A 54,959-nucleotide genomic window follows, 5' to 3' on the forward strand; every position below is an offset into this window, starting at 1 on the left:
GGCGGCGCGGTGCTCGGCGTCCGCACCGACAGGGGCGACATCCACGCCCGCGCGGTGGTGAACGCCGCCGGGACCTGGGGCGGTGACGTCGCCGCGCTGGCCGGGGTCCGCCTCCCCGTCCGTCCCCGACGCGGCTTCGTCCTGGTGACCGAGCCGCTCCCCCGGACGATCCGGCACAAGGTGTACGCCGCCGACTACGTGGCCGACGTGGCCAGCGACTCGGCCGCGCTGCGGACCTCGCCCGTCGTCGAGGGCACGGCGGCGGGGCCGGTGCTCATCGGCGCGAGCCGGGAACGCGTCGGCTTCGACCGCTCCCTGTCCCTGCCCGCCGTACGGGCGCTGGCGGCCGGCGCCATCGGGCTGTTCCCCTTCCTGGAGCGGGTACGTGCCCTGCGGACGTACGCGGGCTTCCGCCCGTACCTGCCTGACCACCTGCCGGCGATCGGCCCCGATCCGCGACTGCCCGGCCTGTTCCACGCCTGCGGCCACGAGGGGGCGGGCATCGGACTCGCCACCGGCACCGGCCGGTCGATCGCGCGCGCACTGACCGGGAAGCCCGCGGATCTGGACCTCACGCCGTTCCGTCCGGACCGGTTCGAGGCGGAGGAGGGAAACGGCGAGTGAATCCCCTGGAGTTGGCCGACGCGCGGCCCGGTCCCGCGTTCACCGTGACGTTCGACGGCCGGGCTGTCGAGGCCCTGCCCGGACAGACCGTCGCCGCCGCGCTGTGGACCGCCGGCCTGACCGCCTGGCGCAGCACACGCGGGTCGGGCCGGCCGCGCGGCGTCTTCTGCGGGATCGGGGTCTGCTTCGACTGCCTGGTGACCGTCAACGGGGTGCCGAACCAGCGTGCCTGCCTGGTCCCGGTGCGGCCGGGCGATGTGATCCGCACACAGGAGGGAACGGGGCGGGACGATGACCGACACGACGACGCCTGACGGGACGATGACCGGACGGCCGCGTCTCGCCGTCGTCGGCGCGGGCCCGGCCGGGCTGGCCGGCGCCCTCGCGGCGGCCGCGAGCGGCGTGCACGTGACCCTCGTGGACGCGGCCGACCAGGCGGGCGGCCAGTTCTTCCGGCAGCCGGCCACCGCGCTGCGCGCCCGCCGCCCGCAGGCCCTGCACCACCAGTGGCGCGCCTGGCAACGGCTCCGGGACGGGCTGGAGCGGCACGTCGAAGGGGGCCGTATAGAACACCTGACGGGCCATCATGTGTGGTGTGTGGAGCGTGACTCCACGGGTACCCCCACCGGTTTCCTGATCGTGCACGCGCTGCGCGGTGCCGCGCAGGACGACGGGGTCGCCGTACACGCCGACGCCGTGCTCCTCGCCACCGGCGGCTACGAGCAGGTGCTGCCCTTCCCGGGTTGGACACTCCCCGGCGTCGTCACGGCGGGCGGCGCGCAGGCCATGCTGAAGGGGGGTCTGGTGCTGCCGGGCCGTACCGTCGTCGTCGCCGGAACGGGGCCGCTGCTGCTGCCCGTGGCCACCGGGCTCGCCGCGGCCGGCGCCCGGGTCGCCGCGCTGGTCGAGTCCGCCGACCCGAGGGAACTGCTGCGGCGGGCACCGGCGTTGGCGTCGCAGCCCGGGAAGCTCGCCGAAGGCGCCTGGTACGCGGGGCTGTTGCTGAGGCACCGTGTGCGCACCCTGGCCCGGCACACCGTGGTCGAGGCCCACGGCACCGACCGCCTGGAGGCGGTCACCGTTGCCGCGCTCGACCGGGGCGGGCGGGTACGGCCGGACACCGCACGCCGAATCGACTGCGACACCCTCGCCGTCGGGCACGGCATGCTGCCCCACACCGACCTCGCCGAGACCCTGGGCTGCACACTCGCGGGGATGGCCGTCCGGGTCGACGGCGAGCAGCGGACCGACGTGCCGGGCGTCTGGGCCGCCGGGGAGAGCACCGGGATCGGCGGGGCGGCCCTGGCGCTCGCCGAGGGGCACATCGCCGGACGCTCGATCGCGGCCCGCCTGCACGGCACCGAACCCGACCCGCGCGGATGGGCGCCGGCCGCCCGGACCCGCGCCCGGCTGCGGGCGTTCTTCGCGGCGGCCGACTCGGTGTACGCCCCGCCGGCCGGCTGGGCGGACCTGGTCGGCGACGACACGGTGGTGTGCCGCTGCGAGGAGGTCACCGCGGGCGACATCCGCGCCGCCGTCGGCTCGCTCGGCGCCGGGGACCTGCGCACGGTGAAGCTGCTGACGCGGGCCGGGATGGGCTGGTGCCAGGGCCGGGTCTGCGCGCCCGCGGTGGCCGGCCTCACCGGCTGCCCGCTCACGCCGGGCCGGCGCCCGTTCGCCCGGCCGGTGCCGCTGGGCGTGCTGGCGGCGCTGCCGGTGGACCGCCGGGAGAAGGACTGACAGCCTTCCCGGGACGGTTCGCGCGAAGAGACAACCGCTCGCACCGCCCGGATCCGCTTCCGACACAGTAATATGTCACACCCTATTGGATTGGGGACCGCACATGACCCTCTCGGAGAACCGCCCGTGGCGGGGCGTCCTCGTCGCCACCGCCCTCCCCCTGCGCGACGACCTCACCGTCGACCTCGACCGGTACGCCGAACACTGTGCGTGGCTGGTGGCGAACGGCTGTGACGGTGTCGTACCGAACGGCTCGCTCGGCGAGTACCAGGTGCTCACGCCCGAGGAGCGCACCAGGGTGGTCGAGACGGCTGTGGCCGCCGTCGGCGGTGCGCGGGTGATGCCCGGCGTGGCCGCGTACGGCTCGGCCGAGGCGCGGCAGTGGGCCGAGCAGGCGGCCGAGGCCGGCTGCGGCGCGGTGATGCTGCTGCCGCCCAACGCCTACCGCGCCGACGAGCGGTCCGTGCTCGCCCACTACGCCGAGGTCGCGAAGGCCGGCCTGCCGGTGGTGGCGTACAACAACCCCATCGACACCAAGGTGGACCTCGTGCCGGAGCTCCTGGCCCGGCTGCACGGCGAGGGGTACGTCCAGGGCGTCAAGGAGTTCTCCGGTGACGTCCGCCGCGCCTACCGGATCGCCGAACTCGCGCCGGATCTGGACCTGTTGGCCGGTGCCGACGACGTGCTGCTGGAGCTGGCCGTGGCCGGCGCCAAGGGCTGGGTGGCCGGCTACCCGAACGCGCTGCCCCGGGCCTCGGTGGAGCTGTACCGGGCCGCCACCGCCGGGGACCTGACCGCCGCGCTCCCCCTGTACCGGCGACTGCACCCCCTGTTGCGCTGGGACTCGCGGGTGGAGTTCGTGCAGGCCATCAAACTGTCCATGGACATCGTCGGGCGGTACGGCGGCGCTGTGCGCCCGCCCCGCGTCCCCCTGCCGCCCGAGCAGGAGGCCGTGGTCCGGGCGGCCACCGAGAGGGCCGTCGCCGCCGGGCTCGCCTGACGTCACGACAAGGAGACCGGAGCATGCGCAGCAAGCTCGTCCTGCACGCCGTGGACTCGCACACCGAGGGCATGCCGACCCGTGTCGTCACCGGCGGGATCGGTACCGTGCCCGGCGCGACCATGAACGAGCGGCGGCTGTACTTCCGTGAACACCGGGACGACATCAAGCGGTTGCTGATGAACGAGCCGCGCGGCCACTCCGCGATGAGCGGCGCGATCCTGCAGCCGCCGAGCCGCCCGGACTGCGACTGGGGTGTCCTCTACATCGAGGTGTCCGGGTACCTGCCGATGTGCGGGCACGGCACGATCGGGGTGGCGACCGTGCTGGTGGAGACCGGCATGGTCGAGGTCGTCGAACCGGTCACCACGATCCGGCTGGACACCCCGGCCGGCGTGGTGGTGGCCGAGGTGGCGGTGGAGGACGGCGCCGCCCGGAGCGTGACCCTGCACAACGTGCCGTCGTTCGCCGTGGCCCTGGACCGGAAGATCACCCTGCCCGACGGGCGCACGGTGACGTACGACCTGGCGTACGGCGGGAACTTCTACGCCATCCTGCCGCTGGACGCCTTCGGACTGCCCTTCGACCGCGCCCGCAAGGAGGACATCCTGCGGGCCGGGCTGACGCTGATGGAGGCGATCAACAACGAGGGGGAACCGGTCCATCCGGCGGATCCGTCGGTCCACGGCTGCCACCACGTCCACCTCTACGCGCCGGGCGCCACCGCCCGGTACTCGCGGCACGCGATGGTGATCCACCCGGGCTGGTTCGACCGGTCCCCCTGTGGCACGGGGACGAGCGCGCGCATGGCGCAACTGCACGCGCGGGGCGAACTCCCGCTGCACACCGAGTTCGTGAACGAGTCGTTCATCGGCACCCGGTTCACCGGCCGGCTGCTCGGCACGACGGAGGTGGCCGGTGCCCCGGCGGTGCTGCCGAGCTTCACCGGCCGGGCCTGGATCACGGGCACGGCGCAGTACCTGCTCGACCCGACCGACCCGTTCCCAGCCGGGTTCGTGCTCTAGGGCGGGCGCCGGTGACCTTGGTGGATCCCCTAGACTTCGATGATGCGTGACATGGCACCAGGCTCGCGGCCGGCCGAGGCACCCGAACTCCCCCGGCTGGGCGGCCGCCGCAGCAGCTTCCGGGAACGGGTCGCCGAGGCGCTGCGGGCCGCGCTGATCGCGGGCGAGCTGCGGCCGGGCGAGGTCTACTCGGCGCCCTCGCTCGCCGCCCGCTTCGGGGTCTCGGCGACCCCGGTGCGGGAGGCGATGCTGGACCTGGCCAAGGAGGGGCTGGTCGACACGGTGCCCAACAAGGGGTTCCGGGTCACCGCCGTGTCCGACCGCCAGCTCGACGAGTACACGCAGATCCGCGCGCTCATCGAGATTCCCACGGTGGTGGAGCTGGCGCGGACCGCCGACCGGGTGTCACTGGAGGCGCTGCGGCCGGCGGCCCGGGAGATCGTCGCGGCCGCGGCCGCCGGGGACCTCATCGCCTACGTGGAGGCCGACACCCGCTTCCACCTTGGGCTGCTCGCCCTGGCCGGGAACACGCACCTGGTCGAGGTGGTCGCCGACCTGCGCGGCCGGTCCCGGCTGTACGGCCTCACCGCGCTGGTCGAGGCGGGCCGTCTGCTCGCCTCGGCCGACGAGCATCTGCAGCTCCTCGACGCCCTGCTGGAGCGGGACGAGAAGGCCGTACACGCGATCATGACCCGGCATCTCGGGCACGTGCGGAGCCTGTGGGCCGCGTCGGACTGAGCGCGCGACGCGGCCCCCGGTTGTCAGCCGGTGCAGGCTGTGGGTCAGCCGGTGTAGGCCGCGAAGATCTTCGCGAACTCGTAGGGTGACTGCGGGATGTTGGTGCACTTGTACAGCGCGCCCGTGCAGGCGTTGCGGTCCCGGGTTGCCTCCCAGAAGGCGAGTTCCCCGAGGTGCTTGCCCTGGGCGAAGGCGACCAGCTGCCGGGCGTCGGCCTGGTCGTAGACGTGGCCGTCGTCGTTCTGGCCGAGCATCGGGGTGACGCCGAGCATCGCCCAGAGCTGCGCGTCGGACTTCGCCGGGTAGAGGGACTTCAGCTGGGTGAAGGTGCTCTGCGCGGCCTGGACGGCGGCGTCTCCGTAGTCGGTGCTCCGGTAGTAGTCCATGGCCATGACGTTGACGAGGTCGAGGTCGACACCGGCGTCCCGCGCGGCCTTGACCACGTTCAGCCCGTCCGAGGTGAGGCCCTCGGGGAGCACGGGCAGGGTGAGGGAGATCCTGAGACCCGGGTGGGCCTGCTGGAGGCGTGCCAGGGCCTGCGAGCGCCGGGTGATGGAGGCGGTGTCGGCGACGGCGGCGCCCTCGATGTCGAAGTCGGCGTACCGCAGGTCGTAGGCCTTGACGACGGCGTCGTACTCGGTGAACAGGGAGTCCACCGAGTCGCAGGCCTGGGCGAGTTCGATGCCGGAGGCGCCGCCGAAGGAGACCTTGACGTCGCCGCCGCGGGCCCGGATCGCGTCGATCTGGTCCTTGGCCCAGCCGTCGCGCGGGTCGTAGGCGTTGAACCACATGGCCTTGCAGCCCGACGCGGTGATGAACGACATGGTGTAACTGTCGGTGCCGCCGGCCGAGGCCATGTCGGGCATGCTCGGCGTGGGCCAGGCGCCCATGTCGATGTAGGGCGCGGTGTGCACGCCGCCGCCCGGCGGGGTGCCGCCGGAGGTGGTCGTGGTGGCGCTGACGACCGCGCTGTAGGCGGAGAGGTTGCCCGCGGCGTCCTTGGCGCGGACCCGGAAGGAGTAGCCGGTGCCGGGTTGCAGTCCGGTCGCGGTGTAGGAGGTGGTGGTGACCGGGACGGGCGTGCCGCCGTCGCGGGAGACCTCGTATCCGGCGACCGATCCGGAGTCGTCGGTGGCGGCGCTCCAGCGGACGGTCAGGGAGGAGCTGGTCGCGGAGCCGACGGTCACACCGGCCGGCACGCTCGGCGGTGTGGTGTCGCCTCCGCCCGAACCCCCGGTGCAGGGGGCGCCGTTGAGCGTGCAGTTCGCCGGTGCGCCGCTGCCGCTGGACACCCAGCCGAAGGTGACGCTCGCCCCCGGGGCCAGCGAGCCGTTGTACTCACGGTTCTTGAAGGTGTAGTGGCCGCCGTCCTGGGTCAGCAGGGCGTCCCAGTACGAGCCGACCGTGGTGCCGGCGGGCAGGTCGAATCGGACGGTCCAGCCGGACAGCGCGCTGTCGCTTCCGTTGGTGATCGTGTAGAGGCCCTGGTAACCGCCGCTCCACTCCGAGGACTTGGCGAAGGCCGCGGTCGGGGAACCCGTCGCGCCTGCGGGCGGGGCGAGTACGAGGAGCAGGGCCGTGACGAACAGGGCGAGGAGTGCGGACGGTCTTCGCATCGCTGCCTCCAGGGGGTCGGGCGCCACACGGGCGCCGAGGCCGCACAAGATTGGTCCATACCAGATGACTCCCCCTGTTGGTACAGACCAGCGGACGATCCGTCAAGACGGTGTGCGGGGAAAAGAGCGGCACGGGATGCTCCGAAAATGAGCGAGAGGCCGCTCCGAGTCCTCCTCAGAGCGGCCTCTCGACCGCGTCTTCCGCACGTCGGGACGACAGGATTTGAACCTGCGACCCCTTGACCCCCAGTCAAGTGCGCTACCAAGCTGCGCCACGTCCCGTCGCGGCCCACGCGGTGGTGTTCCGCGTGATCACGCAGGTCAACCCTACCGTACGGGCGCGGGTGCCGGGGCCGCGTCGGCTGGGGTCGCGCCCGTCGGGGTCGCCTCCGCCGGGGACGAGGTCGCGGCGGCGCGCGGGGTACGGCCCGTACGGCGTGCCGGGACCAGCAGGGCGGCGCCCGACGCGGCCAGCATCAGGACGGCGAGGAGGGCCCAGCCGTGGGTGTAGCCGGCGGCGTACGGCAGTCCGGAGGACTGGAGCCGGCCGGTGACCAGGACGCTGGTGAGGGCGGCACCGATGGAGCCGCCGATGGTGCGGATGTTGGCGTTCATGCCGGTCGCGGCGCCGGTCTGCTCGGGCGGCACACTGCCCACGACCAGGTTCGCCATGGCGGCGTAGGCCAGGCCGATGCCGAGGCCGAACAGGGCCGCGACGACACCGATCTGCCACTGCTCGTCGTGCCACAGGGTGAGGACACCGCAGGCGAGCGCACCGAGAGCGGCGCCCGAGGTGAGCAAAGCCTTGGCGCCGACGCGGGGTTCGAGGCGCCCGGCGAGGACACCGGAGAGGAACATCGCGAGGAGCATCGGCAGCATGAGCAGACCCGAGGCGGTGACGCTCGCCCCGAAGCCGTACCCGGCGGAGGACGGGGTCTGGACGAAGCCGGGCAGGAAGGACCAGATCGCGTACATGCCGGCGCCGAAGAGCAGCGCGGCGGTGTTGGTCGTCCACACCGCGGGCAGGCGCATCACCCGCAGGTCGATCAGCGGGGTGCGGGAGCGGGCCTCGCTGCGAAGCCACAGAGCGAACAGCAGCACGGCGGCGACGAACAGACCGAGCACCCGCGCGGAGCCCCAGCCCCACTGCACGGCCTGGCTCAGCGGCAGGAGCAGGGCGACCAGCCAGGCGGACAGCAGTCCGGCACCGAGCCAACTCACTTTTCCCTCGGCGCGGTTGGGCGACTCGGGGACGTAGCGCAGGGCTATCAGCACGGTCACCGCGACGACGCCGACCGGGATCCAGAACAGCCAGCGGTAGTCGAGGGCGGAGACGATGGGGCCGGCCGCCACCATGCCGACGCCGCCGCCCGCGGCGATCACGGCGGACAGGTTGCTGATGCTGCCGCTCACCTCGGACGGGGCGAACTCGTCCCGGATGATGCCGAAGGAGAGCGGGAACAGGGCGCCGCCGACGCCCTGCACGACCCGGGCGACGATCAGGACGCCGATGGTCGGGGCGAGCGCGGCGACCAGGCAGCCCGCGAGGACCGTGACCAGCACTGCGACGAGGGTGCGCTTCTTGCCGGCGAGGTCGCCGACGCGGCCGAGGATCGGGGTGAAGACCGAGGCGGACAGCAGGTACGCCGTCATCACCCAGGTGGCGGTGGACTGCGAGGTGTGCAGGGCGTGCTGGACGGTCGGCAGGGCCGGCGCGATCAGCGACTGCAGCATGGCGAACACGCCCGCACCGGTCGCGAGGACCGCGAAGGTGAGGCGGGTGGACGTGCGGGGCATGGCGGAGCCTCTCCGGAATCCGGTGACACGGAGGATGGAGGATCTGATGAGTGAGGGAGCACGGTGGGGTCACACCGGCACTGGTAAAGTGGAGGTACCCCTCCACTGTAGCGGAGGTATCCCTCCGGTTCAACTGATCGGAGGATCACCTCCGGTTTACCGAGCCCCGTCCGGGAGGCACCCAGTGACCGCCACGCCGTTGCCCGTCAGCGAGATCGTCGCCGCCCGCAGGCCGCACCGTAAGGACGCCGCCCGCAATTACGACGCCCTGCTCGGCGCTGCCCGGGAGGCCTTCGCGGAGCACGGCGCGGAGGCGTCGCTGGAGGACATCGCCCGCCGCGCGGGCGTCGGCATCGGCACCTTGTACCGGAACTTCCCCACCCGCCGCGACCTCTTCGAGACCGTGTACGCGGACGAGGTGAACACCCTGTGCCGGGCCGCCGAGGAGCTCGCCGACCGCGAACCCTGGGAGGCGCTGACGTCGTGGCTGGGCCGGTTCACGGGCTACATGGTCACGAAGCGGGCGGTGCGGGAGGCCCTGAACGACCAGTCGGACATCTTCATGGCCTGCCGCGACTCGATGTACGGCGCCGGCGGCCCGCTCCTGGAGCGCGCCCAGAAGGCGGGTGTGGCCCGCACCGACATGGACTTCGGTGACCTGCTGCGGATGGTCGCCGGGATCACGGCGACGGCGTTCGAGGACGACGCCCAGCGCGACCGGGTCCTGGCGATCGCCCTCGACGGCGTGCGCACTGCCCGCTGAGGCCCACCCACGCGTCCGGCCCCGTCACTTGATCAGCGCGTTGGCCACCACCACGAGCACACCCAGCAGCGCGTCCGTCGTGCCCAGCCGGATCGCGGACGGCCAGCTGCGGGACTGCCCGCGGGCGGCGATCAGGCCGAGGGTGAAGAGGATGACGATGTTGAGTCCGAACGCCTGGGACTCCACTCCCGTGGCCGGCCACCACCCCCAGCCCGCCCCCGCCAGCAGGAAGACCGTCGGCAGGACGACCGCGACCAGCGGCCACTCGTCGCACACGGCGCGCACGGCCTCCCAGCGGCGCTGCGGGGTGCGCTCGGCGATGTAGTGGGCGTAGCCGTGGGCGAGGGCCGACGCGAGCGCGGTGACCAGCACCCAGAGGGCGTCGTAGCGGCGGCTGGAGGCGGAGTTGTGGCCGTGCTCGATGAGCGCGGCCACCATGGAGCTGGCCAGGACGGCGCCGTAGACCCCGCCGAAGAACACCATCTCGCGGGTGTCGCGAGCGTGCGCGTGCGGCTGCGGAGCGGGGGCGGCGGTCGTGGGATGGGCCATGCCTTCCACCCTTCCGCGCCGGACGAGTGGCCGCCACTTCGCGCGATGGGCCCGACGAAGTGTCCTCCCACCAGGCCCGTTGCCGCACACTCTGTCGGCGGCGGTCCGGCGGCGGCGCTGGCTAGGGTCACCCCCATGACGCACAGCTTCGCGCTCCACATCCCCGGCGCCGACCTCGAACCCGAGCCCCTCGACCCGGCACAGATCGTCTCCGGGACCCCGGAAGTGACGGGCAGGGTGGTCTGGGAGTCGGCGGACGGCCGGCAGGTCCGCGGCATCTGGCAGATCACGCCGGGCGTGGTGACCGACACGGAGGCGGACGAGATGTTCGTCGTGCTCAGCGGCTCGGCGACGATCCAGGTCGAGGGCGGGGCGTCGTTCGACGTCGGGCCCGGCGATCTGGCGGTGCTGCGCGCAGGGGACCGTACGACCTGGACGGTGCACGAGACCCTGCGCAAGGCCTACGCGATCAATCTGTAGGGCCGGTGGGAGCCTCGGCGGACCCCTCGGTCCGCCCCCCGGCCGGGGCCGTCGTCGTCCCCCGGATCTCCAGCCTCGGTACGGCCAGCCGTACGCGCCGCTCCTCCCCCGGGCGCTCGAAGCGGTCGAGGAGGCAGCGTGCGGCGTGGCGGCCGACCTCGTGCGGGGCGGTGTCGACGGTGGTCAGCCAGACGTGCCGCAGCCGGGAGATGCTGGTGTTGTCGTAGCCGGCCACCGACAGGTCGCGCGGTACGCCGAGGCCGAGTTCCTCCGCCGCCGACAGCGCGCCGACGCAGGCCATGTCGTTGACGGCGAAGACGGCCGTGGGCCGCTCGGGGCGGCTGAGCAGCCGTACGGTCCCCCGGTAGCCGCCCTCCTCGGTGAGATCACCGGGTTCGACGAGCGGCTCGGCGCCGTGCGCGCGCATGGCCGCCTCGAATCCCCTCCGGCGCAGCGCGCCGACGGCTCCATGCCCCGCGAGGTGCGCGATCCGGCGGTGCCCGAGGCCGAGGAGGTGCTCGGTGACGAGCCGGGCTCCGTGCTCGTCGTCGCCGGTGACGACGTCCACCCCGGGGAGTTCCGGCTCACGGGCGCCCGCCACGACCACCGGCATCCGCCGGGCGAGCGCGGCGAGCCCGCCGGCGTCCGGGACCGTGCCGACCACCACCAGCCCGTCGACGCCCAGGTCCAGGAAGGGGCCCGCGAGGTCGTGTCCGGTACGGCGGTTCAGGCGGGCGTCGGCCAGCAGCATGTGCAGGCCGGCCGTGTGCAGCACGGAGTTGAGGCCGTCGAGGAGGTCGACGAACCAGGGGTTGCGCAGGTCGTCGAGGAGGACGCCGACGGTGCGGGTGCGCTGTTCGCTGAGGCTGCGGGCGGCGGCGTTCGGCCGGTAGCCCAGCTCCCGGACGGCCAGCAGCACGGCGTCCCGCTTCTCCGCGCTGACGGGGCCGGAGCCGCGCAGCACCAGCGAGACCAGCGACTTGGACACGCCGGCGCGTTCGGCCACGTCGCGGATCGTCGGCGGTCTCATGGCATGGACCGTTCCATGCCGTCAGCCGCGCTGTCAAAGGCTTGACACGCTGGGCTTGTCAGGACAAAGGTGGCCCCCACAGGATGTGGACCGGTCCAACCGCCGGTCGACGCGGGGACGACAGGCCGAGGAGAGTACCGCCATGGCGGAAGCGGCGAGGGGAGGCGAAGCGGTGGAACCGACGAGGGGTGGCCAAGCGGTGGAACCGGCGGAAGCGCTGGGTGTCGCCGTCGTCGGGTTCGGCTGGATGGGCCGGGTGCACACCCAGGCGTACGCCCGGGTCGCCCACCACTATCCCGGGCTCCCCCTGCGGCCCCGCCTGGTCACGGTCGCCGAGGAGGTGCCGGGCCGGGCCGAGGAGGCCGCCGAGCGGTTCGGGTTCGCCTCCGCCACCCGCGACTGGCGCGAGGTGGCCGCCGACCCGCGCGTGCGGGCGGTCAGCATCACCGCGCCGAACTTTTTGCACCGCGCGATCGGCGTGGCCATGGCCGAGGCGGGCAAGCACATCTGGATCGAGAAGCCGGTGGGACTCACCGCCGAGGACGCCCGGACGGTGGCCGCCGCCGTGGCCCGTGCCGGAGTGCGGGGCGCGGTCGGCTTCAACTACCGCAACGCGCCCGCCGTCGAGGCCGCCCGCGATCTCATCGCGTCCGGCGGGATCGGCACGGTCACGCATGTGCGCGTCCGGCTGTTCAGTGACTACGCCGCCCACCCCGAGTCTGCGCTGACCTGGCGGTACGAGCGCGAGCGCGGCGGCAGCGGGGTGCTCGGCGACCTGGCCTCGCACGGCGCCGACCTGGCCCGGTTCCTGCTCGGCGAGATCGCCGCCCTGACCGCCGACACGGCGGTCTTCGTGCCGGAACGGGCCCGCCCGGCCGGCGCCACCGCCGGGCACACCCGCGCGTCCGGCGGCGAGCCGGGCCTGGTGGAGAACGAGGACTACGTCGGCTGCCTGCTGCGTTTCGCCTCCGGCGCGCGCGGGACCCTGGAGGCCTGCCGGGTCTCCGTCGGCGAGCAGAACGCCTACGGCTTCGAGGTGCACGGCACTTGCGGCGCGGTGTTCTGGGACTTCCGCCGGATGAACGAACTGCGGGTCAGCCAGGGCACGACGTACCAGGACCAGCCCGTCAGCACGGTGTACGTCGGCCCGGGCGACGGGGAGTTCGCCGCGTTCCAGCCGGGCGCGGCCAACGCGATGGGCTACGACGACCTGAAGGTGATCGAGGCGTACCGGTTCCTGCGGTCCGTCGCCGAGGACAGGCCGTACGGCGCCACCCTCGCCGACGCGGTGCGCAGTGCCGAGGTACTGGACGCGATGGCGCTGTCCGCCGAGAGCGGGACGTGGGTCGACCTGCCGGTGTCGTAAGCGGGTCGCGGGCGAGTCGTACGCCTGCCGCAGGGCCCGACGCTGGCGGCGGGCGGCAGAGGACAGGGAGAGGGCAGGCATTCCATGGGACTTCTCGACGACAGGGTCGTCCTGGTCAACGGCGGCAGTCAGGGCGTGGGGGCCGCGGTCGCGCGGGCCGCCGTCCGGGCGGGCGCCGTCGTGGCCGTCAGCGGCCGCCGCGCCGGACCCGGCGAGGCCCTGGTGGCCGAGCTGACGGCGGCGGGCGGCCGGGCGCTGTACGTGCGCGCCGACCTGTCGGACGCCGAGGAGGCCAAGGCGGCGGTGACCGAGGTGGTGCGGGCGTTCGGGCGGATCGACTGCCTGGTGAACTCGGCCGGACTGACCTCCCGGGGCACGTTGCTGGACACCACTCCGGAGCTGTTCGACGCGCACGTCGCGGTCAACCTGAGGGGGCCGTTCTTCGCGATGCAGGCCGCGGTGGCGGACATGCTGGCCCGCGGGGCGCCGGGCACGATCGTCAACATCATCACCTCGTCGGCGCACGGCGGGCAGTCCTTCCTCGCCCCGTACGTCGCCGCCAAGGCCGGGCTGGCCGGACTCACACGGAACGCGGCGCACGCCCACCGCTGGGACCGGATCCGGATCAACGGCCTGAACATCGGCTGGACCGCGACGGAGGGCGAGGACGCCACCCAGCGCGCCTTCCACGGCGCCGGCGACGACTGGCGGGAGCAGGCCGCCGCCCGGCTGCCGATGGGCAGGCTGGGCCGGCCGGACGAGATCGCGGACTTCGTCGTCCTGCTGCTGTCCGACCGGTCGGGCGTGGTCACCGGATCGGTGATCGACTGGGACCAGAACGTACTCGGCGGACTCGACTGACCGTCCGTCCGGCACTTTCGCACTCAAGGAGCACCATGCGTATCGGAATCCTCGGCCTCGGCCGCATCGGCGCCTTCCACGCCGAGACCCTCTCCGGCCTTCCCGCCGTCGAGTCCCTCGTCGTGTGCGACCCGTTCGCGGACGCGGCCAAGGCGGCCGCCGAACGGTTCGGAGCCGAGGTCGCGGACTCTCCTCAGGCGTTGCTGGCCGCCGGGGTGGACGGCCTCGTCGTCGCGGCGGCCACCGACGCCCACCCGGCGCTCATCCTGGCCGGGGTCGAGGCGGGGGTGCCCGTCTTCTGCGAGAAGCCGGTCGCCCGGACCATGGTGGAGGGCAGCGAGGTCCTCGGGGCCGTCCGGGGCAGGGACGTACCGATCCAGATCGGCTTCAACCGCCGCTTCGACGCGGGCTTCACCGCCGCACGGCAGGCCGTCCTGGCGGGCGAGCTGGGGAAGCTGCACACGGTCCGCTCGACGACGCTGGACCCGGCGCCGCCGCCGGCCGCGTACGTCGCCGCGTCCGGTGGGATCTTCCGCGACTGCTCCGTCCACGACTTCGACGTCATCCGCTGGGTGACCGGCCGCGAGGTCACCGAGGTGTACGCGGTCGGCGGCAACCGGGGCGCGGAGTACATCAGGGAGGCGGGCGACGCCGACACCACCGGCGCGATCCTGACGCTGGACGACGGCACCATCGCCGTGGTCTCCAACTCGCGCCACAACGCACGGGGTTACGACGTGCGCATGGAGCTGCACGGCTTCCGGGACTCCGTCGCCGTGGGACTGGACGACCAGTTGCCGCTGCGGTCGGTGGAGCCCGGGGTGACCTTCCCGGTCGGCACCCCCCACGACTTCTTCATGGACCGCTTCACGGCCGCGTACCGCGCGGAACTCAGCGCCTTCACCGAGGTCGTGGCGGGCGGGCGGCCGTCCCCCTGCACCGTCGAGGACGCGCTGGAGGCCGGCTGGATCGCCGAGGCCTGCACGCTGTCGCTGCGCGAGCACCGGCCGGTGACGGTCGAGGAGGTCCGGGGAGCCTGATTTCGAGGGCCCGGGAGGCCTTCCAAACCCGGGAAACCCAGCACGTTCAGGAGACCGGTGCCCGCGAGCGGGTGCCGGTCTTCTCGCGTCCGGGGTTCAGAGGCAGTAGCGCACCATCCACTCGTCCGGGTCGTACCGGTCGCGCGCCGGGTCCGGGAGGGTGGCGGGGCGGGTCTCGACCGTGTCCTTTGGCCGTATGCGCTCGGGGAGCGTGCCGAAGCGGAGCCGGCGCTCTGTGGCGCCGGACAAGTCGGCCGTGCCGACTGCGGTGGCCGTACCGGCCGGCTCCTGAGCGGTGTGCCCGTGTTCGCTGCCGTGTTCCCTGCCGTGCTCCATGTCGTGTCCTCCCGTCGCGCGGGGACTCCCCGTCGTCCAGGAGAACGCCGGAGCCCGCCCTTCGGTTCCCGAAGTCACCGAGGGCGGGCGGGTTCACCGGGTCACGAGGGCCGTTCGCCGGTGGGCGTGGCGGGCGCGGTGAGGTCCTTCGACTCGGGGAGTTCGTCCACGTCGACGCCGCGCACCTGGGACAGCTCGTGCTTGAGGGCGGCGAGTTCGGCGCCGCCCGCCATGTGGTTGGTGAGTTCCTCCAGGGTGATGTCGCTGCGCGCGGCGGACAGTTCGAGGGTGCCCAGGCGCAGGACGCTGAAGTGGTCGCCGACCATGAACGCGTGGTGGGGGTTGTGGGTGATGAAGATGACGCCGAGGCCGCGGTCGCGGGCGGCGGCGATGTACTTCAGCACCACGCCGGACTGTTTGACGCCGAGCGCGGCGGTTGGCTCGTCGAGGATGAGGACGCGGGCGCCGAAGTAGACGGCGCGGGCGATGGCCACGCACTGGCGCTGGCCCCCGGACAGGGTGCCGATGGGCTGTTCGAGGTCGTCCAGGACGATGCCCATGTGGCGCAGTTCCTGGTCGGCGGTGGCCTTCATCCGGGCGATGTCGAGGCGGCGCACGGGCCAGGGGCCGCGGGTCATCTCGGAGCCGAGGAAGAAGTTCCGCCACACCGGCATCAAGGGGACGGTGGCGAGGTCCTGGTAGACGGTGGCGATGCCCCGGTCCAGTGCCTCGCGCGGGGTGGAGAAGCGCACGGGGGTGCCGTCGACGAGGAACTCGCCCTCGGTGTGCTGGTGCAGCCCGGAGATGATTTTGATCAGGGTGGACTTGCCGGCGCCGTTGTCGCCGAGCACACAGGTGACCTGGCCGGCCCGCACGGTCAGGTCGACTCCGTGCAGGGCGCGGATGTTGCCGTAGGCCTTGCCCGCGCCGCGCAGTTCGACGAGGGGGCCGCCGGAGGCGGGCGGGGTGTCGGCGACGACCGTGCCGTGCGTGCCGCTCTTGTCGCTTTTCATCGGGGTGCTACCTCCGGGTCGCCGTGCGCTGGACCCACAGATTGATCAGGACGGCGCCGAGGAGCATCACGCCGAGGAAGGCCTTGAACCAGTCGGGGTTCCAGCCGGCGTAGACGATGCCCTGGTTGACCATGCCGAACATGAAGGCGCCGAAGACCGGGCCGATCGCCGAGCCGTAGCCGCCGGTGAGCAGGCAGCCGCCGATCACCGCGGCCGCGATGTAGATCAGCTCCTGGCCCACGCCCTCGCCGGACTGGACGGTGTTGAACGAGAACAGCTGGTGCATGCCGACGAACCAGGCGCCGAAGCCGACCAGCATGAACAGGGAGATCTTGGTGAACTTCACGGGCACGCCGACGGCCCGCGCGCTCTCCTTGTTGCCACCGACCGCGAAGATCCAGTTGCCGTACTTCGTGCGCAGCAGCACCCAGGTGGCGATGGCGGCGAAGACCAGCCACCAGACCACCGTGATCTTCACCTCGACCCCGGCGACGTCGAACGACGACGCGAAGATCTTCTTGGCCTGGCCGAAGCCGTCCATGTCGCTGATGTCGTCGGTGGCCACGTTGCCGGTGACCAGCTTCGTCACCGCCAGGTTGACGCCCTGAAGGATCAGGAAGGTGCCGAGGGTGACCAGGAAGCTGGGCAGTCCGGTCTTCACCACCATCCAGCCGTTGAAGGCGCCCACGGCCAGGGACACGACGAGGGCGACGATCACGCCCACCCAGACGTTCATGGTGAGCTGGTAGCTGAACATGCTCGCGGTCAGCGCGGAGGTGATCACGGCGACACCGGCCGACAGGTCGAACTCGCCGCCGATCATCAGCAGCGCCACCGGCAGCGCCATGATCCCGATGGTCGACGACTGGTAGAGGACCGTCGCCATCGAGCTGCCCTGCCGGACCGAGGGCGCCGCGATCTCGAAGAAGACCAGGACGGCCACGGCCCCCAGGAAGACGCCGACCTCGGGCCGGGCCAGCAGCCGCAGCACCAGCGGGCGCCGCGTGGTGCGGCCGTCGGTCTGCTTGGGGCCGGGGGCCGGCGGTTTTCCCACCGCCGGCCCTGCCTGCTGGGCCATGCTCATCACCGGGTGCCCTTCGCGGCGAACCGGGCGACCTGGTCGACGTTGGACTTGTCGACGAAGGCCGGGCCGGTCAGCACCGGCTGCTCCCCGCCGCCGCTGTAGTTGCCGTTGTTCTTGTAGAGCCAGAGGGAGTCCACCGCCAGGTAGCCCTGGAGGTACGGCTGCTGGTCGACGGCGAACTGGATGGTGCCGTTCTTGATGGCTCCGGTCAGCTGCTTGTTCAGGTCGAAGGTGGCGACCTTGGCCTTGCTGCCTGCGTCGGACACGGACTGCACGGCGGTCAGCGCGTAGGGGGCGCCGAGCGCGACGATGTAGTCGATGGAGTTGTCCTGCTTCAGCTTGGCCGTGATCGTCGACTTCACGGACGGCATGTCGGTGCCGTTCACGTACAGGGTCTCAGTCGTGCCGGAGAACGTCTTCTTCATGCCGTCGCAGCGCTGGGTGAGGCCCACGTTCCCCTGCTCCTGGATGACGCAGACGGCCTTCTTGGCGCCGACCTCGTTGAGCTTCTTGCCGAACGCCTCGCCGGCGACCGACTCGTCCTGGCCGAAGAACTCCAGCAGGCCGAGCTTCTTCCAGTCGCTGACGCCCGAGTTCAGTCCGACCACCGGGATGCCGGCCGCCGTGGCCTTGCCGATGACGCCCTTCATCGCGTCCGGCTTGGCGAGTGTGACGGCGATGCCGTCGACCTTCTGGTCGACGGCGTTCTGCACGAGGTTGGCCTGGTTGCCGGCGTTCGGGTCGGCGGAGTAGACGAGCTTGATGTTGTCCTTGGCGGCGGCGGCCTCGGCGCCCTTGCGGACGATGTCCCAGAAGGTGTCGCCCGGCGACTGGTGGGTCACCAGCGCGACCGTCATCCGGGGGGTGTCGGCCTTGCCCGCGGAGGCGTTCGACCCTCCCTCTTCGGCCTTCTTCCCCCCGGAACTGCTGGAACAGCCTGCGAGGGTGAGGGCTGCCGCGGCGGCCACGGCCACGACCGGGGCCAGTCTGCGGGAGCGGGGGTGGGAAGAGCGGTCCATCGTTCCTGCACCTCACTGTTGCAACGGGGGATACGGGGCCTGCATGGATAAGAACGCTGTCGCGTTGACGGGATCAAAGTCGCTGCCGGGCCCGCTGTCAATACTTTGTTAAGACATCATTTCACGAACAGGTCAGAATGTAAGTACAAACTAGGGGCAGCTGTCCCCGCACCTCCATCCGTCCAGTACACCGCGCCACGCGTCGCGCTACCCCTTCGAGTTCCAGTCGCTGGTCAGACCCCGAACCGGAACCCCCGAGTTCGCACAGCCCCCGCGGCCGGCAGCGCCGCGGGGGCTCCCCATTGTCCGCGGGCGCGGTAACACCGCTGGTGACGGTGACGGTTACGTTTCGGGTAAGACACCCACCAGAGCGCTCAGACCTATTGACGCATGAGCGGACATGGCGCTGTTATTACGCCCACGATGTTCGGTCGAGTTGGTTTCTGATCGGTTTCGATGACCTTCCAGAGGCCGGCTCATCCCCTTGGCCGAACCCTGCATGCCTCAGGAGCCGTCATGCGCCACTCTCCTTCCGGTCTCGCTCTCCCGGGTCCCAGCCGCCGTTCGCTGTTGCGCTCGGCCGGCGCCGCCGCCGCCCTCGCCGGCGCCGGGATACCCCTGCTGTCCGCGTGCGGCGGCAGCGGTTCGTCGTCGGACCCGAAGACCGTCTCCCTCGGCTCCAACGCCTCCGACGCCGTGCCGAAGAAGGCGTTCGCCGAGATCTACGCCGCCTTCAAGCAGAAGTCCGGCATCACGGTCGACGTGAACACCAAGGACCACAACACCTTCCAGGAGCAGATCAACTCGTATCTGCAGGGCACCCCGGACGACGTCTTCACCTGGTTCGCCGGATACCGCATGCAGTTCTTCGCGGCGAAGAAGCTCGCCACTCCCATCGACGACGTGTGGGCGAAGATCGGGGCCAACTTCCCCGACGCGATGAAGAAGCTCAGCCAGGGCGAGGACGGCAAGTACTACTTCGTACCGCTGTACACGTACCCGTGGGCCGTCTTCTACCGCAAGAGCGTCTTCCAGCAACACGGCTACGAAGTCCCCGCCACCTGGGACCAGTTGGTCGCCCTGTGCAAGAAGATGAAGAAGGACGGCCTGGTCCCGATCGCCTTCGGGGACAAGGACGCCTGGCCGGCGATGGGCACCTTCGACCAGATCAACTTCCGCCTGAACGGCTACGACTTCCACAAGCAGCTCATGGCCGGCAAGGCCTCCTGGACCGACGCCAAGGTGAAGGCCGTCTTCGACCACTGGGCCGAGCTGCTCCCCTACCACCAGGACGGCGCGATGGGCCGTACCTGGCAGGACGCCGCGCAGGGCCTGGTGGCCAAGAAGTCCGGCATGTACGTCCTCGGCTCCTTCGTGGCCCAGCAGTTCACGAACAAGGCAGACCTGGACGACCTGGACTTCTTCGCCTTCCCGGAGATCAACTCCGCGTACGGGCAGGACACGGTCGAGGCCCCGACCGACGGCTTCATGCTCAGCAAGAGCCCGAAGAACCACTCCGCCGCGGTCAAGCTGCTGCAGTTCCTCGGCACCCCGGAGGCCGAGGCGACCTACCTCAAGGCCGACTCCAGCGTGGTGGCCGCCTCCAGCAAGGCCGACACCTCCACGTACACGGCGCTGCAGAAGAAGGCGTACACGATGATCAGCGGCGCCAAGAGCCTCACCCAGTTCATGGACCGCGACAGCCGCCCGGACTTCACCTCCACGGTGATGCAGCCGGCGCTGCAGAAGTTCATCCAGAACCCCAAGGGCGTGGACAGCCTGCTGTCGTCGATCGAACGCCAGAAGAAGACGATCTTCGCCTCCTCGTGAACGATCCCATGACGACACAGATGTCGACAGAGATGTCACAGACACCGACGACGCCGGCGCAGACCCCGGAGGCGGCCGCCGCGCCGCCTCCGGGCCCCGTGCCCGGCAGACAGCGGGCCAGGCAGGGGCACCGGCGCCTGCTGACCCGCCGTGACCGGATCACGCTCGGCCTGATGGCGGGCGTGCCCACGGTCCTGCACGTGCTCCTGGTCTGGGTCACCGCCCTGGCCTCCATCGCGCTCGCCTTCACCAGCTGGGACGGCATCGGGTTCGACTCGATCAAGTGGGTCGGCCTGGACAACTTCAAGCACCTGTTCGAGAACAACCCGCAGTTCTGGCCGGCCGTCCAGCACAACCTCATCTGGTTCGCGGTGCTCATCGCGATCCCCACGCCGCTCGGCCTGTTCCTGGCCGTGCAGCTGGACAAGAAGATCCGGTTCAGCCGGGTCTACCAGACCGCGTTCTTCCTGCCGGTCGTCATCTCCATGGCCTGCATCGGCTTCGTCTGGCAGCTGGTCTACAACCCGGACACCGGCCTGATCAACAGCCTCATCGGGGCCAACAAGCCCGGCCACTACATCGACTGGATCGGCGATCCCGACCTCAACCTGTGGGCCGTCCTCATCGCCGCGTCCTGGCGGCACACCGGCTACATGATGATCCTGTACCTGGCAGGCCTGAAGGGCGTCGACCCCTCCCTGCGGGAGGCCTCCTCGCTGGACGGCGCCAACGAGTGGCAGACGTTCAAGAACGTCATCTTCCCCACCCTGCGGCCGACCAACACGGTCGTCCTCGTGGTCACCATCATCGAGGCGCTGCGCGCCTTCGACCTCGTCTACGTCTTCAACAAGGGCGCCCAGGGCACCGAGTTGCTGTCGATCCTGGTCACCAACAACATCATCGGCGAGTCCAGCCGGATCGGTTACGGCTCCGCCATCGCCGTCGTCCTGCTGGTGATCTCGCTCGTGGTGATCATCCCCTACCTGGTGGCCACCTTCCGGAAGGAGCGGCGATCGTGAGCGCCTCCACCGTCGCGCCGGTGCGGCGCACCCCCGTCCGCCCGGCGCGGATCCTGCTGCACGTCTTCCTCGCCGGCGCGGCCCTGGCCTGGCTCGCCCCTCTGCTGTGGGCCGTCTTCTCGGCGCTGCGCCCCTACAGCGAGACCTCCGACCGGGGGTACGTGTCCTGGCCGCACAAGCTGAGCCTGGACAACTTCACCAACGCGTTCCAGCAGTCCGACATGCTGCACTACTTCGGCAACACGCTGCTGATCGCGGTGCCGGCCGTGCTGATCACGCTGTTCCTGTCGTCGATGGTGGCGTTCTACGTCAGCCGCTTCGACTTCCGCCTCAACCTCGCCCTGCTGCTGGTGTTCACGGCCGGCAACCTGCTCCCGCAGCAGGTCATCATCACCCCGCTGTACCGGCTGTACCTGCTCACCAACCTGCCGGGCATCACGGAGAGCGGCAAGCTGTACGACTCCGCGCTCGGGCTGGTCCTCATCCACGTGGCGTTCCAGTCGGGGTTCTGCGCGTTCGTGCTGAGCAACTACATGCGCTCGCTGCCGCACGAGCTGACCGAGGCCGCGCTGGTGGACGGGGCGTCGGTGTGGCGGCTGTACTGGCAGATCACCCTGCCGCTGTGCAAGCCGGCGATGGCCGCGCTGGCGACCCTGCTGTCGATCTGGATCTACAACGACTTCTTCTGGGCCCTCGTGCTGATCTCCACCGGCGAGAACATGCCGATCACCTCGGCGCTGAACAACCTCTCCGGCCAGTACTTCACGGACCCCAACCTGGTCGCCGCCGGTGCGCTGCTCACCGCGATCCCGACCCTGGTCGTGTACTTCGTGCTCCAGCGCCAGTTCGTCAGCGGCCTGACCCTGGGCTCCAGCAAGGGCTGAGGCGTCCCTCGGTGAGTCACCTCGTGCTGCGCCGCGAACCGGCATCGGTGCCGGACCGCTCGGCGAGCGGTCCGGCGGCGGCGCGGAACAGCACGAAGGTCACGGAGCACCACGAAGGCCGCCCGGGCGATGCCCGATGCGGCCTTGTGAACGAACGGCTGTCCGCCGACTGCCTCGACAGTCGGGACGACAGGATTTGAACCTGCGACCCCTTGACCCCCAGTCAAGTGCGCTACCAAGCTGCGCCACGTCCCGGTGCGCTCACTCGCGGTGACCCGCGTGATCGCGCGAACAGCACCTTACCCCACGTGCGGCGCCCCGCCGAAGAGGGGCCGGACGAAGGGGTGGGACGGGGGACAATCGTCGTATGAGCGACGCAGGCGCAGCGGCGGGACGGGGAGCGGGCACGCGGGACCGGGACACCGAGGGGCGGGCGCGCAACGCCCGGCCCCGGGACGGTCTGGGCCGGCCGCTGCCGTACGGGTCCGAGGGCGTGGACCGGCAGCCGGAAGGGGTCGTACGGTCCCCGGAGCAGACCGTCCGCGAGGCGCAGGCGCTGCTGGACGCGGGCAGGCCGTTCCACGCGCACGAGGTGTTCGAGGATGCCTGGAAGGCGCGCCCCGGGGGCGAGCGGACGCTGTGGCGGGGCCTGGCCCAGCTCGCGGTGGGCCTCACCCACGCGGCCCGCGGGAACGCGACCGGCGGGGCCCGGCTGCTGCGGCGGGGGGCGGGCGCGGTGGAGGAGTGGGCGGCCGGGCGGGGCGAGGACCGGCGGCCGTCCGGGATGGACCTGTGCGGGCTCGTCCGCTGGGCGCGGGAGCTGGCCGACCGGGTCGGGGCGCCCGGTGCGGGGCCCGTGGACGCCGCTGCGGAGGCACCCCGGCTGCGGTCCTGAGCAGGTCCGGAAACGAGGCGCCCGCGCCCGCTTCCGGGCGGTCGTCGCAGGCCGTGTGGAGGCGGTGCACGCACTGTCAGTGGCATGGGGCAGACTCGGGGACGTGCGAAAGATTCATGTCATCGGTATCGGCGCGGGCGACCCAGACCAGCTGACCCTCCAGGCGGTCAAGACGCTCCGGAGCACGGACGTGTTCTTCCTCCTCGACAAGGGCGAGGCGAAGAGCGACCTGACCCGGCTGCGCCGGGACATGCTCGACGCACACCTGCCCGAGGGGTCGTACCGGGTGGTGGCGGCCCGCGACCCGGAGCGGGACCGCGCGGCGGGCGGCGCGGCGTACTCGCCGGCCGTGGAGGACTGGCGCGGCGCCCGCGCCGGGATCTACGAGCGGATGATCGCCGAGGAGCTGCCCGAGGACGGCACGGGCGCGTTCCTGGTGTGGGGCGACCCCTCGCTGTACGACAGCACGCTCGGGATCCTCCAGGAGGTGCTGGAGCGCGGCACGGTGGCGTTCGAGTACGACGTGGTGCCCGGCATCAGCAGCGTCTCCTCGCTGGTCGCCCGGCACCGCACGGGCCTGAACCGGGTCGCCCGGCCGGTGCAGATCACCACCGGGCGGCGGCTGGCCGAGGGTTTCCCGGAGGGGGTGGACGACGTGGTGGTGATGCTGGACGCGCACCAGGCCTTCCGGGAGTACGCCGGGGACGACATCGACATCTACTGGGGGGCGTACATAGGCACCCCGGACGAGATCCTGGTCTCCGGCCCGCTCGCGGAGGCCGGCCCGCGCATCGAGCGGCTGCGGGCCGAGGCCCGGGAGCGCAAGGGCTGGATCATGGACACGTATCTGCTGCGCAGGAACCCCGCCGAGTCCTGAGGGTCAACGAGGCCCGGGTGCCGGGTCAGGGTGCCGGGTGTCCCGCGCCGCCGAGACCGAGCCGGTCCAGTACGGCCGCCACGTCGGACAGTGCCGTCAGGCCGGGCGGGAGCGGCGGGCGGCGCACGACGACGACGGGGAGCGCGCGTTCCCGCGCGGCCGTCAGTTTGGCCGCCGTCGCCTCACCGCCGCTGTCCTTGGTGACCAGCACGTCGATGCGGTGGGCGCGCAGCAGTGCCCGCTCGTCGGCGAGGGTGAACGGGCCGCGGGCCAGGACGACTTCGGTGTCCGGCGGCAGCGGCGGCCCGGGCGGGTCGACGGAGCGGACGACGAAGTGCAGGTCCGTCAGACCGGCGAAGGCGGCGAGGCCGAGGCGCCCGGTGGTGAGGAGCACCCGGCGGCCGAGGCGGGGCAGGACTTCGGCGGCGGCGTCCAGGGACGGGACCGTGTGCCAGTCGTCGCCCGGCCCGGGCCGCCAGCCGGGGCGGCGCAGGACGACTGCGGGCACGCCGGTGCCGGCCGCCGCGCGTGCCGCGTTGGCGGTGATCGCCTCGGCGAAGGGGTGGGTGGCGTCGACGAGGGCGTCCACGGCGTGCTCGCGCAGCCAGGCGGCGAGGCCGGCGGCTCCGCCGAACCCGCCGACGCGGACGTCCCCGGGGACGGCGCCCGGCCGTGCCACCCGGCCGGCCAGGGAGGTGGTGACGCGGACTCCCGGCAGGGCGGTGAGGGCGGCGGCGAGCCGGCGGGCCTCGGTGGTGCCGCCGAGGACGAGGACGTGCGGGGCCATGGCAGGCAGCGTACGGGTGGGCGACGGGCGGCCCGGCCGGGGGTGGGTGAGCGGATCAGCAACTGCACGCCGCCCACCACGGTGGCCGCGATCACCAGTTGTTCGAAGAGCCGCTGGTTGATGCGGTGCACCGCCCACTTGCCGAGCAGTGCGCCGGGGACGACGAAGACCACGAGGGCGGCGTCGAGCAGCAGCGAGTGACCGCCGATCAGGCCGAGCCCGGCGCTGAAGGGCACCTTGGAGACCCTAGCGTCCCTGCCGGTCGCCGTACTGGGTGCGCAGTTCCCGCTTGAGGACCTTCATGCTGGGACCGAGCGGCAGCGCGTCCGCGAACTCCACGCGGCGCGGGTACTTGTGCCGGCCCAGGTGGTCCTTGGACCACTCGGTGAGCGCGGCGGCGTCGAGGCGGCCGTCCGCGGTGGGCACGACGACGGCGCACACCTCCTCGCCGTGGAGTTCGTCGGGCAGGCCGATGACGGCCACCTGCGCGACGGCGGGGTGGCGCATCAGGACCTCCTCGACCTCGCGAGGATAGACGTTGTAGCCGCCGCGGATGATGACGTCCTTCTTGCGGTCGACGATCCGCAGGAAGCCCTCGTCGTCCTTGGTACCGAGGTCGCCGGTGCGGAACCAGCCGTCGACCAGGGCCTCGGCGGTGGCCTCGGGGCGGCCGAGGTAGCCGGAGAAGACGTTGTGGCCGCGGATGACGACCTCGCCGAGTTCACCGGGCGGCAGGAGTTCCACGCGGCCCTCCACCTCGGCGCGGGCGATCTCGACGTCGACGCCCCACAGCGGGTGGCCGATGGTGCCGGCCCGGGTGCCGAACACGGGCTGGTTGACGGTCGCCGTCGGTGAGGTCTCCGACAGTCCGTAGCCCTCGTAGATATGCGCGCCGAACGCGGCCTCGAACCGCTCCAGTACGGCCACCGGCAGTGAGGCGCCGCCGGAGATGCACACGCGCAGCTCCGGCAGGGCGTCCGCGTCGGCCGCCGCCGCGGCGAGGGCGACGAACATCGTCGGCACGCCCTGGAAGGTGTTCACGCCCTCCTTCACCATGAGGTCGATGGCGCCGGCCGCGTCGAAGCGGGGCAGCAGGACGAGCGTGGCGCCCGCCCGCCAGGTGGAGTTGAGCGAGACGGTCTGGCCGAAGGCGTGGAACAGGGGCAGGGCGCCGAGCGCGACGTCGTCGGGGCGGATGTCGTTGGCGTCGAAGGCGTTGACGGTCGCGTTCATCACCAGGTTGAAGTGGCTGAGGACGGCGCCCTTGGGTACGCCGGTCGTGCCGCTGGTGTAGAAGATCACGGCCGGGTCGTCGGCGGCGCGGGTGACGTAGGAGGGCAGCGCCTCGGCGTCCGCGGCGAGAGTGTCGAACTCCTCGCCGAGGACGACGGTGCGCACGCCCAGCGCGTCCGCGGCGGCCCGCCCGGTCTCGGCCTGGGCCGGGTGGACGAGCAGCAGGGCCGCCCCGCTGTCCTTGAGGACGTGCTCGACCTCGGGCGCGGAGAGCAGCAGGTGGACGGGGACGACGACCGCGCCGGCCGCCGCGGCGGCGTAGTACGCCACCGGGAACTCTGCGGTGTTGGGCGCCATCAGGGCGACCCTGTCCCCCGGCCGGACACCGAGTCCGGCGAGCGCGCCGGCCCGCGCCCGGGCCCGCTCCCACACCTCGGCGAACGTCAGCCGCAGGTCCCCTTCGACCAGGGCGGTCTTCCCGGGGCGGCGCCGGGCGTTCTCGGCGAGTATGGCGGCGACGGACAGGCTTGCCATGGTGTGGTGCTCCGTTCCTCGTGTGTCTGGTCCCGCGTGGGGCGCCGGGAGCAGGGTGCTACTGCCGTTCGACCAGCACCGCGCTGCCCTGTCCGACTCCCACGCACATCGTCGCAAGGCCGCGCTCGGCGCCGGTACGCCGCATCCGGTGCAGCAGGGTCGTCAGGATGCGGGCGCCGGAGCAGCCGAGCGGATGGCCGAGGGCGATCGCGCCGCCGCTGGGGTTGACCAGGTCCGGGTCGATGCCGAGCTGGTCGACGCAGGCGAGGGCCTGGGCGGCGAACGCCTCGTTGAACTCGGCCTCCTGGACGTCGCCGATGTCCCAGCCGACCCGGGCGAGCGCCTTGCGGGTGGCGGGCACCGGGCCGAGGCCCATCACGTCGGGGTGGACGCCCGCGGAGGCGCCGGCGACGTACCGGCCGAGGGACTCCAGGCCCAGCTCGTTCAGGGCCTCCTCGCTGACCAGCAGCAGGCCGGCGGCGCCGTCGTTCATCGGGGAGGCGTTGCCCGCGGTGACCGTGCCGCCCGCGCGGAAGACCGGCTTGAGGCGGCCCAGCTTCTCCAGCGAGGTGTCCTCACGGACGCACTCGTCCTCGGCGACGACGACGCCGTCGGGCCGTTCGACGGAAAGGATCTCGTCGTCGAAGTGGCCGTTCTTGCGGGCGAGGGCGGCCCGCTGGTGGCTGCGGAGCGCGAACTCGTCCTGCCGTTCGCGACAGACGCCGTGGCGGGCGGCGACCTCCTCGGCGGTCTCGCCCATGGACAGCAGCCCGTGCAGGTCCTTCATCGCCGGGTTGACCAGCCGCCAGCCGAGCCGGGTGTCGTAGGTCTCGATGCGGTGCGGCAGGGCCTCGTCGGGGCGGGGCAGCACGAAGGGGGCGCGGCTCATCGACTCGGAGCCGCCCGCGACGACGACGTCGGCCTCCCCGGCGGCGATGGTGCGGGCGGCGGCGGTGACCGCTTCGAGGCCGGAGGCGCACAGCCGGTTGACGGTGGCGCCGGGTACGGTCTCGGGAAGGCCGGCGAGCAGCGCGGCCATGCGGGCGACGTTGCGGTTGTCCTCGCCGGCCTGGTTGGCGGCGCCCCAGTAGACGTCGTCGATCCGGGCGGGGTCGAGGGCGGGCACCTCGGCCACCAGACGGCGGATCACGTGGGCCGCGAGGTCGTCGGGCCGCACGGAGGACAGGGCTCCGCGGAGCTTGCCGATGGGGGTGCGGCGGGCGGCCGCGAAGTGGACGGGACGCACGGCTTGGACTCCTGACCGACGACGCTGTGGATCAGCACGGACCGAATGGTTGTTCCGCAGAGCCTTAATTAGCACTGCTAGTTTTGGACTATAGACCGCCGACCGGCTCCCTGGGAAGATCCCACAGAACCTTCGCCGAGCCGCTGGAGCAGACATGGCCGACACGCGCGAGCACACCCTGACCGGGACCCGGGGCACCCTCGCGGTCCGCGAGTGGCCGCACCCGGCGCCCCGCTACCTGGCGCTCGTCGTGCACGGCTACGGCGAGCACGCCGGACGGTACGCCGAGCTCGCGGAAGTCCTGGGCGGCCACGGGGCGGCCGTGTACGCACCGGACCACATCGGTCACGGCAGGTCGGACGGCGAACGGGTGGTGGTCGAGGACTTCGAGGACGTGGTCACCGACGTGCACGCGGTCGTCGGCCTGGCCCGCGCCGCGCACCCGGGGCTGCCGCTGGTCGTCGTCGGACACTCCATGGGCGGGCTGATCGCGGCACGCCACGCCCAGCGGTACGGCGCCGGGCTGAGCGCGCTCGTGCTGTCCGGGCCGGTGATCGGCGACTGGGAACTGCCCGGCCGGCTACTCGCCCTCCCCGAGATCCCGGACACCCCGATCAGTCCCGCCGCGCTCTCCCGCGACCCCGCCGTGGGCGCCGCGTACGCCGCCGATCCGCTGGTCTGGCACGGACCGATGAAGCGGCCGACCCTGCGGGCGTTCGTACGGACCCTGGAGAGCGTCGAGAAGGGCGGCGACGTCGGCCCGCTGCCGGTGCTGTGGCTGCACGGCGACGACGACCGGCTGGTACCGCTGCCGGGAAGCCGGACCGGAGTGGAACGCCTCGCCGCGGACCGGCTGACCGAACGCATCTTCCCCGGGGCCCGGCACGAGATCTTCAACGAGACGAACAGGGCGGCCGTCTTCGCGGAGCTGATCGGCTTCCTGGACGAGGCGCTGAAGCGCTGACCGGTGCCGCACGCCGTGCGGTCCTCCTCCGCTGATCAGGGTCGTTTTGCTCCCCGCCGCCCGGGCACCCGCTCTCCGGGACGTCCCGGGCGCCGCGCAGCGGCCCGCCCCCGACGTCCGGACGACGCAGTACGACGACGGAAGGGATGAACCGCGCCATGACCGTGGTGAGGAGCACGCTGCCCGAGGAAGCGCTCGGGGTCACCGGAACCGCCCTGCAGGAGACCCTGGTGGACCTGCTGGGACTGTCGCTGATCGGCAAGCAGGCGCACTGGAGCATCGTCGGGCCCCGGTTCCGCTCGATCCACCTCCAGCTGGACGAGGTCGTCGCCACCGCCCGTACCCACTCCGACACGGTCGCCGAACGCGCCGCCGCGCTGGGAGTGCCGCCGGACGGCCGGCCGGAGACGATCGCCGCGACCTTCGCGCTGCCCGGCACCAAGGACGGCTGGCTGCGCGACACCGAGGTCGTGGAACTGCTGGTGTCGGGGCTGGGGACGGCTATCACGCGGCTGCGCGAGCGCATCGACGCGACCGAGAAGGCCGACCCGGTCACCCAGGACCTGCTGATCACGATCACCGCCGACCTGGAGAAGCAGCGCTGGATGTTCCAGGCCGAGAACCACCGGCCCGAAGACACCGCCTGAGCCGCCGGCCGGACGCGGCACAGGAACCGCGCCACAGGAACCGCCGCGGCACAGCGAACGCGCCACAGGAAAGGGGAAACCCATGGCCGACTCCCTCGAACTCGAAGCGCTGTGGGAGGACTTCCACCGTTCGGTGAACATGACCTCGCAGGAGCTGGCCGCCTGGCTCCGGGTCCGGGACGCGGGCGAGGAGACCGAGCCCCTCCCGGACGAGGCGGGCACCGCCACCGGTCAGCACGTGCTGGCCATCCTGCAAAAGCGCCGCACCGACCTCACCGACGACGACGTACGGGTGATGTACCGCGTCGTCGACACGGTCGGTGACCTGGTCGACGTGGCGGACGAGCCCGAACCGGAGACCACCCGCCGCCGGCACCGGCTGATGACGCTGGGCCACGATCCGCTGAAGCCGTAGCGGCCGTGAACCGCGACGAACGCGTCGTCGACGCGCTGCTGTCGGAGTACGGGCAGACGTACGCCGAGGAGGCGGGGATCCGGCTGAAGGACACCCCGCAGCCGCTGTACCGGCTGCTGGTGCTGGCCCTGCTGCTCAGCGCCCGCATCCGGGCCTCGGTGGCGGTGGCCGCCGCCCGGGAGCTGCACGAGGACCACCTCGACAGTCCCCGCCGGATGGCCGACGCGGACTGGCAACAGCGGGTGGACGCGCTCGGCCGGGGCGGATACCGCCGCTACGACGAGCGGACCGCCACCCAACTCGGCGACGGCGCCGAGCTGCTGACCGAGCGCTGGGGCGGCGACCTGCGCCGGCTGCACGAGGAGGCGGACGGCGACACCGGTGAACTCCGGCGCCTGCTCCGGGAGGAGCCGGGCGTCGGGTCGGCCGGCGCCGACATCTTCCTGCGCGAGGCACAGCGGGTGTGGCCCGAGGTCGGCCCGTACTTCGACGACAAGGCGCTGGCCGGCGCCGGCCGCCTCGGGCTGCCGAAGGACACCGGTCGGCTCACCCGGCTGGCCGGGGACGCCGAACCCGCCGTGCTGGCCGCCGCGTTGGTGCGGGCCGCCCTGGACAAGGAGGTCGTCGAGGACTGCCTGCGCCGGGCCGCATGATCGTGTCAGACTGCTCGCACGCGCCCAGGTGACCACCGGGGCCCGGTCGAGCGGAGGAGCAGCACGTGACGGGGACCGAGCAGGCCGCCCAGGGCATCGACACCACCCGGCCGCACCCGGCCCGGGTCTACGACTGGTACCTCGGCGGCAAGGACAACTACCCCGTCGACGAGCAACTCGCCCGCCGCATCACGGAGATAGACGGCGGGGCGCCGCGTGCCGCCCGCGCCAACCGGGCGTTCATGCGCCGGGCCACGCGCGCGCTGGCCGAGGAGGCCGGCATCCGGCAGTTCCTGGACATCGGCACCGGCATCCCGACCGAGCCGAACCTGCACCAGGTCGCCCAGTCCGTCGCGGCGGACGCCCGCGTGGTCTACGTCGACAACGACCCCATCGTGCTGGCCCACGCGGGCGCGCTGCTGCGCGGCACCCCCGAGGGCGTGACCGAGTACGTGCAGGCCGACGCCCGCGACCCACGCTCCATCCTCGACCAGGCCGGCGCGATCCTGGACCTGGACCGGCCCGTCGCCCTGTCGCTGATCGCCCTGCTGCACTTCCTCGCCGACGAGGACGGCGCCCACGACGTGGTGCGCACCCTGGTCGACGCCCTGGCGCCGGGCAGCTGCCTGGTGCTGTCGATGATGACGGCCGACTTCGAACCGGAGAACGTACGGCGGGGCATCGCCGCGTACGCGCAGGGCGGGGTGACGCTGGTGGCGCGCTCGCAGGACGAGGTGGGCGCCTTCTTCACCGGACTCGACCTGCTGGAGCCGGGGATCGTGTCCGTCGCGGACTGGCGGCCCGAGGATGCCCCCGAGGCCGACGGACCGATCTCCCTGTACGGCGCCGTCGGCGTCAAGACGGCCTAGGGACCCTCGCTACAGCGGTACGCCGAGGACCCTGGCGACCGTCCGCAGCACCCCGTTGTCGTTGTTGGACGGAGCGAGGTGCCGGGCCCGCCGGACCACCTCCGGGTGGGCGTTGGCCATGGCGAACGACCAGTCCGCCGCGTCGAGCATCTCCAGGTCGTTGAGGTAGTCGCCGAACACCATGGTCTGCGCGGGCGTGATGCCCAGCTCCCGCTGGAGGCCGCGCAGCGCGGCGCCCTTGTCGGCGGTGGGGTTCATGACGTCGACCCAGTGCTCGCCGGAGACGACGACCTGGTGGGTGGCCGCGACCCCGGCGAGGGCGGGGGCGGTGGTGTGCTCGGCGGAGCCGAAGTCGAACAGCGCCACCTTGATCACGTCGTCGTCGACGGCGGTGACGTCCTCGACGATCCGGTGCTCGACGTAGTACTTGCGGACCTCGGCCAGGAACGGTTCGTCGGTCCGCTCCACGTAGGCCGCCCGCTTGCCGCACACCACGGCGCCGGCGTCCACGCCGTTCGCGACCAGCCGTCGTACCGTCCGCGCGACCTCGGCGGCGACCGACCTGTCCAGCGGGTCGGAACTCAGCTCGGCCCCGTCGCGCACCACGTACGTGCCGTTCTCGGCGATGAACACCATGCCGTCGGCCACGTCCGCGAACTGCCGGGCCAGCGTGGCGTACTGCCGGCCGCTCGCCGGACTGAACAGCACACCGCGCCGGCGCAGTTCCGCGAGCATCGGCCACAGCCCCTCGGGGATCCGCTTGGCGTCGTCCAGCAGCGTGCCGTCCATGTCGGTGACGACGAGCCGGATGTCCGCCGCGCCGGACGGCGGGCAGGGGGTGTCGATCAGGGGCGCGGGCGTGGCGGGCATGTCCTTCTTCCGGTCGGCGGCAAGGGGCGTTCTCCAGTGTCGCGTACGGCAGATTCCGGCCAGGGCGGCGGGGGTGGGGCCGCGCGGGCGCACCTTCGCGCCGACGTGCGCGTTCACCGGACAGCGGGAGTGACGAGCGGCACAATGACGGCGGAGCACCGCACGGCCGGCCAGGACCGTCGAGGAGGACGTATGACCACCCTTGCCGACCCCGTGCCCGGTGGGCGCCCCGGCGACCTGCGCCGGGTCGCCGCGCTCACCGCGGACCTGACCGCGCGGGACGTGCACGGGATCGTGCTGGCGTACGTGGACACGACGGGTGTCTGCCGGGTGAAGACGGTCCCGACGGCGCGGCTGGAGCGGGCCGTCTCGTGGGGCGTCGGAATGTCGCCCGTGTTCGACACGTTCCTCGCCGACGACTCGATCGTCACCACCGACGTCCTCGGCTCCCCCGACGGCGACCTGCGCCTCTACCCCGACCTCGACCAGCTGGTGCCCCTCGCCGCGCAGCGCGGCTGGGCCTGGGCGCCGGTCGACCGGATCACGCAGGAGGGCGAACGGCACCCGGGCTGCGCCAGGACCTTCCTGCGCCGGATCGTCACCGACGCCGCCGAACGGCACGGCATCGCCTTCAAGGCGGCCGTCGAGATCGAGTGGTGCGTCGGAGTCGGCCCGGCGGCGGACGGCGCGTTCGTCCCGGCGGTGCGCGGCCCGGCGTACGGAGCGATCCGGCAGACCGGGCTGAGCGACTACACCGCCGCCCTGCTCGCCGCGTGCGCCGCGCAGGACATCGACGTCGACCAGCTGCATCCCGAGTACGCGCCCGGGCAGTTCGAGATCTCGGTGGGCGCGCTGGACCCGGTGGCGGCGGCCGACCGGAGCGTGCTGGTCCGGCAGACGATCCGGGCGGTGGCCGAACGGCACGGACTCACGGTGTCCTTCGCGCCCGCCGTGTCCGCCGAGGGCGTCGGCAACGGCGGCCATCTGCACCTGTCCGCCTGGCGCGACGGCGCCAACCTGCACGCCGGGGGCGAGGGCCGGTACGGCATGACGGCCGAGGCGGAGTCGTTCACGGCCGGGATCCTCGCCCGGCTCCCCGCACTGACGGCCGTCACCGCGCCGAGCCCGGCCAGCTATCTGCGGCTCAGGCCGTCGCAGTGGGCGGGCGTCTTCACCGCGTGGGGCCGGGAGACCCGGGAGGCGGCACTCCGGGTGGTGACCGGCACGGCGGGCCGCCGGGCCCACGACGCCAACCTGGAGGTCAAACCGGTCGACCTGGCCGCCAACCCGTACCTGGCGCTCGGCTGCGTGATCGCCGCCGGCCTCGACGGTGTGACCGCCGCCCTGCCCCTCGGCGAGGAGATCACCGGCGACCCGGCCCGCTACGGCCCCGACGAGGCCGCCGCGCTCGGCGTACGGCGGCTGCCCACCTCGCTGCCCGAGGCGGTCGAGGCGTTCCGCACCGACGACGTGCTGCGGGCCGCGCTGGGCCCGGTCCTGGCGGACGCGGTGACCGCCGTACGGCTCGGGGAGACGGCCGCCGTGGACGGTCTGGACGATGCCCGGGTGGCGGCGGCCTACCGCTGGGCGTACTGACGATGGCGGCGCCCGGTCCGGTCCACGAGGCGCTCGCCGCGCTGCCGCTGGTGGACCACCACTGCCACGGCGCCGTCACCGCCGATCTCGGCCCGGCGGAGTTCGAGTCCCTGATCACCGAGGGCGAGTGCTGGCCCGGCATGTCGACGTTCGACAGCCCGGTCGGCGTGGCCGTGCGCCGGCACTGCGCGCCCCTGCTGGACCTCCCACGGCACGCGCCCGCCGCCGGCTATCTGGCCCGGCGCGCCGAGCTGGGCTGGCGGGAGGTCAACCGGCGGTTCCTCACCGCGGCCGGTGTGGAGGCGTTCTGCGTCGACACCGGCTACGCCCCGCACCCCGTCACCTCCCCCGCCCGGCTGGCCGCGGCCTCGGGTGCGGCCGGCTACGAGGTCGTACGGCTGGAGCAGCTCGCGGAGACGGTGGCCGCGCGGGGCGTGGAGCCCGGCGAGTACGCGGCCGTGGTCCGGGCGGCCGCCGAGGAGGCGGTAGGCCGGCCGGGCGTGGTCGGCGTGAAGTCGGTGGCCGCGTACCGCACCGGCTTCGCCCTGGACCCGGCCCGCCCCGGCACCGCCGACGTCACGGCCGCCGCCGGGCGGTGGCTCGCCCGCGGCGGCCGCCTGGACGACCCGGTCCTGGTACGACATCTGCTGTGGACCGCGGTCGACCTCGGCCTGCCCCTCCAGCTCCACACGGGGTTCGGTGACTCCGACGTCCGCCTGCACCGCGCCGACCCGGCCCTGCTCACCGACTGGCTGCATCTGACCTCCGGCACGATCGACGTCCTGCTGCTGCACTGCTGGCCGTACCAGCGTCAGGCCGCCTACCTGGCCACAGTGTTCGAGCGGGTGCACCTGGACGTCGGACTCGCCCTGCACTACACCGGCCCGGCACGGGCGCGGGCGGTGCTCGCGGAGGCCCTGGAGATCACCCCGTACCGCAAGCTGCTCTACAGCTCGGACGCGTACGGCGTGGCCGAATTCCACCACCTGGGGGCGCTGTCCTTCCGGCAGGGTCTGGCCGACCTGCTCCAGTCCCGGGTGGACGCCGACGAGTTGAGCCTGCCCGACGCCCTGCGGTACGCGGCCTGGGCCGGCCGCGACAACGCCCGACGCCTCTACGGCCTGACCGAAAACGAACCTGCCCGCGACAGCAGCGGACGCCCCACCCGGAAAGTATGATCAAGCAATGTCTGACATGACCGAAACCACGCCCGGCTGGCTGACCACGGACGAGCTGGAAATGGCCAGGGCCCGGATGCCGATCCTGTACGTCGAGGCCGTGCCCGTGCGCGTGGACGACAGCGGCGAAGTCACCAGCATCGGGCTCCTCCTGCGCATCGGCCCGGACGGAACGGTCAGCCGCACCCTCGTCTCCGGCCGTGTCCTGCACCACGAGCGGGTCCGCGACGCGCTGCTGCGCCACCTGGAGAAGGACCTGGGCCCGGTCGCCCTGCCGCGCGTCCCGTCCTCCCTGCAGCCGTTCACGGTCGCCGAGTACTTCCCGACAGCCGGGGTCACGGCGTACCACGACCCGCGCCAGCACGCGGTGTCCCTCGCCTACGTGGTGCCGGTCACCGGTGACTGCCGGCCCCGGCAGGACGCGCTGGACCTGGTGTGGTTCAGCCCGCAGGAGGCGGCGTCGCCGGCCGTGCAGAACGAGATGCCGGGCGGGCACGGGGCACTGCTGAAGCAGGCCCTCGCGCACGTCGGCGTCGTGTCCTGACCCCTGAGCCGGGTTTGTCGGCGCCCCAGCGGCAACACCTGCACCAGAAGCGCCAAAACAATGGCAAAGGAGTCTGGGGAAACGGCCATTGGCCGTGCGAAGGTGCGGGCCATGAGCACAGAGCACGTCCTCGACCAGCGGCCCCGCAGCCATGCCCGCCTCCTCGCACCGGCGAACAAGGTGCCGGAGGTGACCGTCTACTTCTGGATCATCAAGGTCCTCACCACCGGCATGGGCGAGACCGCGTCCGACTTCCTGGCCCACCTCTTCGGGCCGGTCCCGGCGGTCGGGCTCGGAGGGGCCGGGCTGGTGGCGGCGCTCGTGCTCCAGTTCGCCGTCCGCCGGTACGTGGCGTGGATCTACTGGACGGCCATCGTGATGGTCAGCGTGTTCGGCACGATGGCCGCGGACGTGCTGCACGTCGGCGTCGGGGTCCCCTACGCCCTGTCCACGCCGGCCTTCCTGCTGGTCCTGGCCGCCGTCTTCGCCCTCTGGTACGCCAGTGAGCGGACCCTGTCGATCCACAGCATCCGCACCCGCCGCCGGGAGACCTTCTACTGGGCGGCCGTCCTGGCCACCTTCGCCCTCGGCACCGCGGCCGGCGACCTCACCGCCTCGATCGGGCTCGGCTACCTCGGCTCGGTCGTCCTGTTCGCCGTGGCCATCTGCGTCCCGGCGCTCGCCCACCGGGCCGGCACCCTCGGCGCGGTGACCGCGTTCTGGACGGCGTACGTCATCACCCGCCCGCTCGGCGCCTCGATCGCCGACTGGATGGCGGTGCCCAAGTCGCGCGGCGGTCTGGACTGGGGGCTGGGCCCGGTCACCCTGTCGTGGACGGTGGCGATCCTCGGGTTCGTGGCCTACCTGGCGGTGTCGGGCCGGGACAAGGAGCGGCTGGGCTGACCGGCCGGGACACGCCAAAGGGCCCCCGCGAGCTGCTGCCCGCGGGGGCCCTTCACACCGTCGGGACGACAGGATTTGAACCTGCGACCCCTTGACCCCCAGTCAAGTGCGCTACCAAGCTGCGCCACGTCCCGGTGCCGTTTGACCTGGGGATTCCCCGGTCGAAACGCGCAGGGAAACAATACCGCACTCGGGTCGGTGGTCGCGCACTCGTTTTCCGGGACGCGAGGCGTCTTTTTTTCCGGTACGCGGGGCGTCTTTCCGGGACGCGAGGCCCGGGGAGCGTACGGGATTCAAGTCAGGGGTGCCGCGTCGGCGCGGGGCAGGTTCCGTATCGCCGGGACCGCCAGCAGCGACGCGGCCACCACCAGGCTCATCGCCCCCGAGACCAGCAGCACGTGGCCGGTGCCGAGCGCGCCGGCCGCCGGTCCCGCCAGGGCCTGGCCCACCGGCATCATGGCGAGGGAGCCGGCCACGTCGTAGGCGTGGATGCGGTTCAGGGCGTCCGCCGGGACCTGGGTCTGCACGCTGGTCGCCCACATCACGCCCCAGAACGACATCCCGGTCCCGGCGAGGGCCGCGCCGGCCGCCATGGCGGGGACACCGAGGCCCGCGCCGACGGTCACCGGGAAACCCACGAAGGCGAACAGGGCGAGCCCGCCGGCCCGCAGCATGCGGCGCGGGCGGAGCCTGAGGGCCAGCAGCCCGCCGACCACGGTGCCCGCGCCGAGGGCGGAGTTGACCAGGCCGTAGGCGCGCGGGCCGTGGTGCTGAACGACCTCGGCGGCCACCAGCGGGACCGTCGGCCCCCACACGGCGATCATGTACAGGCACCAGACCGCGATCACCCCCCACAGCCAGGTCCGGGACCGGAACTCCCGCCACCCGTCGGCCAGGTCCGCGCGGAAGGCGCGCAGGCCGGCCCCGGCGGCGCGGGCACCGGCCGGCAGCGGGGGCAGCCGGAGCAGCAGCAAGCACAGGGCGCTGATCGCGTAGGTGGCGGCGTCGGCGGCGATCACGGCCCCCGACGAGGCGAAGGCGACCAGGAGACCGGCGACGGCGGGGCCGGCGAGCTGGGCGGCGGACTCGGCGACGCGGACCGCGCCGTTGGCGCCCTGGACGTCGCGGGCGAGGCGGGGCACGGTGCTGGCCACGCCCGGCTGGAAGACGGCCCCGGCCACGCCGTTGACGAACCCGATGGCGCAGATCTGCCACAGCACGACGTGCCCGGCGAGGAACAGTGCCGCGGCGAGGGACTGCGTGCCCAGCCGGACCAGGTCGGCGCCGATCATCAGCTTGCGCGTGCTGAACCGGTCGGCGATCACCCCGCCGAAGACGACCAGCCCGGCGAAGGAGGCGGCCTGGGCGGCCATGGCCAGTCCGACCGCGCCCGCCCCGTACCCCGAGGTCAGCAGACCGGCGGCGAGCGCCACGGGCAGCATGGTGTCACCGAGCCGGGCGACGGCCCGGCACACGAAGAACAAGGCGAAGTCCCGCGACCACACGGCCCGCGCGGCCCCGGCGTTCGCGCCCGGCACCCCCCGCCGGTGCGCCACCCCGCCGCGCAGCGCACCACCGCCGTGCGGCCTCCCGTCGCCGAGCCGCGCCAAGCCGGCGGCCGGGACCGCGCCGCGCTCGAACTCGCCGCCGCGCGGTGCGCGCGCGGGCACGTCTCCCGCATGCCCGCTCGGCCCCGCCTCGCCGCCACGCCGCGCCTCGGTGTCGCCCGTCATCCCTCGCGCTCCCTCCCCTGACCGCCGTCGCACACGCGTCCCCGGCGCACGGCTGACCCGCTTTCCTGGCCGATGCCGCCGCGCCGGGCGGCCGGCGCCGCAGGCACGCGCTGCGGCAGGTGCCCGGGGGCCGTCCCCTGCCGGCCCGGCGCCCCAGGGCTCCCGCGTCCCGAGTCCGCGTCTCCGGCCGCATGCGATGCGCGGCGTGTCGCCACAGCCCGGCCCGGCCGCCGCCCGCATGCCCCCGGCACGGAATGCGCCGCGTGCGTCGCGCGGGATCATGTCATGCCGGTCCTCCGCGCGCCGGGGTATTTCAGGGGTCGCGCGAGACGCCCACCTCGGGGTACGCGTCCAGGAGCCGGGGCGGGGCCGCCTGGCGCCAGGAGTCGGCGAGGATGTCGCGCAGTTCGTCCTCGTCGTCCAGGGCGGCGAGTCTCGCTCTCACCCAGGCGAACTGGGCCTCGTGACCGGCGATCCAGAACTTCTCCGGCTCGGCCAGCACCAGTTCGTCGCGCTCCTCCTTGGGGCAACGCACGGCGAGGGACGTCTCCTCCTCGGGCAGCGTGGCGAACATCTTCCCGGCGACCCGGAAGGTGGGCATGCTCCAGGCGATCTTCTCCGTGGTGTCCGGCAGGGACAGAGCGATACGGCGTACATCCTCGGCATCCGGCATGCCACGCACCGTAGCCCGTGCCACTGACAGTCACCCCGGTGTGCTGCGTCGCTCAGTCCTGGGCCGCCGCTCCCAGGGCGTCCAGCACCGGGCGGATCAGCGGATGCCCCTCGGCCCCGCGTCGTACGGCGGCGAAGACGCGCCGGGTCGGGGCCACCCCGTCGACGGGGCGGACGACCACACCGGTGAGATCCATGCCGCGCAGCGCGGACCGGGGCACGAGGGCGACGCCCGCGTCGGCGGAGGCCAGCGCGACGACGGCGCGGAAATCGTCGGAGGAGTGCTCGAGGCGGGGCTGGTATCCGGCGCTCTCGCAGGCCAGGACGACCACGTCGTGGCAGGGGTTGCCGGGGTAGGGGCCGATCCACGGGTCCTTCGCCAGTTCGGCGAGGGGGACCTCCTGGGCGTCCGCGAGCCGGTGTCCGAGGGGTACGACGGCGTCGAAGGGCTCGGCGTACAGGGAGACGTGGGTCAGCCGGGGGTCGTCGGCGGCCGGCGCCCCCCGGTACTCGACCGCCACGGCGACGTCGACCTGCCGGTCCAGGACCATGGGGAGGCTGGCGTCGCCCTCGGCGTCCTGGACGCGGATGCGTATGCCGGGCGCGCTGTGCGCGAGCCGGGCCACGGCGGGCGCGACGACCTGGGCGATGCCGGTCGCGAAGGCGGCCACGGTCACCGTGCCGGCCTCCCCCCAGCCGTACGCGGCCAGTTCCGCCTCGGCACGCTCCAGCTGGGCGAGGACCGCGTTGGTGTGGCTGAGCAGGATCTCGCCGGCCGGGGTGAGCCGTACGCCCTTGGCGCTCCGCTCGACGAGCCGGTGTCCGGTCTCCTGTTCCAGGGCCGTGAGCTGCTGGGAGACGGCGGAGGGGGTGAGGTAGAGCGCGGCGGCCGCCGCCGTGACCGTGCGGTGGTCGGCCACCGCACGGAGGATGTGGAGCCGCCGTGCCTCGATCATGCCCCCATTATCCCAGGGCGTCGGTCCTGGTCAGGCCCTCAGCTCCGCGCGCGCTGCGATGAACGCGTCGATCGCCCGGTTGACGTCCTCGGTGGAGTGCGCGGCGGACAGCTGGACGCGGATGCGGGCCTGGCCCTGCGGGACGACCGGGTAGGAGAACCCGATCACGTACACGCCGCGCTCCAGCAGCAGCTCGGCCATGCGGCCGGCCTCCGACGCGTCGCCGATCATGACGGGTGCGATGGCGTGGTCGCCGGGGAGGATGTCGAAGCCCTCCTCGGTCATCCGGTGGCGGAACAGCGCGGTGTTCTCGGCGAGTCGGACCCGTAGGTCGTCGGCCGACTCCAGCAGGTCGAGAACCTTCAGGGACGCAGCAGCGATGACCGGGGCGAGGGTGTTGGAGAACAGGTACGGGCGGGAGCGCTGGCGCAGCAGGGCGACGATCTCCGCGCGGGCGGCGACGTAGCCGCCGGAGGCACCGCCGAGGGCCTTGCCGAGCGTGCCGGTGATGATGTCGACACGGTCCATGACACCGTGCAGCTCGGGCGTACCGCGGCCGGTGGGGCCGACGAAGCCGACGGCGTGGGAGTCGTCGACCATGACCATGGCGTCGTAGCGGTCGGCGAGGTCGCAGATCTCCGCGAGGGGCGCCACGTAGCCGTCCATGGAGAAGACGCCGTCGGTGACGATCAGCTTGCGCCGGGCGTCGCCCGCGGCCTTGAGCTGCGCCTCCAGGTCGGCCATGTCGCGGTTGGCGTAGCGCAGGCGCTGGGCCTTGCTGAGGCGGATGCCGTCGATGATGGAGGCGTGGTTGAGGGCGTCGGAGATCACCGCGTCCTCGGGGCCGAGGAGGGTCTCGAAGACACCGCCGTTGGCGTCGAAGCAGGAGGAGTAGAGGATCGTGTCCTCCTGCCCGAGGAACGCGGCGAGGCGAGCCTCCAGCTCCTTGTGCACCTCCTGGGTGCCGCAGATGAAGCGGACGGACGCCATGCCGTAGCCCCAGCGGTCCAGGGCCGCGTGGGCGGCGGCGACCACGTCGGGGTGGTCGGCGAGGCCGAGGTAGTTGTTGGCGCAGAAGTTGAGGACCTCGCCGGGGCGGCCGCCGGCCGTGACGTTCACGGTCGCGGACTGCGGGGTGCCGATGACCCGCTCGGGCTTGTGCAGTCCGGCGGCACGGATCTCGTCGAGGGTGGTACGCAGGTCGTCGCGCACGGAGTCGAACATGGGGGGGCTCCTGAAGGTGCTTGCGGAGGGCGGGAGTTACTCGGGATACCGCTCGGGAGTTACTCGGTCCAGTCCAGAATGATCTTGCCGCTCGTCCCGGACGCCGCGTCCGCGAAGGCGGCCTCGTGGTCGCGGTAGCCGTAGCGGCCGGTGATCACGGGAGCGAGGTCCAGGCCGCCCTCCAGAAGGACGGACATCGCGTACCAGGTCTCGAACATCTCGCGGCCGTAGATGCCCTTGATGGTGAGCATCGAGGTCACGATCCGGGACCAGTCGACCGGGAACTCCTCGGCGGGCAGGCCGAGCATGGCGATGCGGCCGCCGTGCGTCATGTTGGCGATCATGTCCCGCATGGCCTCGGCGCGGCCGGACATCTCCAGGCCGATGTCGAAGCCCTCGCGCAGCCCCAGTTCGCGCTGGCCGTCGGCGATCGTGGACCGGGAGACGTTCAGCGCCAGGCTGACGCCGATCTTGCGGGCCAGCTCCAGGCGCTCCTCGCTGACGTCGGTGATGACGACGTTGCGGGCGCCGGCGTGCCGGGCGACGGCGGCGGCCATCAGGCCGATCGGGCCGGCCCCGGTGATCAGGACGTCCTCGCCGACCAGCGGGAAGGACAGCGCGGTGTGCACGGCGTTGCCGAACGGGTCGAAGATCGCGGCGACGTCGAGGTCGACGGGGACGCGGTGCACCCACACGTTGGACGCCGGCAGGGCCACGTACTCCGCGAAGGCGCCGTCTCGGCCGACTCCGAGCCCGAGGGTGGCGCGGCACAGGTGGCGGCGGCCGGCCAGGCAGTTGCGGCACTTGCCGCAGACCAGGTGGCCCTCGCCGCTGACCCGGTCGCCGATGCGGATGTCGGCGACGTCGCGGCCGGTCTCGACCACCTGGCCGACGAACTCGTGTCCGACGATGAGGGGGGTGCGGATCGCCTGCTGCGCCCAGCCGTCCCAGGCCCGGATGTGCAGGTCGGTACCGCAGATACCGGTCCGCATGACCTTGATCAGCACATCACCGGGTCCGATGGCGGGCTCGGGTACGTCCGTGAGCCGGAGTCCGGGCTCCGCCTTCTCCTTGACCAGCGCCTTCACGCGTGCCGCTCCTGTGGGGTGAGGTCCCGACCGCGGGGCATGCCGAAGGCGCCCGCGCCGGGTCAGAGGGGTGGAATCACCCTGCAATCTGCCGTATCGGGGGCCCCGGGGTCCATCGAGCTTTTCTTAACCGCCGCCTCAGCTTTCCTTCACGCCCCGCACGAGCCGGCTCGTGCGGGCAGCCCGGCCGCGGTGCCGGTCATGGCGGCAGGCCGTCCTCGGCCGACCGTTCGAGGCGTACGGCGAGGTCGGCGGCCAGCGCCTTGATGGTCTCCAGGCCGGTCTTCCCCCAGGCCCGCGGCGCCACGTCGGACACGCTCACCGTGCCGAGGGCCATGCCGGAACTGTCGAGGAGCGGGGCGCCGAGGTAGGAGCGGATGCCGTACTCGTCGACGACCGGGTTGCCGGCGAACCTCGGATAGTCGCCGACGTCCTCCAGGACCAGCGCCTTGCGGCGAACCACGACGTGCGGGCAGAAGCCGTGGCCGCGCGGCAGGACGCGGCCGACCTCGGGGCTGGTGCCGTCCTCCCGGACCACGGGCGGGAACGCCGGGACACGCAATCCGGCGAAGAACTGGTGTTGCTCGCCGATGAAGTTGACCATGGCGTAGGGCGCGCCGGTGAGCTGGGCGAGGTGGTCGGCGAAGGCGTCGAGGGCGGGTTCGGGCCGCTCGCCGAGGCCGAGCCGGCGCAGCCGGTGCACGCGGGCGGGGGCCTCATTGTCCTCGGGGGTGAGCAGCAGGCCCCTGACGGGCCGGGGCGGCTCATAGCTCATGTCCGGGCTCCGTCGCGGTGGGCGAACCTCATGTGCGGGCTCCGTGGGCGTGGGTCGGGGTGACGGATCGTGGGCGTGACGCGCCGTGGCCGGCGGGCCGGCTGCGGGGCGGGGGCGGACGGGTCACAGGTGGGCGCTGCGGCTCGGGGCGGGCGCCGGGGTGTGGGCGAGGAGGTGGCGGACGAGCACCAGCAGGGTCTGCACGCCGGAGCTGGAGATGCGGGCGTCGCAGCGGACGACCGGGATCCGCGGGTCGAGGTCGAGGGCGGACCGTACCTCCTCGGGGTCGTAGCGGTAGCCGCCGTCGAACTCGTTGATGGCGATGATGAAGGCGAGGCCGCGTTCCTCGAAGAAGTCGACGGCCGCGAAGCACTCCTGGAGGCGGCGGGTGTCGGCGAGGATCACCGCGCCGAGCGCGCCCTCGGACAGTTCGTCCCACATGAACCAGAACCGCTCCTGTCCGGGCGTGCCGAACAGGTACAGGACGTGCTGCGGGTCGAGGGTGATGCGCCCGAAGTCCATGGCGACGGTCGTCTCGACCTTGTTCTCGATGCCGTCGAGGTTGTCCGTGGCGGCGCTGACCGTGGTGAGCAGTTCCTCCGTGCTGAGCGGGGCGATCTCGCTGACCGCGCCCACGAAGGTCGTTTTGCCGACCCCGAACCCGCCCGCCACCAGGATCTTGAGCGCGGTCGGGAACGGGTCAGAGCTGTCGTCGTAGTCCATCGAGCACTGCCTCCAGCAGAGACCGGTCAGTCGGGTTGTGGTGGAAGGCGGGGGGCTTGGTGGTCAGCGCCCCGCAGTCGACGAGGTCGGACAGCAGCACCTTGGTGACCACCGCGGGCAGGGTGAGGTGGGCGGCGACCTCGGCGACCGAGACGGGGGCCCGGCACAGGTCGAGCGCCTGGGCGTGCTCGGGGCCGAGGTAGCCGAGCGGGGTGACGCCGGTGGCCATCACCTGGGACATCAGGTCGAGGGCGATGCTGGGCTCGGTGCGGCCGTTGCTGACCGTGAAGGGGCGCACCAGGCGTCCGGCCGCGTCGTCGAGCCAGGGCCCGTCGCCGGCTGTGGCCACGCTCAAGGCCTCGTCGCCGTGGGTTCGACGGCGTGCTGCCGGGGTGCGGTGACCAGGTAGGGGCGGACGCTCTTGACGAGCATGGCCATCTCGTAGCCGAGCACGGCCGCGTCGGCCTCGCGGCCGGCGAGCACGGCGAGGCAGGTGCCGGAGCCGGCGGTGGTGACGAACAGCAGGGTCGAGTCGAGTTCGACGACGACCTGCCGTACGTCCCCGCCGTCGCCGAACCGGACGCCCGCGCTGCGGCCGAGGGAGTACAGGCCGGAGGCCAGGGCCGCCATGTGGTCGGCGCTGTCCGGGTCGAGGCCGTGCATGGACTTCACGAGTCCGTCGCAGGACAGCAGTACGGCGCTGGCGGTGTGCGGGACGCGTTGCACGAGGCCGCTGAGCAGCCAGTCGAGGTCGGATGCCTGGGCGGTCGGCGCATCGCTCGCCATGGTGGATCGACTCCTTGGGGTACGAAGGTCTGTGGAAGCGGGGGGTGGGTGGGTGAGGTCGCCACAGCTTCAGGCGTCGGGCGTCATCCGGCCGGTGCGCTCCCGTCGGCACGACCGGAAGCCTCGGTCCCGGGCGCGGGGGCGTGCGCCTGGGGGCGGGGTATGGGTGGCTGGCCGGGTGCGGCTGGAGCCGCCCCCGACGGGCCGTCACCCGCCGGCTCCTGGAACGAGACGGGCAACGCCCTGATGCGGGGCTGGTGTGCGGCGCCGCTGCCGTCGGGCGCCGGGGCCAGGTGAAGCGTGTCCAGCGCCGAAGGCGTCGACTCTCCGCTGGGCCGCCCGCGTCCGAGCACTGCCCCGTCGGAAGACTGACTCCGCCGCGGAAGTGCCGGCGCTGCCGGCAGACTCCTACCGTGCTGCGCACCCTCGGCCCCGGACGACTGGGACGCCGGGTCGTACGGCAGCCATTCGGCTGCCGACGGCGGTACGGCCCGGGCGCGTACGGGGAGTTCACCGCCGGAGCGTTCGCCGGACGGCTGCGCGGCCGGATCGTACGAGAGCGGATCGGCTACCGACGGCGGCACCACCCTGACCCGTACGGGCAGTTCGCCGTCGGCGGGTTCGCCGGCCGGGGTCGCGGGGAGCGCTTGCGGTGCGGTGGGTTGCCACGGGGCCGGGTCCAGGTGGCCGGCGGCCTCGCCCGTGGGCTCGCTCCAGGGGGGAGCCGCGTGCGCAGGCTCCTCGTGTCCGGGCTGGTCCAGGTGCTGCTGTGCCTCGGCCAGGCCGATACCGCGCTGGAAGGCCGCCATCAGGCCGGGGTCGTGGCCCGCGACGGTGTCGGTGTCCGGGCGGGGGGCGGGCCCGCCCCGCAGTTGGGGCACGATGTGCTCCTGGGCGCGGCGGCGGGGCAGTCGGGGCTTCTCCATCGTGCCGCGTACGGCGCCCGCGCGCGGGGTGGGCGCCAGTCCGGCGTGGGCCTCGACGGTCACCCGGTCCTCGGCGCTGACGCCGGGCACGGCCTCGGCGGGGTTGGCCCGCCGCTCCCCGGCCCCGCGCACGGGCAGCGGGGCCGGCGCGTCCCCGGTCCGCCCGTTCTCGCCCTGCGCGTCTCCGAGCGGCCCACGCTCGGGGTGCACGGACGCGAGCCGGGCGGCGCCGTCGGTTCCGTCGCCCACGGCCTCGCTCGGGGCGGCGCCGTTCCATGCGATCCCGTTCAGAGGTGCCCCGTTCGGGGCGGCGCCGTTTCTGGCCGCCGGGGCGCCGCGTCCGGGTGTGCGGTGTGCGTGCCGTCGGCGGCCGGCGGCGGGGGGCCGGACGTGGGCGCTCGGCGCGGCGGACCGGGTGTCGGCCGGCGCGGCGCCCGGCCTGTTCGCCCGGTCGTCGTCCGCCTCCACCGCCCCTGCGCCACCCGTCCCCGCCGTGGCCCGGCCCAGCGTGCCGCCGACGGAACCAGGGTGGGCGCCGGCCGGCACCGCCTGCTCGGTCACCGCCGCTTCGGGACGGGCGCCCTGCGGGGAGTGCGGCGCCGGCACCGCCGGCTGCCCGCCGATCGCCGCGTCCTGCGGTCCCACCGCTCCGGTCCTGGCCGGCGGCGCGGCCGGTGCCGTGCCCAGCAGGGCCTGGGGGACGACGAGTACGGCCTGTACGCCGCCGTAGATGTTGGTCTGCAGGCGCACATGGATGCCGTGGCGGCGGGCGAGTTGGGAGACGACGTAGAGGCCGATGCGGCCGTCGGCCAGCAGGCTGGCGACGTTGACCTGGTCGGGGTCCGCGAGCAGGGCGTTCATCCTGCTCTGTTCGCCGACCGGCATGCCGAGCCCGCGGTCCTCGACCTCCACGGCGAGCCCGGAGGTCACCAGGTTGGCGCGGAGCAGCACCTGAGTGTGCGGGGCGGAGAAGACCGTGGCGTTCTCGACGAGTTCGGCGAGGAGGTGGATCACGTCGGCGACGACGTGCCCGCGCAGTTCGCCGTCGATGGGCGGCACCAGCTTGACCCGGGAGTACTGCTCGACCTCGGCGATGGCGGAGCGCAGCACCTCGGTCATGTCGACCGGGTTGCTCCACTGCCGGCGGGAGACGGCGCCGCCGAGGACGGCGAGGTTCTCCGCGTGCCGGCGGATGCGGGTGGCGAGGTGGTCGACGTGGAAGAGGCCCTTGAGCAGGTCGGGGTCCTCGATCTGGTTCTCCAGGTCGTCCAGGATCGAGATCTCCCGGTGCACCAGGGACTGGAGCCGCCGCGCGAGGTTGACGAAGACCTCCAGTTTCTGCTCGCTGCCGGCCTGGCTGGAGAGCTGGGCCGCCTGCACGACGGCGGTGACGGCGCCGTCGTGCGCGCGGGCCAGGTCGGCGGCGAGGAGTTCGAAGTCGTCGGCGTCCTCGGGCGGCCCGCGGCGCGCCGCCCGGTGCGGCGGGTCCTCCCCCTGGCGGAGGGCCTCGACGAGGTCGAGGAGATCGGCCTCGCCGCGGGCGGCGGTGCGGCGCAGGGCGCCGATCCGGTCGGCGACCTGGCGGGCGGCACGGTCCGCGGCCACGGCGGCGGTCAGCACACCGGCGACGGTCACGGCGACCGCGCCGGCGAGCACCGCCCACAGGGTGGGCCCCGGGTGCGTGCCGGTGGAGCGGACGCTGAACAGCACGGCCGCGCTCGCGCTGAGCGCGACCGCGACGGGCGGCAGCACCGCGAGCCGCATCAGCTGTGGCCGTATGTGCGTCTCGGGCAGTGCGGGGGCGGGTCGGGCGACCGGCCGCCCGTGCCGGCCGCCCTCACGGCGGTCGGGTCGGGCGGCCGGTGCGCGGAGGTGAGACATCTGCGTCCTCGTACTGGTCCGTCGGGCTGCCATCCGGACACTCACAGTAGTCGCCAGAGCATCATGTGCGGTGGGCAGTTGACAAAGTCCCCCGCGGACAGTCCCGCTCTGGTATGAGGCTTCGTACGACAGACCGATGACCTTTTCGGACGGGTGAAGCAGACCCGAAAGGATTCGATACGACCTGGTCAAAAGCGATCAGCGGCAGAAGGGGTGCCTGGAAGGTCTCGTGCGCCCCCTGCCGCGCCGCACGCCCTGATGCGCGCCGCCTCTCACCCGGGGCGGCACGCGGCACCCGCGCCCACACCCGCAAAACCGTCACTCACAGTATCGGCACTGGCTTGTGCTCAGGGGCATTGTCAGTGGTGCTCCGTACGGTGAACCCATCATCCGAACGGACCGGCGTCCGCGGCGGGTTGCCCGACCCGCGGCAGACGTCCGCGCGCCCATGGGCACACAAAGGGGATTGACACGATGAGCGCCACGGTAAGGGACCGGCTCAAGAAGCACTTCGTGAACCACGTCGCTCTCGTCATCGACAAGTCCGGTTCGATGAGGGGGCATTCGGAGCAGCTCATCCGCGTGGTGGACGAGTTCGTGAAGGGCCTGGCGGAGGAGTCCGACCGGCTCGGCCACGAGACCCGGATCAGTCTCTACGCCTTCGACCACCTGGTGGAGAACCTGGTGTGGGACATGGACGTGAAGCACCTGCCGTCCATGCGCGGCCTCTACACCGTCGAGAACGGCGCGACCGCACTCATCCAGGCATCGGTGAAGGCGCTGGACGACCTCGGCCACATATGGGAGGAGTACGGCGAGCACAGCTTCCTCCAGGTCGTCGTCACCGACGGCGAGGAGAACGCCTCGGGCGCGGACCGGACCGGCTCGCGCCACGATCACCGGCCCGACGGCCGCGCCGTCCTCGACGAGTGGCGGGGCCGGATCGCGGACAAGCTGAACAGCCTGCCCGACCACTGGACCTCGGCCATCATGGTGCCCAACTCCCTGGCCAAGCGCACCGCTCAGCAGTACGGCTTCCCGACGGGCAACATCTCGATCTGGGACGCCGACTCGGCGCAGGGCGTCGAAGAGGCGATCGGCGCCGTCAAGTCGGCCGCCACGCGGTTCCTGCGGGACCGGGAGCAGGGCGTGCGCGGAACCAGGAACCTCTTCGCCATGGGCCAGGACCTCAGCACGGCCGACGTGAAGTCCAGTCTGCGGGCCCTCGACCCCGGCAACTACGTGCTGATCCCGGTGGACCAGCAGACGCCGATCCGCGACTTCGTCACCAGCGCCGGACATCCGTACAAGACGGGCTGCGCCTACTACGAGCTGTCCAAGCGGGAGAAGATCCAGGCCAACAAGAAGATCGCGGTGGCGGAAAAGGACGCCACCAGCGGCCGGATGACGGGAAGGGTGTTCACCGGTCCCGCGGCCCGCCGGCTCCTGGGCCTGCCGGAGACGGAGGTGACGGTGACGCCCGGCAGCAACGCGGAATACACCGTGTTCGTCCAGTCGACCTCGGTCAACCGCAAACTCCTCCCGGGAACCAGGCTCCTGGTCCTCCTGTAAGGCGGGTCAGTGGCCCTCCGCGACAGCGACGCGGCCCGACCGCAGGGAGGCCCGCACCCGCGTCGGGCTGCCGAGGGAGTGCGCGAGGGCGAGGAGTGTGTCGTCCGAGACCACCCGCAGGCCGTACTCCGCGAGCAGGGCGGCCAGTTGCTCCGGCCGCCACAGCGAGCGCCACGGCTCGCCGGAGGTGACCGAACTGCCGAGCACGCGGGCCAGCAGCCGCCCGGCGGCCGCCTTCACCGACGGCGTCTGGTAGTTGACGACGAGCGCGCTGCCCGGGGCCGTCCGGGCGGCGAGCGCGGCCACCGTGGCCCGCACCTCGTCCCGGGTGAGGTACGGCACGACGCCCTCCCACAGCCATGTCGTGGGCCGGGCCGGATCGTGCCCGGCGGCGTCCAGGGCCGCACCGAGGTCGTCGACGGCGAAGTCCACCGGAGTGAACCGTACGAAGCGGGCCGTGACGGGCGGTCCGGCGGGGCCGGGGCCGTCCTCGTCCACCGTGCGGTCCGCCGGTGCGGCAGCGGCGAGGCGGGCGCGCTTGTCCTCCTGGGAGGCGGGATGGTCGACCTCCCACACGTCGGTGCCCGCCAGTTCGGGCAGCCGCCAGGCGCGGGTGTCCAGGCCGGCGCCGAGGATCACCAGCTGGCCGGTCACGCGGGCGCGCAAGGCCTCGTCGATGGCCACCGTCCGCGGCACGACCACCTCGGCGCAGGCCCGCACGCTCTCGTACGCGGTGCGCGCCCGCATTCCGTCGGGCGGAGTGCTCGCGCGTACCTCGTCCACGGGCACGCGCTCCGGGGCCCGCAGCAGCCGTACCGCCATCGGATCGGCGAACCGACCCGGAACGGCCCTGCCGTCCGCGGCCGCCCGGCCCTGGCAGACCAGCACCGCCGTCCGGCTCGCCGTACGCCCGCTCTCGTTCATGGGACCGCATTCAACACCAGCCTCCGGGGGCGCCGAACCATTCCGATAACATGTTCGAGCTTGCGATGATTGGCGTCGTCGCTGCTCGTCCGTCAAACCCGAATCGAATCGGCCAAACGATTGATGTCCAGAGCGTCGCGGGTGATGTCACACATAGGCGGCAGGTCCGCGTCGGCCCTGGGGGGGCAACGGCGGGCCGTGCTGTGGACCGCGGCGGGGGCGGCGCTTCTCGGGCTCCTCACAGCCATGGAGATCGTCGCGCGCCGCTACGGCGAACCGGGGCCGATGTCCACCCTGGCCCGCGGTCTGTTCCTCGCCCCGAAGCCGGGTCCGCTGTACGGCGGTCTGGCATTGATGATGGTGGTGCTCACCTGGCGGCAGCGGTTCGTCGCCGCCGGTGCCGCCATCGGCATCGACCTCGTCTTCGTGCTGGTGCGCTGGGCGGCCGGCGCCAGGCCGAGCGACGGGCACGGCTTCGGCAACGGTGCGCTGTGGGTGATGGTGGGCTGCGGGGTCTTCGCCGTCACGCGCCGCACCGGCGCCGACCGCGTGCTGCTGCTGAAGGGCGTCGGTCTTGGCCTGCTGCTGGCGGCCGGCCGCAAGACCGGCGACACCTGGCTGCTCATCACCTCCAAGACCCGCCCGGCGGTGCTCGACCAGTACGTGGCGACCGCCGACCACGCGCTGGGCAACCCCTCCTGGCGGATGGGCCGGGCCGTCCGGGCCACCGACCCGTTCGGCCCGCACCTCCTGCACCTGGTCTACGCCCAGCTCGCGGTGGCCGCGATCGTCGTCGCGCTGTACCAGCTGCGGAACGTGGCGGCCGAGGGGCGCTTCCCGCGCCATCATCTGGTGCGCACCTTCCTGGTGATAGGTCTCCTCGGCCCGGCCGTCTACATGATCTTCCCGGTGGTCGGGCCGGTCTTCGCCTACGGCCCCGGCGCCTCCGGCACCGGCGGCGTCGAATGGGCGGTGGCCAACCTGTGGCCGCACACGCCGCCGCCGGTCGGCTCCCCGCACCCGGTGCCGTACGACGGGATCACGCCCCGCAACTGCATGCCCAGCCTGCACACGGCGTGGGCCACCGCGATCTTCATCCACACACGCGCCGCCCCCCGGGCCCTGCGGTACGCGGGCACGTTCTGGCTGGTGGCCACGCTCAGCGCGACCCTGGGGTTCGGCTACCACTACGGCGCGGACCTCATCGCCGGCGTGGTGTTCGCGCTCACCATCGAGACGGCGCTGCGCTCGCTCGACCGCGGCTGGGACCGGGCGGGCGTACGGCTGGTCGTCTACGGTACGACGGTCTTCGCCGCGCTCCTGGTGTCGTACCGCTGGCTGCCGGAGGAGATGGCCGCGCGGCCGTGGCTGTTCGGGCCCCTTCTGCTGCTGGCGCTGATCTCCGTGGTCTCCGGCTACGTGCGGACCACCAGACAGTGGGAACGGCCCACGGCACCCGCACCACGACCGGAGTCGCAGCTCGAACCGGTGTGAGCCGCCCTCCCGCTGTGCCGGGTTCAGCCCCTGGCCGTCACCGGTCGCCCGCGAGGTCGAGATCCGCCGGCCGCTCCCCGGCGGGCGCCTCCACCGGGCGGGCGGCGCGCCAATGGTGGGCGATCGGCCGGGAGACGGTCCGCCACCAGGGCTCGCCGGGCACCTTTCCGCCGGGCTCGAAGGGTTCGCCGGGCCGCGGGAGCGCCACCGGCTGTCCGGCCTCGTCCCCCGCGTCCTTCGTCCACTCCCCCGGCTCGGCCCAGGCGTGCGGGGCGAGGTTGAACGTGCCCCAGTGGATCGGCAGCAGCACCCCGTGCGGGGCGCCGCCCTGGAGGTCGAGGTGGGCGCGCAGGCCCTCCTCGGGGGTCATGTGGATGTCCGGCCAGAACGGGGAGTACGCGCCGATCTGGATCATGGTGGCGTCGAACGGGCCGTGGGCGGCTCCGATGTCCTTGAAGCCCTCGAAGTAGCCGGTGTCCCCGCTGTGGTAGATCCGGTGCTCCTTGCCGGCGACGGCCCAGGACGCCCAGAGGGTGTGCTGGGTGTTGCGCAGGCCTCGGCCGCAGAAGTGGCGGGCGGGGGTGGCGGTGAGGGTCAGGCCGCCGACCCGCGTCGACTCGTGCCAGTCCAGCTCGCTCAGCCGCTCGGCGGCCACCCCCCAGTGTTCGAGGTGGGCGCCGACGCCGAGGGGCACCGCGAACAGGGTGTCCGTGCCGGCCAGCGCCAGAATCGTGGGCATGTCCAGATGGTCGTAGTGGTCGTGGGAGATGACCACGACGTCGACCGGGCCGAGGGCTGCCAGCGGCAGCGGCACCGGGTGCAGCCGCCAGGGCCCGACGAAGGGGAACGGGGAGCAGCGCTCTCCCCAGACCGGGTCGAACAGGACCCGGTGGCCGTCGATCTCCGCGAGCACGCTGGAGTGGCCCATCCAGGTCAGCCGCAGCCCCGTGGCCGGAGGTCTGGCCAGGTCGGCGTAGGTCGTCGCGTGCACCGGGACGGTGCCGCTCGGCGCGCGCAGCGGGCGCTGCTGCTTGTCGAGGAAGACCTTCGCGAGGTCGCGACGGGACCCGGAGGGGACGGTACGCGCGGTGCCGCCCGGGTTCTGGAAGACGCCGTCCTTGAAATGCGGGGAGCGGCGGATGCGTGCCATGCGCTCACCGCCGGGATCCGCGCCGAAGGCGGCGGGCCGCAGCCCTCGGAGCCCGGAACTCTGGGAACGCGGACCGGTCACGGTACCTCCAGGTGGAGTCGCTGAGGACTTCCATTATGGTCGGCCCGTCCGACAAGCAGACCGACGGCGCCCCGCCCGCAACGTCCCCGCCACTGGCCGGACACGGTCGGTGTCGCACTGGTGACGGATTAGGGTGGCCGGGTGGCGAGAGTGCGGTTGAGCGTTGCGGAGCGGCGCGAGGAGCTGCTGCGCGCGGCAGTCGAGCAGATCGAGGTGCGGGGCGTGGCGGCGCTCAGGATCGCCGACGTGGCGTCCGCGCTCGGGGTGAGCAACGCGCTGGTGCTGTACCACTTCTCCACGAAGGAGCAGCTGGTCGCCGCCGCGTTCGCGCACGCGGCGGAGGGCGACCTCGCGCACCTGCGGGGGCTGCTGGGCCGGCGGACGTCGGCGGTGCGCCGGCTGCGGTCGGCCGTCCGCTGGTACGCGCCGTCGGGTGCGGCCAAGGGCTGGCGGCTGTGGATCGAGGGCTGGGCGGTGTCACTGCGCGAGCCGGCTCTGCGCGAGGTCACCCGGGAACTGGACCGGCAGTGGAAGGCGGCGATCGCCACGGTCATCGCCGAGGGCGTCGCCGCGGGCGAGTTCGCGTGCGCCGATCCCGAAGGTACGGCCCTGCGTCTGACGGCCCTCCTGGACGGACTCGCCGTCCAGCTGACCTCCTATCCGGGCGGCGTGCCCCGCACCCGCGCGCAGGAGTGGGGCGAGGCGGCACTGGCCAGGGAACTCGGGCTGGACCAGGAGGCTCTGAAGGGCTGACGTCCCTCGGTGCGCGCGGGGAGGGCCGGCCGGTGCCCCGCGGCGCGCCGGTCGGGCGCCGCGGGGCTCGGTGAGTGGGGGTGTCAGGCCACCGACGCGATTCGCATCTTGATGTCGTCCGGCGACAGCGTGCCCTTCGCCGTGACGTGGTCGCCGGAGGACTCGCCGCGCAGCCGGCGGCCGATCCACGGGACGAGGTACTCGCGGGCCCAGTGCACGTCGTCGCGGCGGACCTCCAGCGTGCCGCGGGGCGGCAGGGGCGGCCAGGGCTGCTCGGGGTCGGCCGGGATCTTCAGGCCGAGGGCCTGGCCGGCGCGCAGGGCCACGCGGGTGTGGCCCTCGGCCGACAGGTGGAGCCGGTCGTCGTCCCACGCCCGGCGGTCCTGCACGGACTTCAGGGACCACAGGTCGAGCACCGGGCAGCCGTACCGGTCGGCGACGGCCCGCACGTGCCCGTTGTACGTGGCGATCTTGCCCCGCAGGTGCTTGAGCACCGGGACGCCACGCGTGTCGAAACCGGTCGTCACGAGGACCGTGCCCGCCGCCTCGGCCAGCCGGGACACGGACCGCTCGAAGCGTTCGGCGACCTCGTCCGGGTCGGTGCCGGGGCGAATGATGTCGTTGCCGCCGGCGCAGAAGGAGACCAGGTCCGGGGCGAGTTCGAGCGCCTTGGGGACCTGGTCCGCCACGATCTGGTCGAGCAGCTTCCCGCGCACCGCGAGGTTGCTGTACCGGAAGTCTCCCTCGGGCCGCCGGTCGGCGAGCAGGACCGCGAACCGGTCGGCCCAGCCGACGAACGCCCCGTCGGGCCCCGGGTCGCCGACGCCCTCGGTGAAGCTGTCCCCCACCGCCACGTACGACCCGATCGACCCGATCACCGATGTGTTGTCACTCTTCGAATCGTCTGCCACGTCGGACCATGATTCACCTTCGGATGTGACTTACGCGACCGTAGGCGGGGGTTGACGGACGGTGAGAAGTCCCACTGCTTATTCATTTGCCATTCAGGAATACTCCGGGTCAGCCGACGGTGACCCCGTGCTGGCGGAGGTAGGCGACGGGGTCGATGTCCGAGCCGTAGTCCGGGGTGGTCCGGATCTCGAAGTGCAGGTGCGGTCCGGTCACGTTGCCGGTCGCGCCGGACAGGCCGAGCTGCTGTCCCTCCGTCACGCTCTGCCCGGCGGAGACGGAGAGCTGGGAGAGGTGGGCGTACTGGGCGTAGTGGCCGTCGTTCAGCTTGACGACGACCTGGTTGCCGTACGCGCCGCCCCAGCCCGCGGAGACGACCGTGCCGGCGGCGACGGACTTGACGGTGGTGCCGGTCGGGACGACGAAGTCGACGCCGGTGTGGTAGCCGCTGGACCACATGCTGCCCGCCACGTGGTAGCCGGTGCCGATGGTGGCGCCGGTCACCGGGAGCGTGAAGCCGGTGGAGGGGGTGGTGGCCGTGGGCGGGGTCTGCGGCTTCGACTGTGTCTGTGTCTGCGGCTTGGACGGGTGGGTGGACGGCGTCGTGGAGTGCGCGTCGGAGGACGGGTGGTGTGTCGCCGTCGCGCGCTTGCCGAGCGTGAGCTTCAGGCCGGGGTGGATCAGCGACGGGTCGTCGCCGACGACCTGCCGGTTGTCGTCGTAGAGCCGGTGCCAGCCGCCGCGGACGTCATGGGCGTCGGCTATCTTCGCCAGGCAGTCGCCGGACTTCACCGTGTAGGTGCGGACGCCCGGAGCGCGGTGCGCGGCCGCCGGCTTCGCGGCGGTCGCCTTCGTCGCCGTGTCCTTGGCGGCCGGGAGGGACTGGGCGACGTGCGCGGAACCGGACTGCGGGGTGGCGGCGTGGGCTCCGGCGGCCCCGACGAGCGGCAGGGCGAGGGCGGCGCCGCCGGTTCCGGCGACGGCGATGGAGCGGGTCAGACGCTGGGTCTTGGGACGACGGTGCTTACCCTTCGCGGGCATGGCGCATTCCTCTCCGGCGCCTGCGAGGTGAGCTGTCGGGTTCGGGCTGGAGCTGCCCGGCCGCGCGGTGCGCGGCTTCACCCCGAGCCTGTCGCGGAGACCGGGACAGGCAGTCGTACCTGGTGGGTCCCCCGCTCCTGCCGTACACGGGTCATGTGTGTGGGGACTCCGGGCGGCGGCAGGATTCGGCGTTCCGTCCGGAATTGGTGGCGAACGTAAGCGAGCGGGACGCACTGCGACAAGGAG

Annotated in this window: 53 protein-coding genes, 3 tRNA genes, 2 pseudogenes and 1 riboswitch (1 of these 59 only partly in view); of the genes and pseudogenes, 28 read left to right on the forward strand and 30 right to left on the reverse strand. The window is 72.7% G+C overall.

All coding sequences use genetic code 11. From position 1 onward, the window contains the following. The 6 genes from ABZ854_RS23580 to ABZ854_RS23605 form a co-directional block, all read left to right on the forward strand. Positions 1-624, forward strand: the 3' portion of a protein-coding gene (locus ABZ854_RS23580) for an FAD-binding oxidoreductase (protein ID WP_361214103.1). Its footprint begins 537 nt before the window's first position; the window shows 624 of its 1,161 coding nt (coding positions 538-1,161); the start codon falls outside the window, past its left edge; the stop codon is at positions 622-624. Further along, on the forward strand, positions 621-938 hold the full coding sequence (locus ABZ854_RS23585) for a (2Fe-2S)-binding protein (RefSeq protein WP_361214105.1): 318 nt from the start codon (positions 621-623) through the stop codon (positions 936-938). Before ABZ854_RS23580 ends, ABZ854_RS23585 begins: the two co-directional genes overlap by 4 nt. A 7-nt stretch (positions 939-945) precedes the next feature. Further along, on the forward strand, positions 946-2,364 hold the full coding sequence (locus ABZ854_RS23590; protein WP_361214206.1) for an NAD(P)/FAD-dependent oxidoreductase: 1,419 nt from the start codon (positions 946-948) through the stop codon (positions 2,362-2,364). A gap of 103 nt (positions 2,365-2,467) precedes the next feature. Further along, the gene (locus ABZ854_RS23595) at positions 2,468-3,364 is read left to right on the forward strand and encodes a dihydrodipicolinate synthase family protein (protein ID WP_361214107.1); all 897 of its coding nucleotides are present in this window, start codon (positions 2,468-2,470) and stop codon (positions 3,362-3,364) included. Between the two features lie 23 nt (positions 3,365-3,387). After that, complete coding sequence (locus ABZ854_RS23600) at positions 3,388-4,389, forward strand: proline racemase family protein (RefSeq protein WP_361214109.1); 1,002 nt, start codon at positions 3,388-3,390, stop codon at positions 4,387-4,389. 39 nt (positions 4,390-4,428) lie between these two features. Beyond that, positions 4,429-5,127 carry a GntR family transcriptional regulator gene (locus ABZ854_RS23605; RefSeq protein ID WP_361214110.1) on the forward strand — a complete coding sequence of 233 codons (699 nt, stop codon included), beginning with the start codon at positions 4,429-4,431 and terminating at the stop codon, positions 5,125-5,127. A gap of 44 nt (positions 5,128-5,171) precedes the next feature. On the opposite strand, the gene ABZ854_RS23610 is transcribed toward ABZ854_RS23605, so the two are convergent. The 3 genes from ABZ854_RS23610 to ABZ854_RS23620 all read right to left on the reverse strand — a co-directional run bounded on the left by ABZ854_RS23610 (position 5,172) and on the right by ABZ854_RS23620 (position 8,540). Next, positions 5,172-6,743 carry a cellulose binding domain-containing protein gene (locus ABZ854_RS23610; RefSeq protein ID WP_361214111.1) on the reverse strand — a complete coding sequence of 524 codons (1,572 nt, stop codon included), beginning with the start codon at positions 6,741-6,743 and terminating at the stop codon, positions 5,172-5,174. 208 nt (positions 6,744-6,951) lie between these two features. Then, positions 6,952-7,025: transfer RNA gene (locus tag ABZ854_RS23615), tRNA-Pro, on the reverse strand. Positions 7,026-7,070: 45 nt separating this feature from the next. After that, positions 7,071-8,540 (reverse strand): MFS transporter, encoded by a 1,470-nt coding sequence (locus ABZ854_RS23620; RefSeq protein WP_361214113.1) that lies wholly within the window; start codon positions 8,538-8,540, stop codon positions 7,071-7,073. Positions 8,541-8,724: 184 nt separating this feature from the next. Here ABZ854_RS23620 and ABZ854_RS23625 point away from each other — a divergent pair, with 184 nt between their 5' ends. Then, positions 8,725-9,303, forward strand: coding sequence for a helix-turn-helix domain-containing protein (locus ABZ854_RS23625; RefSeq protein ID WP_361214115.1), 579 nt, complete (start codon positions 8,725-8,727; stop codon positions 9,301-9,303). 24 nt (positions 9,304-9,327) lie between these two features. Here the strand turns inward: ABZ854_RS23625 and ABZ854_RS23630 are convergent, their stop codons facing one another. Then, positions 9,328-9,852 (reverse strand): hypothetical protein, encoded by a 525-nt coding sequence (locus ABZ854_RS23630; RefSeq protein WP_361214117.1) that lies wholly within the window; start codon positions 9,850-9,852, stop codon positions 9,328-9,330. A 135-nt stretch (positions 9,853-9,987) separates the two neighbouring features. Between ABZ854_RS23630 and ABZ854_RS23635 the strand changes: the two genes are divergently transcribed. Then, entirely contained in the window at positions 9,988-10,332 is a 345-nt protein-coding gene (locus ABZ854_RS23635; RefSeq protein WP_361214119.1) for a cupin domain-containing protein, read from the forward strand. On the opposite strand, the gene ABZ854_RS23640 is transcribed toward ABZ854_RS23635, so the two are convergent. Then, on the reverse strand, positions 10,322-11,362 hold the full coding sequence (locus ABZ854_RS23640; RefSeq protein ID WP_361214120.1) for a LacI family DNA-binding transcriptional regulator: 1,041 nt from the start codon (positions 11,360-11,362) through the stop codon (positions 10,322-10,324). The two genes, ABZ854_RS23635 and ABZ854_RS23640, sit on opposite strands and share 11 nt — an antisense overlap. 199 nt (positions 11,363-11,561) lie before the next feature. Here ABZ854_RS23640 and ABZ854_RS23645 point away from each other — a divergent pair, with 199 nt between their 5' ends. From ABZ854_RS23645 to ABZ854_RS23655, 3 genes are all read left to right on the forward strand, one after another. Beyond that, positions 11,562-12,728: a Gfo/Idh/MocA family oxidoreductase gene (locus ABZ854_RS23645; protein WP_361214122.1), complete on the forward strand. Its 1,167-nt coding sequence runs from the start codon at positions 11,562-11,564 to the stop codon at positions 12,726-12,728. 84 nt (positions 12,729-12,812) lie between these two features. Further along, positions 12,813-13,589, forward strand: coding sequence for an SDR family oxidoreductase (locus tag ABZ854_RS23650; protein ID WP_361214124.1), 777 nt, complete (start codon positions 12,813-12,815; stop codon positions 13,587-13,589). Between the two features lie 35 nt (positions 13,590-13,624). Further along, on the forward strand, positions 13,625-14,629 hold the full coding sequence (locus ABZ854_RS23655; RefSeq protein WP_361214126.1) for a Gfo/Idh/MocA family oxidoreductase: 1,005 nt from the start codon (positions 13,625-13,627) through the stop codon (positions 14,627-14,629). Positions 14,630-14,725: 96 nt separating this feature from the next. Here the strand turns inward: ABZ854_RS23655 and ABZ854_RS23660 are convergent, their stop codons facing one another. The 4 genes from ABZ854_RS23660 to ABZ854_RS23675 form a co-directional block, all read right to left on the reverse strand. Further along, positions 14,726-14,965: a hypothetical protein gene (locus tag ABZ854_RS23660; protein ID WP_361214211.1), complete on the reverse strand. Its 240-nt coding sequence runs from the start codon at positions 14,963-14,965 to the stop codon at positions 14,726-14,728. Between the two features lie 101 nt (positions 14,966-15,066). Further along, a complete protein-coding gene (locus ABZ854_RS23665; protein WP_361214128.1) occupies positions 15,067-15,978 on the reverse strand; it encodes an ATP-binding cassette domain-containing protein in 912 nt (303 codons plus the stop codon). Between the two features lie 7 nt (positions 15,979-15,985). Further along, positions 15,986-17,062 (reverse strand): ABC transporter permease, encoded by a 1,077-nt coding sequence (locus ABZ854_RS23670; RefSeq protein WP_361214130.1) that lies wholly within the window; start codon positions 17,060-17,062, stop codon positions 15,986-15,988. Continuing rightward, complete coding sequence (locus tag ABZ854_RS23675) at positions 17,062-18,081, reverse strand: sugar ABC transporter substrate-binding protein (RefSeq protein ID WP_361214132.1); 1,020 nt, start codon at positions 18,079-18,081, stop codon at positions 17,062-17,064. The genes ABZ854_RS23670 and ABZ854_RS23675 overlap by 1 nt, the downstream gene beginning before the upstream one ends. A gap of 516 nt (positions 18,082-18,597) precedes the next feature. Here ABZ854_RS23675 and ABZ854_RS23680 point away from each other — a divergent pair. The 3 genes from ABZ854_RS23680 to ABZ854_RS23690 are packed head-to-tail and all read left to right on the forward strand — an operon-like array spanning position 18,598 to position 21,814. Next, positions 18,598-19,911, forward strand: coding sequence for an ABC transporter substrate-binding protein (locus tag ABZ854_RS23680; RefSeq protein ID WP_361214134.1), 1,314 nt, complete (start codon positions 18,598-18,600; stop codon positions 19,909-19,911). Between the two features lie 32 nt (positions 19,912-19,943). Beyond that, positions 19,944-20,930 (forward strand): sugar ABC transporter permease, encoded by a 987-nt coding sequence (locus ABZ854_RS23685; protein WP_361214135.1) that lies wholly within the window; start codon positions 19,944-19,946, stop codon positions 20,928-20,930. Next, a complete protein-coding gene (locus ABZ854_RS23690) occupies positions 20,927-21,814 on the forward strand; it encodes a carbohydrate ABC transporter permease (RefSeq protein ID WP_361214137.1) in 888 nt (295 codons plus the stop codon). Before ABZ854_RS23685 ends, ABZ854_RS23690 begins: the two co-directional genes overlap by 4 nt. 181 nt (positions 21,815-21,995) lie before the next feature. On the opposite strand, the gene ABZ854_RS23695 is transcribed toward ABZ854_RS23690, so the two are convergent. After that, a tRNA-Pro gene (locus tag ABZ854_RS23695) sits at positions 21,996-22,069 on the reverse strand. Positions 22,070-22,181: 112 nt separating this feature from the next. On the opposite strand from ABZ854_RS23695, the gene ABZ854_RS23700 reads away from it, so the two are divergent. Continuing rightward, positions 22,182-22,709: a DUF309 domain-containing protein gene (locus ABZ854_RS23700; RefSeq protein ID WP_361214139.1), complete on the forward strand. Its 528-nt coding sequence runs from the start codon at positions 22,182-22,184 to the stop codon at positions 22,707-22,709. A gap of 103 nt (positions 22,710-22,812) precedes the next feature. Further along, complete coding sequence (gene cobF / locus ABZ854_RS23705; RefSeq protein WP_361214141.1) at positions 22,813-23,586, forward strand: precorrin-6A synthase (deacetylating); 774 nt, start codon at positions 22,813-22,815, stop codon at positions 23,584-23,586. A gap of 25 nt (positions 23,587-23,611) precedes the next feature. Here the strand turns inward: cobF and ABZ854_RS23710 are convergent, their stop codons facing one another. The 4 genes and pseudogenes from ABZ854_RS23710 to ABZ854_RS23725 form a co-directional block, all read right to left on the reverse strand. After that, positions 23,612-24,373 (reverse strand): cobalt-precorrin-6A reductase, encoded by a 762-nt coding sequence (locus ABZ854_RS23710; RefSeq protein ID WP_361214143.1) that lies wholly within the window; start codon positions 24,371-24,373, stop codon positions 23,612-23,614. A gap of 50 nt (positions 24,374-24,423) precedes the next feature. After that, positions 24,424-24,618, reverse strand: a pseudogene (locus ABZ854_RS23715) (sulfite exporter TauE/SafE family protein); the annotation flags it as partial. A 1-nt stretch (position 24,619) separates the two neighbouring features. Next, positions 24,620-26,140, reverse strand: a complete 1,521-nt coding sequence (locus ABZ854_RS23720) for a long-chain fatty acid--CoA ligase (protein ID WP_361214145.1) — start codon at positions 26,138-26,140, stop codon at positions 24,620-24,622. Positions 26,141-26,198: 58 nt separating this feature from the next. Beyond that, on the reverse strand, positions 26,199-27,386 hold the full coding sequence (locus tag ABZ854_RS23725) for a thiolase family protein (RefSeq protein ID WP_361214147.1): 1,188 nt from the start codon (positions 27,384-27,386) through the stop codon (positions 26,199-26,201). A 154-nt stretch (positions 27,387-27,540) separates the two neighbouring features. Here ABZ854_RS23725 and ABZ854_RS23730 point away from each other — a divergent pair, with 154 nt between their 5' ends. The 5 genes from ABZ854_RS23730 (at position 27,541) to ABZ854_RS23750 (ending at position 30,934) form a co-directional block, all read left to right on the forward strand. Beyond that, positions 27,541-28,350, forward strand: coding sequence for a lysophospholipase (locus ABZ854_RS23730; protein ID WP_361214149.1), 810 nt, complete (start codon positions 27,541-27,543; stop codon positions 28,348-28,350). 158 nt (positions 28,351-28,508) lie between these two features. Continuing rightward, the gene (locus ABZ854_RS23735; RefSeq protein WP_361214151.1) at positions 28,509-28,997 is read left to right on the forward strand and encodes a DNA starvation/stationary phase protection protein; all 489 of its coding nucleotides are present in this window, start codon (positions 28,509-28,511) and stop codon (positions 28,995-28,997) included. Positions 28,998-29,079: 82 nt separating this feature from the next. Beyond that, on the forward strand, positions 29,080-29,412 hold the full coding sequence (locus ABZ854_RS23740) for a DUF3140 domain-containing protein (RefSeq protein ID WP_361214153.1): 333 nt from the start codon (positions 29,080-29,082) through the stop codon (positions 29,410-29,412). 5 nt (positions 29,413-29,417) lie between these two features. Then, positions 29,418-30,065 carry an endonuclease gene (locus ABZ854_RS23745; protein ID WP_361214155.1) on the forward strand — a complete coding sequence of 216 codons (648 nt, stop codon included), beginning with the start codon at positions 29,418-29,420 and terminating at the stop codon, positions 30,063-30,065. 65 nt (positions 30,066-30,130) lie between these two features. Next, on the forward strand, positions 30,131-30,934 hold the full coding sequence (locus ABZ854_RS23750) for an SAM-dependent methyltransferase (RefSeq protein WP_361214157.1): 804 nt from the start codon (positions 30,131-30,133) through the stop codon (positions 30,932-30,934). Between the two features lie 9 nt (positions 30,935-30,943). On the opposite strand, the gene ABZ854_RS23755 is transcribed toward ABZ854_RS23750, so the two are convergent. Further along, complete coding sequence (locus ABZ854_RS23755; protein WP_361214158.1) at positions 30,944-31,804, reverse strand: Cof-type HAD-IIB family hydrolase; 861 nt, start codon at positions 31,802-31,804, stop codon at positions 30,944-30,946. Positions 31,805-31,996: 192 nt separating this feature from the next. Here ABZ854_RS23755 and ABZ854_RS23760 point away from each other — a divergent pair, with 192 nt between their 5' ends. From ABZ854_RS23760 to ABZ854_RS23775, 4 genes are all read left to right on the forward strand, one after another. After that, positions 31,997-33,400, forward strand: a complete 1,404-nt coding sequence (locus ABZ854_RS23760; RefSeq protein WP_361214160.1) for a glutamine synthetase family protein — start codon at positions 31,997-31,999, stop codon at positions 33,398-33,400. 2 nt (positions 33,401-33,402) lie between these two features. Further along, positions 33,403-34,578 carry an amidohydrolase family protein gene (locus tag ABZ854_RS23765; protein WP_361214162.1) on the forward strand — a complete coding sequence of 392 codons (1,176 nt, stop codon included), beginning with the start codon at positions 33,403-33,405 and terminating at the stop codon, positions 34,576-34,578. 16 nt (positions 34,579-34,594) lie between these two features. After that, the gene (locus ABZ854_RS23770) at positions 34,595-35,122 is read left to right on the forward strand and encodes an NUDIX hydrolase family protein (RefSeq protein ID WP_361214208.1); all 528 of its coding nucleotides are present in this window, start codon (positions 34,595-34,597) and stop codon (positions 35,120-35,122) included. Positions 35,123-35,233: 111 nt separating this feature from the next. Continuing rightward, entirely contained in the window at positions 35,234-36,025 is a 792-nt protein-coding gene (locus ABZ854_RS23775) for a hypothetical protein (protein ID WP_361214164.1), read from the forward strand. A 60-nt stretch (positions 36,026-36,085) separates the two neighbouring features. Here the strand turns inward: ABZ854_RS23775 and ABZ854_RS23780 are convergent. From ABZ854_RS23780 to ABZ854_RS23830, 11 genes and pseudogenes are all read right to left on the reverse strand, one after another. Continuing rightward, positions 36,086-36,159, reverse strand: a tRNA-Pro gene (locus tag ABZ854_RS23780). A 159-nt stretch (positions 36,160-36,318) separates the two neighbouring features. Beyond that, positions 36,319-37,758, reverse strand: a complete 1,440-nt coding sequence (locus ABZ854_RS23785) for an MFS transporter (RefSeq protein ID WP_361214166.1) — start codon at positions 37,756-37,758, stop codon at positions 36,319-36,321. A 313-nt stretch (positions 37,759-38,071) separates the two neighbouring features. Then, positions 38,072-38,431, reverse strand: coding sequence for an MmcQ/YjbR family DNA-binding protein (locus tag ABZ854_RS23790; RefSeq protein ID WP_361214168.1), 360 nt, complete (start codon positions 38,429-38,431; stop codon positions 38,072-38,074). Between the two features lie 52 nt (positions 38,432-38,483). Next, the gene (locus ABZ854_RS23795) at positions 38,484-39,386 is read right to left on the reverse strand and encodes a LysR family transcriptional regulator (RefSeq protein ID WP_361214170.1); all 903 of its coding nucleotides are present in this window, start codon (positions 39,384-39,386) and stop codon (positions 38,484-38,486) included. Between the two features lie 30 nt (positions 39,387-39,416). Further along, positions 39,417-40,610: a glycine C-acetyltransferase gene (locus ABZ854_RS23800; RefSeq protein WP_361214172.1), complete on the reverse strand. Its 1,194-nt coding sequence runs from the start codon at positions 40,608-40,610 to the stop codon at positions 39,417-39,419. Between the two features lie 59 nt (positions 40,611-40,669). Beyond that, complete coding sequence (gene tdh, locus ABZ854_RS23805; RefSeq protein ID WP_361214173.1) at positions 40,670-41,698, reverse strand: L-threonine 3-dehydrogenase; 1,029 nt, start codon at positions 41,696-41,698, stop codon at positions 40,670-40,672. Positions 41,699-41,897: 199 nt separating this feature from the next. Then, positions 41,898-42,473 carry a GAF domain-containing protein gene (locus ABZ854_RS23810; protein ID WP_361214175.1) on the reverse strand — a complete coding sequence of 192 codons (576 nt, stop codon included), beginning with the start codon at positions 42,471-42,473 and terminating at the stop codon, positions 41,898-41,900. Positions 42,474-42,596: 123 nt separating this feature from the next. Beyond that, a complete protein-coding gene (locus ABZ854_RS23815) occupies positions 42,597-43,196 on the reverse strand; it encodes an ATP/GTP-binding protein (protein ID WP_129305541.1) in 600 nt (199 codons plus the stop codon). Continuing rightward, positions 43,174-43,545 carry a DUF742 domain-containing protein gene (locus ABZ854_RS23820; RefSeq protein ID WP_129311649.1) on the reverse strand — a complete coding sequence of 124 codons (372 nt, stop codon included), beginning with the start codon at positions 43,543-43,545 and terminating at the stop codon, positions 43,174-43,176. The genes ABZ854_RS23815 and ABZ854_RS23820 overlap by 23 nt, the downstream gene beginning before the upstream one ends. A gap of 2 nt (positions 43,546-43,547) precedes the next feature. After that, positions 43,548-43,982, reverse strand: coding sequence for a roadblock/LC7 domain-containing protein (locus ABZ854_RS23825; RefSeq protein ID WP_129305542.1), 435 nt, complete (start codon positions 43,980-43,982; stop codon positions 43,548-43,550). 764 nt (positions 43,983-44,746) lie between these two features. Next, a pseudogene (locus ABZ854_RS23830) lies at positions 44,747-46,789 on the reverse strand (ATP-binding protein); the annotation flags it as partial. A gap of 474 nt (positions 46,790-47,263) precedes the next feature. Here ABZ854_RS23830 and ABZ854_RS23835 point away from each other — a divergent pair. Continuing rightward, complete coding sequence (locus tag ABZ854_RS23835) at positions 47,264-48,361, forward strand: vWA domain-containing protein (RefSeq protein ID WP_361214177.1); 1,098 nt, start codon at positions 47,264-47,266, stop codon at positions 48,359-48,361. Positions 48,362-48,367: 6 nt separating this feature from the next. On the opposite strand, the gene ABZ854_RS23840 is transcribed toward ABZ854_RS23835, so the two are convergent. After that, positions 48,368-49,285, reverse strand: coding sequence for a class I SAM-dependent methyltransferase (locus ABZ854_RS23840; RefSeq protein WP_361214179.1), 918 nt, complete (start codon positions 49,283-49,285; stop codon positions 48,368-48,370). Between the two features lie 144 nt (positions 49,286-49,429). On the opposite strand from ABZ854_RS23840, the gene ABZ854_RS23845 reads away from it, so the two are divergent. Beyond that, positions 49,430-50,779 (forward strand): phosphatase PAP2 family protein, encoded by a 1,350-nt coding sequence (locus ABZ854_RS23845; RefSeq protein WP_361214181.1) that lies wholly within the window; start codon positions 49,430-49,432, stop codon positions 50,777-50,779. Positions 50,780-50,816: 37 nt separating this feature from the next. Here ABZ854_RS23845 and ABZ854_RS23850 read toward each other — a convergent pair whose 3' ends face one another. Continuing rightward, positions 50,817-52,010, reverse strand: coding sequence for an MBL fold metallo-hydrolase (locus ABZ854_RS23850; protein ID WP_361214183.1), 1,194 nt, complete (start codon positions 52,008-52,010; stop codon positions 50,817-50,819). Positions 52,011-52,151: 141 nt separating this feature from the next. On the opposite strand from ABZ854_RS23850, the gene ABZ854_RS23855 reads away from it, so the two are divergent. After that, a complete protein-coding gene (locus tag ABZ854_RS23855) occupies positions 52,152-52,763 on the forward strand; it encodes a TetR/AcrR family transcriptional regulator (RefSeq protein WP_361214185.1) in 612 nt (203 codons plus the stop codon). 83 nt (positions 52,764-52,846) lie between these two features. Here the strand turns inward: ABZ854_RS23855 and ABZ854_RS23860 are convergent, their stop codons facing one another. Both ABZ854_RS23860 and ABZ854_RS23865 read right to left on the reverse strand, forming a co-directional pair. Next, on the reverse strand, positions 52,847-53,674 hold the full coding sequence (locus ABZ854_RS23860; protein WP_361214187.1) for an SGNH/GDSL hydrolase family protein: 828 nt from the start codon (positions 53,672-53,674) through the stop codon (positions 52,847-52,849). Positions 53,675-53,783: 109 nt separating this feature from the next. After that, complete coding sequence (locus ABZ854_RS23865) at positions 53,784-54,713, reverse strand: LysM peptidoglycan-binding domain-containing M23 family metallopeptidase (RefSeq protein ID WP_361214189.1); 930 nt, start codon at positions 54,711-54,713, stop codon at positions 53,784-53,786. A 4-nt stretch (positions 54,714-54,717) separates the two neighbouring features. Next, positions 54,718-54,914: riboswitch (cyclic di-AMP (ydaO/yuaA leader) on the reverse strand. Between the last annotated feature and the right edge of the window lie 45 nt (positions 54,915-54,959).

It is taken from the genome of Streptomyces sp. NPDC047028 (assembly GCF_040644095.1).
Lineage (GTDB): Bacteria > Actinomycetota > Actinomycetes > Streptomycetales > Streptomycetaceae > Streptomyces.

What these genes read in the sequence shown, in the direction of transcription:
- ABZ854_RS23720 (WP_361214145.1), bottom strand. Translation starts at nt 26,140, where the DNA reads ATGGCAAGCCTGTCCGTCGCCGCCATACTCGCCGAGAACGCCCGGCGC.
- ABZ854_RS23765 (WP_361214162.1), top strand. Translation starts at nt 33,403, where the DNA reads ATGGCGGCGCCCGGTCCGGTCCACGAGGCGCTCGCCGCGCTGCCGCTG.
- ABZ854_RS23680 (WP_361214134.1), top strand. Translation starts at nt 18,598, where the DNA reads ATGCGCCACTCTCCTTCCGGTCTCGCTCTCCCGGGTCCCAGCCGCCGT.
- ABZ854_RS23770 (WP_361214208.1), top strand. Translation starts at nt 34,595, where the DNA reads ATGACCGAAACCACGCCCGGCTGGCTGACCACGGACGAGCTGGAAATG.
- ABZ854_RS23640 (WP_361214120.1), bottom strand. Translation starts at nt 11,362, where the DNA reads ATGAGACCGCCGACGATCCGCGACGTGGCCGAACGCGCCGGCGTGTCC.
- ABZ854_RS23605 (WP_361214110.1), top strand. Translation starts at nt 4,429, where the DNA reads ATGATGCGTGACATGGCACCAGGCTCGCGGCCGGCCGAGGCACCCGAA.
- ABZ854_RS23685 (WP_361214135.1), top strand. Translation starts at nt 19,944, where the DNA reads ATGTCACAGACACCGACGACGCCGGCGCAGACCCCGGAGGCGGCCGCC.
- ABZ854_RS23655 (WP_361214126.1), top strand. Translation starts at nt 13,625, where the DNA reads ATGCGTATCGGAATCCTCGGCCTCGGCCGCATCGGCGCCTTCCACGCC.
- ABZ854_RS23635 (WP_361214119.1), top strand. Translation starts at nt 9,988, where the DNA reads ATGACGCACAGCTTCGCGCTCCACATCCCCGGCGCCGACCTCGAACCC.
- ABZ854_RS23700 (WP_361214139.1), top strand. Translation starts at nt 22,182, where the DNA reads ATGAGCGACGCAGGCGCAGCGGCGGGACGGGGAGCGGGCACGCGGGAC.
- ABZ854_RS23590 (WP_361214206.1), top strand. Translation starts at nt 946, where the DNA reads ATGACCGGACGGCCGCGTCTCGCCGTCGTCGGCGCGGGCCCGGCCGGG.
- ABZ854_RS23740 (WP_361214153.1), top strand. Translation starts at nt 29,080, where the DNA reads ATGGCCGACTCCCTCGAACTCGAAGCGCTGTGGGAGGACTTCCACCGT.
- ABZ854_RS23660 (WP_361214211.1), bottom strand. Translation starts at nt 14,965, where the DNA reads ATGGAGCACGGCAGGGAACACGGCAGCGAACACGGGCACACCGCTCAG.
- ABZ854_RS23785 (WP_361214166.1), bottom strand. Translation starts at nt 37,758, where the DNA reads ATGACGGGCGACACCGAGGCGCGGCGTGGCGGCGAGGCGGGGCCGAGC.
- ABZ854_RS23835 (WP_361214177.1), top strand. Translation starts at nt 47,264, where the DNA reads ATGAGCGCCACGGTAAGGGACCGGCTCAAGAAGCACTTCGTGAACCAC.
- ABZ854_RS23815 (WP_129305541.1), bottom strand. Translation starts at nt 43,196, where the DNA reads ATGGACTACGACGACAGCTCTGACCCGTTCCCGACCGCGCTCAAGATC.
- ABZ854_RS23650 (WP_361214124.1), top strand. Translation starts at nt 12,813, where the DNA reads ATGGGACTTCTCGACGACAGGGTCGTCCTGGTCAACGGCGGCAGTCAG.
- ABZ854_RS23865 (WP_361214189.1), bottom strand. Translation starts at nt 54,713, where the DNA reads ATGCCCGCGAAGGGTAAGCACCGTCGTCCCAAGACCCAGCGTCTGACC.
- ABZ854_RS23800 (WP_361214172.1), bottom strand. Translation starts at nt 40,610, where the DNA reads ATGTTCGACTCCGTGCGCGACGACCTGCGTACCACCCTCGACGAGATC.
- ABZ854_RS23810 (WP_361214175.1), bottom strand. Translation starts at nt 42,473, where the DNA reads ATGAGCTATGAGCCGCCCCGGCCCGTCAGGGGCCTGCTGCTCACCCCC.
- ABZ854_RS23675 (WP_361214132.1), bottom strand. Translation starts at nt 18,081, where the DNA reads ATGGACCGCTCTTCCCACCCCCGCTCCCGCAGACTGGCCCCGGTCGTG.
- ABZ854_RS23795 (WP_361214170.1), bottom strand. Translation starts at nt 39,386, where the DNA reads ATGATCGAGGCACGGCGGCTCCACATCCTCCGTGCGGTGGCCGACCAC.
- ABZ854_RS23710 (WP_361214143.1), bottom strand. Translation starts at nt 24,373, where the DNA reads ATGGCCCCGCACGTCCTCGTCCTCGGCGGCACCACCGAGGCCCGCCGG.
- ABZ854_RS23840 (WP_361214179.1), bottom strand. Translation starts at nt 49,285, where the DNA reads ATGAACGAGAGCGGGCGTACGGCGAGCCGGACGGCGGTGCTGGTCTGC.
- ABZ854_RS23620 (WP_361214113.1), bottom strand. Translation starts at nt 8,540, where the DNA reads ATGCCCCGCACGTCCACCCGCCTCACCTTCGCGGTCCTCGCGACCGGT.
- ABZ854_RS23790 (WP_361214168.1), bottom strand. Translation starts at nt 38,431, where the DNA reads ATGCCGGATGCCGAGGATGTACGCCGTATCGCTCTGTCCCTGCCGGAC.
- ABZ854_RS23730 (WP_361214149.1), top strand. Translation starts at nt 27,541, where the DNA reads ATGGCCGACACGCGCGAGCACACCCTGACCGGGACCCGGGGCACCCTC.
- ABZ854_RS23600 (WP_361214109.1), top strand. Translation starts at nt 3,388, where the DNA reads ATGCGCAGCAAGCTCGTCCTGCACGCCGTGGACTCGCACACCGAGGGC.
- ABZ854_RS23760 (WP_361214160.1), top strand. Translation starts at nt 31,997, where the DNA reads ATGACCACCCTTGCCGACCCCGTGCCCGGTGGGCGCCCCGGCGACCTG.
- ABZ854_RS23610 (WP_361214111.1), bottom strand. Translation starts at nt 6,743, where the DNA reads ATGCGAAGACCGTCCGCACTCCTCGCCCTGTTCGTCACGGCCCTGCTC.
- ABZ854_RS23665 (WP_361214128.1), bottom strand. Translation starts at nt 15,978, where the DNA reads ATGAAAAGCGACAAGAGCGGCACGCACGGCACGGTCGTCGCCGACACC.
- ABZ854_RS23595 (WP_361214107.1), top strand. Translation starts at nt 2,468, where the DNA reads ATGACCCTCTCGGAGAACCGCCCGTGGCGGGGCGTCCTCGTCGCCACC.
- ABZ854_RS23735 (WP_361214151.1), top strand. Translation starts at nt 28,509, where the DNA reads ATGACCGTGGTGAGGAGCACGCTGCCCGAGGAAGCGCTCGGGGTCACC.
- ABZ854_RS23775 (WP_361214164.1), top strand. Translation starts at nt 35,234, where the DNA reads ATGAGCACAGAGCACGTCCTCGACCAGCGGCCCCGCAGCCATGCCCGC.
- ABZ854_RS23630 (WP_361214117.1), bottom strand. Translation starts at nt 9,852, where the DNA reads ATGGCCCATCCCACGACCGCCGCCCCCGCTCCGCAGCCGCACGCGCAC.
- ABZ854_RS23670 (WP_361214130.1), bottom strand. Translation starts at nt 17,062, where the DNA reads ATGAGCATGGCCCAGCAGGCAGGGCCGGCGGTGGGAAAACCGCCGGCC.
- ABZ854_RS23755 (WP_361214158.1), bottom strand. Translation starts at nt 31,804, where the DNA reads ATGCCCGCCACGCCCGCGCCCCTGATCGACACCCCCTGCCCGCCGTCC.
- ABZ854_RS23825 (WP_129305542.1), bottom strand. Translation starts at nt 43,982, where the DNA reads ATGGCGAGCGATGCGCCGACCGCCCAGGCATCCGACCTCGACTGGCTG.
- ABZ854_RS23845 (WP_361214181.1), top strand. Translation starts at nt 49,430, where the DNA reads ATGTCACACATAGGCGGCAGGTCCGCGTCGGCCCTGGGGGGGCAACGG.